General features: G+C 63.5%; 52 protein-coding genes and 3 tRNA genes (2 of these 55 cut by a window edge). 19 read left to right on the plus strand and 36 right to left on the minus strand.

Annotated features, from left to right (window positions below; genetic code table 11):
* From RCH11_RS09190 to RCH11_RS09225, 8 genes are all read right to left on the minus strand, one after another.
* A protein-coding gene (locus tag RCH11_RS09190) for an ROK family transcriptional regulator (protein ID WP_327056693.1) crosses the window boundary here: on the minus strand, nt 1-40 show its 5' end (the start). 1145 nt of this gene lie to the left of the window's left edge; the window shows 40 of its 1185 coding nt (coding positions 1-40); the start codon lies at nt 38-40; the stop codon falls past the left edge of the window.
* A 113-nt stretch (nt 41-153) separates the two neighbouring features.
* Entirely contained in the window at nt 154-1167 is a 1014-nt protein-coding gene (locus RCH11_RS09195; protein ID WP_327056694.1) for a LacI family DNA-binding transcriptional regulator, read from the minus strand.
* Between the two features lie 278 nt (nt 1168-1445).
* Nucleotides 1446-2600, minus strand: a complete 1155-nt coding sequence (locus tag RCH11_RS09200) for a cystathionine gamma-synthase (RefSeq protein WP_327056803.1) — start codon at nt 2598-2600, stop codon at nt 1446-1448.
* Between the two features lie 33 nt (nt 2601-2633).
* Nucleotides 2634-3998: a cystathionine beta-synthase gene (locus RCH11_RS09205; protein WP_327056695.1), complete on the minus strand. Its 1365-nt coding sequence runs from the start codon at nt 3996-3998 to the stop codon at nt 2634-2636.
* A gap of 36 nt (nt 3999-4034) precedes the next feature.
* Nucleotides 4035-5903 carry an ABC transporter ATP-binding protein gene (locus RCH11_RS09210; protein ID WP_327056804.1) on the minus strand — a complete coding sequence of 623 codons (1869 nt, stop codon included), beginning with the start codon at nt 5901-5903 and terminating at the stop codon, nt 4035-4037.
* A 127-nt stretch (nt 5904-6030) separates the two neighbouring features.
* Complete coding sequence (locus RCH11_RS09215; protein ID WP_327056696.1) at nt 6031-7008, minus strand: carbohydrate ABC transporter permease; 978 nt, start codon at nt 7006-7008, stop codon at nt 6031-6033.
* Nucleotides 7005-8138, minus strand: a complete 1134-nt coding sequence (locus RCH11_RS09220) for a carbohydrate ABC transporter permease (protein ID WP_327056697.1) — start codon at nt 8136-8138, stop codon at nt 7005-7007. The genes RCH11_RS09215 and RCH11_RS09220 overlap by 4 nt, the downstream gene beginning before the upstream one ends.
* Nucleotides 8139-8285: 147 nt before the next feature.
* Nucleotides 8286-9662, minus strand: a complete 1377-nt coding sequence (locus RCH11_RS09225) for an ABC transporter substrate-binding protein (protein ID WP_327056698.1) — start codon at nt 9660-9662, stop codon at nt 8286-8288.
* Between the two features lie 308 nt (nt 9663-9970).
* Here RCH11_RS09225 and RCH11_RS09230 point away from each other — a divergent pair, with 308 nt between their 5' ends.
* Nucleotides 9971-10990, plus strand: a complete 1020-nt coding sequence (locus RCH11_RS09230; RefSeq protein ID WP_327056699.1) for a LacI family DNA-binding transcriptional regulator — start codon at nt 9971-9973, stop codon at nt 10988-10990.
* A gap of 165 nt (nt 10991-11155) precedes the next feature.
* On the opposite strand, the gene rplL is transcribed toward RCH11_RS09230, so the two are convergent.
* The 6 genes from rplL to RCH11_RS09260 form a co-directional block, all read right to left on the minus strand.
* The gene (gene rplL / locus RCH11_RS09235) at nt 11156-11539 is read right to left on the minus strand and encodes a 50S ribosomal protein L7/L12 (protein WP_327056700.1); all 384 of its coding nucleotides are present in this window, start codon (nt 11537-11539) and stop codon (nt 11156-11158) included.
* Nucleotides 11540-11612: 73 nt separating this feature from the next.
* Nucleotides 11613-12128, minus strand: a complete 516-nt coding sequence (gene rplJ / locus RCH11_RS09240; RefSeq protein ID WP_327056701.1) for a 50S ribosomal protein L10 — start codon at nt 12126-12128, stop codon at nt 11613-11615.
* Nucleotides 12129-12499: 371 nt separating this feature from the next.
* Entirely contained in the window at nt 12500-13324 is an 825-nt protein-coding gene (locus RCH11_RS09245; RefSeq protein ID WP_327056702.1) for a hypothetical protein, read from the minus strand.
* Nucleotides 13317-14162 (minus strand): NAD-dependent epimerase/dehydratase family protein, encoded by an 846-nt coding sequence (locus tag RCH11_RS09250; RefSeq protein WP_327056703.1) that lies wholly within the window; start codon nt 14160-14162, stop codon nt 13317-13319. The genes RCH11_RS09245 and RCH11_RS09250 overlap by 8 nt, the downstream gene beginning before the upstream one ends.
* A gap of 34 nt (nt 14163-14196) precedes the next feature.
* Nucleotides 14197-15690 (minus strand): sensor histidine kinase, encoded by a 1494-nt coding sequence (locus RCH11_RS09255; RefSeq protein WP_327056704.1) that lies wholly within the window; start codon nt 15688-15690, stop codon nt 14197-14199.
* The gene (locus RCH11_RS09260) at nt 15687-16442 is read right to left on the minus strand and encodes a response regulator transcription factor (RefSeq protein ID WP_327056705.1); all 756 of its coding nucleotides are present in this window, start codon (nt 16440-16442) and stop codon (nt 15687-15689) included. The genes RCH11_RS09255 and RCH11_RS09260 overlap by 4 nt, the downstream gene beginning before the upstream one ends.
* Nucleotides 16443-16622: 180 nt before the next feature.
* Between RCH11_RS09260 and RCH11_RS09265 the strand changes: the two genes are divergently transcribed.
* The gene (locus RCH11_RS09265; protein ID WP_327056706.1) at nt 16623-17255 is read left to right on the plus strand and encodes a DUF5666 domain-containing protein; all 633 of its coding nucleotides are present in this window, start codon (nt 16623-16625) and stop codon (nt 17253-17255) included.
* Nucleotides 17256-17388: 133 nt separating this feature from the next.
* Here RCH11_RS09265 and RCH11_RS09270 read toward each other — a convergent pair whose 3' ends face one another.
* From RCH11_RS09270 to RCH11_RS09285, 4 genes are read right to left on the minus strand one after another with little or no spacing between them, the layout of a single operon-like run.
* Entirely contained in the window at nt 17389-18405 is a 1017-nt protein-coding gene (locus RCH11_RS09270) for a sugar phosphate isomerase/epimerase family protein (RefSeq protein WP_327056707.1), read from the minus strand.
* Nucleotides 18402-19568: a Gfo/Idh/MocA family protein gene (locus RCH11_RS09275; RefSeq protein WP_327056708.1), complete on the minus strand. Its 1167-nt coding sequence runs from the start codon at nt 19566-19568 to the stop codon at nt 18402-18404. Before RCH11_RS09275 ends, RCH11_RS09270 begins: the two co-directional genes overlap by 4 nt.
* Nucleotides 19569-19578: 10 nt before the next feature.
* Nucleotides 19579-20679 carry a Gfo/Idh/MocA family protein gene (locus tag RCH11_RS09280; RefSeq protein WP_327056709.1) on the minus strand — a complete coding sequence of 367 codons (1101 nt, stop codon included), beginning with the start codon at nt 20677-20679 and terminating at the stop codon, nt 19579-19581.
* Nucleotides 20676-21443, minus strand: coding sequence for a sugar phosphate isomerase/epimerase family protein (locus RCH11_RS09285; protein ID WP_327056710.1), 768 nt, complete (start codon nt 21441-21443; stop codon nt 20676-20678). Before RCH11_RS09285 ends, RCH11_RS09280 begins: the two co-directional genes overlap by 4 nt.
* A gap of 189 nt (nt 21444-21632) precedes the next feature.
* Between RCH11_RS09285 and RCH11_RS09290 the strand changes: the two genes are divergently transcribed.
* Complete coding sequence (locus RCH11_RS09290; protein WP_327056711.1) at nt 21633-22838, plus strand: ROK family transcriptional regulator; 1206 nt, start codon at nt 21633-21635, stop codon at nt 22836-22838.
* Between the two features lie 123 nt (nt 22839-22961).
* On the plus strand, nt 22962-23567 hold the full coding sequence (locus RCH11_RS09295; protein WP_327056805.1) for a YqaJ viral recombinase family protein: 606 nt from the start codon (nt 22962-22964) through the stop codon (nt 23565-23567).
* Here the strand turns inward: RCH11_RS09295 and RCH11_RS09300 are convergent.
* The 4 genes from RCH11_RS09300 to rplK form a co-directional block, all read right to left on the minus strand.
* Complete coding sequence (locus RCH11_RS09300) at nt 23564-24262, minus strand: DUF998 domain-containing protein (protein WP_327056712.1); 699 nt, start codon at nt 24260-24262, stop codon at nt 23564-23566. The genes RCH11_RS09295 and RCH11_RS09300 overlap by 4 nt on opposite strands.
* 30 nt (nt 24263-24292) lie before the next feature.
* A complete protein-coding gene (locus tag RCH11_RS09305) occupies nt 24293-24910 on the minus strand; it encodes a GNAT family N-acetyltransferase (protein ID WP_327056713.1) in 618 nt (205 codons plus the stop codon).
* A 106-nt stretch (nt 24911-25016) separates the two neighbouring features.
* Entirely contained in the window at nt 25017-25706 is a 690-nt protein-coding gene (gene rplA / locus RCH11_RS09310) for a 50S ribosomal protein L1 (protein WP_327056714.1), read from the minus strand.
* The gene (gene rplK, locus RCH11_RS09315) at nt 25706-26137 is read right to left on the minus strand and encodes a 50S ribosomal protein L11 (RefSeq protein ID WP_327056715.1); all 432 of its coding nucleotides are present in this window, start codon (nt 26135-26137) and stop codon (nt 25706-25708) included. The genes rplA and rplK overlap by 1 nt, the downstream gene beginning before the upstream one ends.
* Nucleotides 26138-26317: 180 nt before the next feature.
* Between rplK and RCH11_RS09320 the strand changes: the two genes are divergently transcribed.
* Nucleotides 26318-27502 (plus strand): HNH endonuclease signature motif containing protein, encoded by a 1185-nt coding sequence (locus tag RCH11_RS09320; RefSeq protein ID WP_327056716.1) that lies wholly within the window; start codon nt 26318-26320, stop codon nt 27500-27502.
* Nucleotides 27503-27530: 28 nt separating this feature from the next.
* Here the strand turns inward: RCH11_RS09320 and RCH11_RS09325 are convergent, their stop codons facing one another.
* The 3 genes from RCH11_RS09325 to RCH11_RS09335 form a co-directional block, all read right to left on the minus strand.
* The gene (locus RCH11_RS09325) at nt 27531-30308 is read right to left on the minus strand and encodes an ATP-dependent helicase (RefSeq protein WP_327056717.1); all 2778 of its coding nucleotides are present in this window, start codon (nt 30306-30308) and stop codon (nt 27531-27533) included.
* A gap of 810 nt (nt 30309-31118) precedes the next feature.
* Nucleotides 31119-33782, minus strand: a complete 2664-nt coding sequence (locus RCH11_RS09330) for a site-specific DNA-methyltransferase (protein ID WP_327056718.1) — start codon at nt 33780-33782, stop codon at nt 31119-31121.
* Complete coding sequence (locus tag RCH11_RS09335) at nt 33782-36886, minus strand: BPTD_3080 family restriction endonuclease (protein ID WP_442789025.1); 3105 nt, start codon at nt 36884-36886, stop codon at nt 33782-33784. Before RCH11_RS09335 ends, RCH11_RS09330 begins: the two co-directional genes overlap by 1 nt.
* Nucleotides 36887-37061: 175 nt before the next feature.
* Between RCH11_RS09335 and RCH11_RS09340 the strand changes: the two genes are divergently transcribed.
* Nucleotides 37062-37337 carry a helix-turn-helix domain-containing protein gene (locus RCH11_RS09340; protein ID WP_327056720.1) on the plus strand — a complete coding sequence of 92 codons (276 nt, stop codon included), beginning with the start codon at nt 37062-37064 and terminating at the stop codon, nt 37335-37337.
* A 248-nt stretch (nt 37338-37585) separates the two neighbouring features.
* Here RCH11_RS09340 and RCH11_RS09345 read toward each other — a convergent pair whose 3' ends face one another.
* The 4 genes from RCH11_RS09345 to RCH11_RS09360 form a co-directional block, all read right to left on the minus strand.
* Nucleotides 37586-39262 carry an FAD-binding dehydrogenase gene (locus RCH11_RS09345; protein WP_327056721.1) on the minus strand — a complete coding sequence of 559 codons (1677 nt, stop codon included), beginning with the start codon at nt 39260-39262 and terminating at the stop codon, nt 37586-37588.
* Between the two features lie 202 nt (nt 39263-39464).
* Complete coding sequence (nusG, locus tag RCH11_RS09350; RefSeq protein WP_327056722.1) at nt 39465-40529, minus strand: transcription termination/antitermination protein NusG; 1065 nt, start codon at nt 40527-40529, stop codon at nt 39465-39467.
* 101 nt (nt 40530-40630) lie between these two features.
* Nucleotides 40631-40897: a preprotein translocase subunit SecE gene (gene secE, locus RCH11_RS09355; RefSeq protein ID WP_327056723.1), complete on the minus strand. Its 267-nt coding sequence runs from the start codon at nt 40895-40897 to the stop codon at nt 40631-40633.
* Between the two features lie 54 nt (nt 40898-40951).
* Nucleotides 40952-41024 (minus strand) — tRNA-Trp (locus RCH11_RS09360).
* A gap of 183 nt (nt 41025-41207) precedes the next feature.
* Between RCH11_RS09360 and RCH11_RS09365 the strand changes: the two genes are divergently transcribed.
* The 5 genes from RCH11_RS09365 (at nt 41208) to RCH11_RS09385 (ending at nt 46291) form a co-directional block, all read left to right on the plus strand.
* Nucleotides 41208-42095 (plus strand): ABC transporter ATP-binding protein, encoded by an 888-nt coding sequence (locus tag RCH11_RS09365; protein WP_327056724.1) that lies wholly within the window; start codon nt 41208-41210, stop codon nt 42093-42095.
* Complete coding sequence (locus RCH11_RS09370; protein WP_327056725.1) at nt 42092-42934, plus strand: ABC transporter permease; 843 nt, start codon at nt 42092-42094, stop codon at nt 42932-42934. Before RCH11_RS09365 ends, RCH11_RS09370 begins: the two co-directional genes overlap by 4 nt.
* Before the next feature lie 68 nt (nt 42935-43002).
* Nucleotides 43003-43842 (plus strand): UbiA family prenyltransferase, encoded by an 840-nt coding sequence (locus RCH11_RS09375; RefSeq protein WP_327056726.1) that lies wholly within the window; start codon nt 43003-43005, stop codon nt 43840-43842.
* Nucleotides 43842-45296: a phytoene desaturase family protein gene (locus RCH11_RS09380; RefSeq protein ID WP_327056727.1), complete on the plus strand. Its 1455-nt coding sequence runs from the start codon at nt 43842-43844 to the stop codon at nt 45294-45296. Before RCH11_RS09375 ends, RCH11_RS09380 begins: the two co-directional genes overlap by 1 nt.
* Before the next feature lie 266 nt (nt 45297-45562).
* On the plus strand, nt 45563-46291 hold the full coding sequence (locus tag RCH11_RS09385) for a M23 family metallopeptidase (RefSeq protein WP_327056728.1): 729 nt from the start codon (nt 45563-45565) through the stop codon (nt 46289-46291).
* Between the two features lie 15 nt (nt 46292-46306).
* Here RCH11_RS09385 and RCH11_RS09390 read toward each other — a convergent pair whose 3' ends face one another.
* The 3 genes from RCH11_RS09390 to RCH11_RS09400 are packed head-to-tail and all read right to left on the minus strand — an operon-like array spanning nt 46307 to nt 48282.
* Nucleotides 46307-47416, minus strand: a complete 1110-nt coding sequence (locus RCH11_RS09390) for a UDP-N-acetylmuramate dehydrogenase (RefSeq protein WP_327056729.1) — start codon at nt 47414-47416, stop codon at nt 46307-46309.
* Nucleotides 47417-47419: 3 nt separating this feature from the next.
* The gene (locus RCH11_RS09395) at nt 47420-47839 is read right to left on the minus strand and encodes a MaoC/PaaZ C-terminal domain-containing protein (protein ID WP_327056730.1); all 420 of its coding nucleotides are present in this window, start codon (nt 47837-47839) and stop codon (nt 47420-47422) included.
* Nucleotides 47836-48282, minus strand: coding sequence for a MaoC family dehydratase N-terminal domain-containing protein (locus tag RCH11_RS09400; RefSeq protein ID WP_327056731.1), 447 nt, complete (start codon nt 48280-48282; stop codon nt 47836-47838). The genes RCH11_RS09395 and RCH11_RS09400 overlap by 4 nt, the downstream gene beginning before the upstream one ends.
* Before the next feature lie 628 nt (nt 48283-48910).
* Between RCH11_RS09400 and RCH11_RS09405 the strand changes: the two genes are divergently transcribed.
* Complete coding sequence (locus tag RCH11_RS09405) at nt 48911-49540, plus strand: C40 family peptidase (RefSeq protein ID WP_327056732.1); 630 nt, start codon at nt 48911-48913, stop codon at nt 49538-49540.
* A gap of 6 nt (nt 49541-49546) precedes the next feature.
* On the opposite strand, the gene RCH11_RS09410 is transcribed toward RCH11_RS09405, so the two are convergent.
* Nucleotides 49547-50545: an MBL fold metallo-hydrolase gene (locus RCH11_RS09410; RefSeq protein WP_327056733.1), complete on the minus strand. Its 999-nt coding sequence runs from the start codon at nt 50543-50545 to the stop codon at nt 49547-49549.
* Nucleotides 50546-50663: 118 nt separating this feature from the next.
* On the opposite strand from RCH11_RS09410, the gene fgd reads away from it, so the two are divergent.
* Nucleotides 50664-51695, plus strand: coding sequence for a glucose-6-phosphate dehydrogenase (coenzyme-F420) (fgd, locus tag RCH11_RS09415; RefSeq protein ID WP_327056734.1), 1032 nt, complete (start codon nt 50664-50666; stop codon nt 51693-51695).
* 230 nt (nt 51696-51925) lie between these two features.
* On the opposite strand, the gene RCH11_RS09420 is transcribed toward fgd, so the two are convergent.
* Entirely contained in the window at nt 51926-52351 is a 426-nt protein-coding gene (locus RCH11_RS09420) for a hypothetical protein (RefSeq protein WP_327056735.1), read from the minus strand.
* An 86-nt stretch (nt 52352-52437) separates the two neighbouring features.
* On the opposite strand from RCH11_RS09420, the gene RCH11_RS09425 reads away from it, so the two are divergent.
* The 6 genes from RCH11_RS09425 to RCH11_RS09450 all read left to right on the plus strand — a co-directional run bounded on the left by RCH11_RS09425 (nt 52438) and on the right by RCH11_RS09450 (nt 57356).
* Nucleotides 52438-53034, plus strand: coding sequence for a DUF6230 family protein (locus tag RCH11_RS09425; protein WP_327056736.1), 597 nt, complete (start codon nt 52438-52440; stop codon nt 53032-53034).
* Complete coding sequence (locus tag RCH11_RS09430) at nt 53034-53477, plus strand: DUF6114 domain-containing protein (protein WP_327056737.1); 444 nt, start codon at nt 53034-53036, stop codon at nt 53475-53477. Before RCH11_RS09425 ends, RCH11_RS09430 begins: the two co-directional genes overlap by 1 nt.
* A gap of 68 nt (nt 53478-53545) precedes the next feature.
* Nucleotides 53546-54193, plus strand: a complete 648-nt coding sequence (locus tag RCH11_RS09435) for a hypothetical protein (RefSeq protein WP_327056738.1) — start codon at nt 53546-53548, stop codon at nt 54191-54193.
* A 315-nt stretch (nt 54194-54508) separates the two neighbouring features.
* Nucleotides 54509-55816 (plus strand): SufS family cysteine desulfurase, encoded by a 1308-nt coding sequence (locus tag RCH11_RS09440; RefSeq protein ID WP_327056739.1) that lies wholly within the window; start codon nt 54509-54511, stop codon nt 55814-55816.
* Nucleotides 55813-56262: a Fe-S cluster assembly sulfur transfer protein SufU gene (gene sufU, locus RCH11_RS09445; protein ID WP_442789026.1), complete on the plus strand. Its 450-nt coding sequence runs from the start codon at nt 55813-55815 to the stop codon at nt 56260-56262. The genes RCH11_RS09440 and sufU overlap by 4 nt, the downstream gene beginning before the upstream one ends.
* A gap of 314 nt (nt 56263-56576) precedes the next feature.
* The gene (locus RCH11_RS09450) at nt 56577-57356 is read left to right on the plus strand and encodes a TylF/MycF/NovP-related O-methyltransferase (protein WP_327056740.1); all 780 of its coding nucleotides are present in this window, start codon (nt 56577-56579) and stop codon (nt 57354-57356) included.
* 147 nt (nt 57357-57503) lie between these two features.
* Here the strand turns inward: RCH11_RS09450 and RCH11_RS09455 are convergent.
* A tRNA-Met gene (locus RCH11_RS09455) sits at nt 57504-57577 on the minus strand.
* A gap of 28 nt (nt 57578-57605) precedes the next feature.
* Nucleotides 57606-57671 (minus strand) — tRNA-Thr (locus RCH11_RS09460) (it continues 6 nt past the right edge of the window).

The following is a 57671-nucleotide window of genomic DNA, read 5'->3' on the forward strand; positions in this document are numbered from 1 at the left end:
TTCGGGCACCACGTGGGAGCAGTTGCGATGGTGCAGACATGAATACGAGGGTGCATCATGCCAGGCCTTGTCGTCAAGAAGTTAACGCAACCGTTATGCAAAAATGAGAGCGGTCACATTCCTGCACCATCTGCCACATGAAGGCCCGCCGGACTACCGTCGAGGCGGAGCTGTTGAGGCTCGAACCACCAGTTCAGGGAAGATCGGTTCGTGCCCGAGGCGTGACTTGCCGTTCAATTCCGCGAGAAGCATGGCCACGGAACGACGGCCTATCTCGGCGAAATCCTGGCGCACCGTGGTGAGCGGCGGCCAATAGTGGGCGGCATCCGGTACGTCATCGAACCCGACGACACTGATGTCACCCGGAACATCCAATCCCGCGTCGCGGAAAGCGTGGATCAGGCCGAGCGCCATCTGGTCATTGGCCGCAAACACCGCGGTGAAATCGCGATACCTCGAGAGCTCGCTCCCGGCCCGGTAGCCGAAGTCCGAGGTCCAGTCCCCCAGGATCGGCGCGCGCACGTCGAGATCCGCCTCGATCAACTCATCGAGGAAACCCGTCATGCGCGCCTCCGCTTCGATCCAATCCTGGGGTCCACCGAGATGCAGGATCTTGCGATGGCCGAGTTCGATGAGGTGCCTGGTGGCCAGCCGCGCGCCGGAAGTCTGGTCGACGGAAAGGCTGTGCTGACCGTCGGCACCGGTTGAATCGAGCGTGACGAGCGGCAGCCGGATGTCCAGATCGCGGATGGCGTTGAAGACCCGCATCTGCGGAGCAATGACGACCAGTCCCTCGATCGCCTGGCTCAACAGGTACTCGAGCCGATCGTGGATCGCCTCGGAGTCGGTGGCCGCCAGACTCGTGGTCGTGATCAGGTAACCGGCATCTCGAGCGGCCTCTTCAATCGCGGCGAGGCTGGTCGCCGGACCATAGTTCGCGACCTGTGAGGTGAGTACGCCGATCGTGCGAGATCGACTGGTGACCAGCGCACGAGCGGCCTGGTTGGGCCGATAGCCGAGCTGTTCGATTACCTCGAACACGCGATCTTTCGTTGTTGTGCGGATGTTTTCGGAGTTGTTGAGCGCGCGCGAGACCGTTTGGTAAGACACGCCAGCGATCCGCGCGACATCGCGAATACTGGGGGCGCGAACCTTCACTGGTTCCATGGACGGGGGTATCCAGCTTCCTCGACTGCGTGATGAACTGTGGCGCACGAACATAAAACGCCGCGCGGCGACACCATTATGACCCACAGTTCACCGGTCGGCGCGACTCAGGACATTCCGTTCCTCCGGGCAAGCGCGTCGGCCGAGTTGCTCCTTGGTGATACATGCCGCAAATGGAATATTTCCATTATCTGCCCGATAGCCTGTCGATGTCGGTGCCTGTTTGCCCATCATCGCGAGGACATTCTTGGCCTGCTGCGTGCGGCCATCCTCAGCGATCAGGCAGTGGCGCGATCCAGGCCAGCGAGAACATCAGCGACGAGGTCGTCGACGCCCTCGATGCCAACCGACAGGCGTACGAGGTTCTCCGGCACGGCGAGCGCAGTGCCGCGCACCGACGCGTGGGTCATCTCCGACGGGTACCCGATAAGCGACTCGACGCCGCCGAGGGATTCGGCCAGCTGGAAGACCTCCGTCGACTCGGCGAATGCGCGGGCCACAGTTGGCCCTCCGGTGAGCGCGACGGAGAGCATCCCACCGAACCCCCGCATCTGGCGAGCGGCGAGGTCGTGACCGGGATGGCCGGCAAGGCCAGGGTAGTACACGCGATTGACGGCGGGATGCCCGACCAGCGCATCGGCGATCGCCTGCGCGTTTGCAGAGTGCCGATCCATCCGAACGGCGAGCGTCTTGATTCCGCGCACGGTCAGCCAGGCATCCATCGGACCGGAGACCGGTCCGATCGCGAACTGCAGGAAGCCGAGCTTCTCCGCGAGCTCGTCGTCGTTCAGCACGACGGCGCCGCCAAGAACGTCGGAATGGCCACCGAGATATTTTGTGGTCGAGTGTGTGACGACATCCGCCCCGAACGCGAGCGGGTTCTGCAAATAGGGAGACGCGAAGGTGTTGTCGACCACCACGATGACCCCGGCGGCGTGCCCAATCTCCACGAGCGCGGTGATGTCACTGATCTTCATCAGCGGATTGCTCGGAGTCTCCACCCAGAGCACCCGGGTGTTCGGACGGATCGACGCACGCACCGCATCGAGGTCGGTCATCTCCACGGTGTCGAGTTCGATCCCCCAGGGCACAAAGACGCGGTTGACCAGTCGATGCGTTCCACCGTAGACATCGTTGCCCATGATCACGTGGTCACCCGGCGCGAGGATGGACCGAAGGAGGGTGTCTTCCCCGGCGAGACCCGAGGCGAAACTGAAGCCGTGCTTTGCTCCCTCGAGGTCGGCGACAAGCTGCTGCAGCGAGTCCCGAGTGGGGTTGGCACTGCGGGCGTACTCATAGCCGCCGCGCAATTCACCGATGCTTTTCTGCACAAAGGTAGAGGTCTGATAGATCGGGGGGATCACCGAACCGGTGAGCGGGTCGAAGGCCTGGCCCGAGTGGATGGCGCGAGTGGAGAAGTCGGTCACGGGGATCTTTTCTTTTGCGGAGGCGTTTTTGCCGACGGGTCAGTCGGAGAGGAAGGTGAGCAGGTCGTGACGCGTGACGACAGCGATGGGCTTGCCGTCCTCGGTAACGAGCAGGGCATCCGTTTTACCGAATGCGGCACGCGCGGCGCTCACCGCTTCGTGCACACCAATCAAGCCCAGCGGGGCCCCGATAAATTTCCCGACCGGGTCGGTCATGCTCGCGTCACCGCTGAATACCTGCTCAAGCAGGCTCTTCTCCTCGATCGCCCCGACCACCTCGCCAATGACGACCGGCGGCTCGGCCGAGAGCACCGGCAGCTGCGACACACCGTATTGGGTCATGATCTGGATGGCGTCGCGAACCGTATCAGAGGGATGCACATGCACGAGGGCGGGCAGCATGCCGGTCTTATGGCCGACGACATCGGCGACCGTCTTCTCGTCGGAGACCTGCGTGAAGCCGTAGGACTGCATCCACTTCTCGCTGAAGATCTTGTTGAGGTAGCCACGCCCGCCGTCCGGGAGCAGGATGACCATGACCGCGTCCGCGGGCAGCGTGCGTGCGGCCTTGAGGGCGGATGCCACGGCCATGCCGCTTGACCCTCCGACAAGCAGTCCCTCCTCCCGGGCAAGGCGCCGTGTCATGTCGAAGGACTCGGCATCGGAGGAGGCGATGATCTCGTCGACGACGGAACCGTCGTAGGCCTCTGGCCAGAAGTCCTCTCCCACTCCCTCGACGAGATAGGGGCGACCGGTGCCGCCCGAGTAGACCGAACCCTCCGGGTCGGCGCCGATGATGGTGACCGCACCGTGCGAGACCTCTTTGAGGTACTTGCCCACTCCGCTGATCGTGCCGCCGGTGCCGACGCCGGCAACGAAGTGGGTGATCTCCCCTTCGGTATCCCGCCAGATCTCGGGCCCGGTGGTCTCGTAGTGGCTCAACGGCCCGTTGGGGTTCGCATACTGATTGGGCTTGAAAGCGCCCGGAATCTCACGGGCCAGCCGATCCGACACCGAATAATAGGACTCGGGGCTATCCGGCGCCACCGCGGTCGGAGTCACCACGATCTCGGCACCGTAGGCCAGCAGCACGTTGCGCTTCTCCTCGCCCACCTTGTCGGGCAGCACGAAGACACACCGGTAGCCACGCTGCTGGGCCACGAGGGCCAGCCCGATGCCGGTATTGCCGGAGGTGGGCTCGACGATCGTGCCACCGGGTTTCAGCAGGCCGTCCCGCTCCGCAGCATCGATGATGCGCGTCGCGATGCGGTCTTTAGACGACCCGCCGGGGTTCAGGTACTCCACCTTCACGAGAACGGTAGCGGCGATGCCATCCGTCACCCGGTTGAGCTTCACGAGAGGAGTATTGCCGACAAGGTCGATCACGCTATTGGCGAACTTCATAGTGCCCCCAACTTACCAGCGAGCCCTGCGGGTAGATCAGCGCTGCGCCACCTGCTGCTGGTATAGGCGGGCGTACACACCATCGGCGGCGGTGAGCTCTGCGTGAGTTCCCTGCTCCACGATCCGCCCGCCATCGACCACGAAGATCACATCGGCCGAGACGATCGTGGACAGTCGGTGTGCGATGGCGATCGTGGTTCGACCGGCCGAGGCCGTATCAAGAGCCTCCTGCACTGTTCGCTCAGAAATCGAGTCGAGAGCGCTGGTGGCCTCGTCGAGAATCAGCACTCGTGGATCTTTGAGCAGCACACGGGCGATAGCGATGCGCTGCTTCTCGCCGCCGCTCAGCCGGTAACCCCGCTCGCCCACCACGGTGTCGTAGGCCAGCGGGAACGAGGCGATGGTCTGGTGGATGTTAGCCGCCCGCGCCGCCCGCTCGAGCTCGGCGTCCGTGGCCGTCGGTTTTGCGTAACGCAGATTCTCCGCGATCGTGGCGTGAAAGAGGTAGGTCTCCTGGCTCACGATGCCGATGTTCGCCACTAGAGAGTCCTGCTCGAGCTCACGCACGTCAGTGCCGGCAAACAGAATTCGGCCGCCGGTGACGTCGTGGAAACGCGGGATGAGGTAGGACACCGTGGTCTTTCCGGCTCCCGATGGCCCGACGAAGGCCGCAAACTGGCCGGGCTCGATCGAGAACGAGACGCCCTTGAGGGTGGGCGGGGTGTCATCCCCCGAGTCCGGATAGGAGAAGACGACGTTCTCAAACTGCACACGCCCCAGCTCGGCGGTATCGACCGGATGCGCGTTCGGCGCATCCGAGATCGCGGGATGCAGGTCGAGATACTCGAAAATACGGGAGAACAACGCCTGCGAAGTCTGCAGGTCGAGGGCCACGCGCATGAGTCCGAGCAGCGGCCACATGAGCCGTGCCTGCACGGTGGTGAAGGCGACAATCGTGCCGGCCGTGACCGCGACATTGTGAAAAAGCAGCCAGGCAGTGCAGAGGTAGATCACAGCAGGAATGATGGCGAGGAAGATCTGCACCATCGCGAAGAACCACTGGCCACTCATCTGCTCGCGCACCTGCAGCCGGATCTGGTTATCGTTTTCGTCGCTGTAGCGGGCGACCTCCGTGGCCTGCTGGTTGAAGCTCTTGGCCAACAGGATGCCGGATACCGACAGGGTCTCCTGCGTAATCGCGGTCATGTCGCTGAGCGACTCCTGCGTTTTCGTGGCGATCTTCGCGCGCACCCGCCCTACCCGGCGTTGGGCGATCACGAGGATCGGCATGAGGATCACCGCCACGATCGTGAGCTGCCACGACAACACCAGCATGCTCACGAAGGCAGCCGCGACCGTCACCGTGTTTCCGAGCACGCTCGCCACCGTATTGGTGAGCACGCTCGCGACACCGCCAACGTCATTCTGCAGCCGGGACTGGATGATGCCGGTCTTGGTCCGCGTGAAGAACGCGAGTTCCATCTTCTGGAGGTGCCCGAACAGCCGCACCCGCAGCGCGCCCATCACCCGGTTGCCGACCGTGGCGGTGAGGAAGGTCTGCCAGACTCCGAGGCCCGCGGATGCGACGTAGATCACGATCATCAGACCGACAATCTCAAGGAGCACCGGGAAGTTCGGCCGGCCGGAGGGCGGGAACAGGCCGACGTCGAAGGCCTGCCGGGTGAGCAGCGGGGGCACCACGGTGAGTCCGGCGCTGATGATCACCAGCACCGCCGTGACTCCGAGCGCCCGACGGTGAGGCTGAAACAGTTGGGCGATGCGGGCGAGCAGGTCGGGGATGCGCGGGGCATCCGCATTCTCGGCCTTCTGGGCATCAGCATCGGAGCCGCTGATGCGGGTGCGCTGTTTACCCATTCGCCCCACCGGGGTGCTTCCGCCGTGCATTCCGCTCACTCGATCACTTTACGCACGCACGCTGATACTCCCGTGCGGATTCGCCCTCGGCGAAACTCGCTCGCGGTGGGAGCCCCGACCCTCACGCCGATGCCACAGCGGCGCGCGAGCGGATGTGTCAACCCTTGGTGCTGCCCGCGAGCAGGCCGCGCACGAAGAACCGCTGGAGCGCGAAAAACACGATCAATGGAACGAGGATCGAGATGAATGCTCCCGAGGTCAGGAGTTGCCAGTCCTGGCCGCGCCCACCGGTGATCTCCGCGAGCAACTTCGTCATCGGTGCAACCTGACCGTCAGCGAAGACCAGTGCCACCAGCAGGTCGTTCCAGACCCAGAGGAACTGGAAGATCGCAATCGACGCAATCGCCGGCATGGTGAGCGGGAGCACAATCCGGAAGAAGATCTGCCCGTGCCCCGCCCCATCCACGCGCGCTGCCTCGATCAGCTCTGCGGGTAACTCCGCAATGAAGTTATGGAGCAGGAAAATGACGAGAGGGAGCCCGAAGATCGTGTGAGCGATCCAGACCTGGGTATAGGAGCCACTCGCGTTCAACCCGGAGAACAACTGCACATCGCCGATGCTCAAGCCGCGGGAGAAGAGGCTCAAGAGGGGCACGAGAGCCATCTGCAGTGGCACGATCTGAAGCGCGAACACCCCGATGAACATCCAGTTCTTGCCACGGAAGTTCATCCAGGCGAACCCGTAGGCCGCAAGGCTCGCGATGGTGAGCGGGATCAACGTCGCCGGGAGCGTGATTGCGATCGAGTTGATGAACGCCTGTCCGAGGTTCAGCTGGCTGTTGCCGGCCTTCAGAACCTGCGAATAGTTGTCGAAGGTGAGCCCGGGGTTCTGGAATATGGTCCACCACCCGGTGGTGTTGATCAGGGCAGCCGGACGAATCGAGGAGATGAAGAGCCCGAAGGTGGGGACCGTCCAGAGGAGGGCGATGATGAGAGACGCGATCGTCGCCCCGCGACTGGTCAGGCGTTTCTTGGTGCGCTTGGTGATGCTGCGCTCTGCCGCGAGTTCACCCCGCCCGAGAGCGCGTCGGGTTGCTGCGTCGATCGGTACGTCGATAGGCGTAACGGCGCTCATCGGATCTCCCTCTGCTTCTGGATCTGCCGTGCGTTGTAGATGACGATGGGTAGGACCAGTACGAAGAGCACCAGCGCAAACGCAGCCGAGCGTCCGTTTTCAAACCCCTTCCACTGCGTGTACATCTCATTGGCGATGACGCTCGTGCTGTTGGCACCGGCCGTCATGGTCCGCACTATGTCGAATACTTTCAAAGACGCGATCGAGATCGTGGTGAGCACGACTATGAGGGATGACCGGATGCCAGGCACGGTCACATTGATGAACCGCTCCCAGGCGTTCGTGCCGTCAAGCTCCGCGGCCTCCAGCTGCTCGGTCGGCACGCCCTTGATGGCCGCCGAGAGCACGACCATCGCGAATCCGGTCTGGATCCAGACGAGCACAACGATCAGAAAGAACGTATTCCAGGGCGAGATGGACACGAAGTCGGTCGGCTGCCCACCGAAGAGCACGGCCAGCTGGTTGAGAAGACCGATCTGGTTTTCTCCCGCCGGCCTCGCGGTGTAGACGAACTTCCAGATAATCGAGGCACCGACGAACGAGATCGCCATGGGCATGAAGACCAGGATCTTCAAGAATTTCTCGCCGCGCGACTTGTCGATAAAGACGGCGTACGCGAGCCCGATCGCGGTCGAGAACGCCGGAACGATGAGCACCCAGATGACAGTGTTAAACACGACCCGGATACCGGTCGGCTGAGTGAAGATCCAGACAAAGTTCTCGATGCCGACAAATCGGTTACCGCGGTTGTTCTGGAATGCGGCGATCGTCGTCAAGATCGTCGGGTAGACAAGGCCGACAAGGAGCAGGATCAGCGCCGGGGCGAGGAAACCCACCAGCTGCATGAGGTAGCCCGCCCCCTTCTTCGCGCGATAGTCGAGGATGAAGAAGAGACCACCGAGGACAGCGGCGGCCGCCGCGGCCCACGCCACCGATCCGAGGAATAGGAAGATGACAAGCGGTGCGATGACGCACACCGCGAGGCGGATGATCGTGTAACGGCGCCCGGAACGCGGGGCGATCTCGACGAAGAAGAGGATGACCGCGACCACAGCGACGAACGCACCGACCACGAGGGGGACTTGGACCAACGCGGGGAGCGTCGCTATCCAGTTGAAGAAATCTGACATGGTGCCCTTTCGAGTACGGCGGTGGACTCAGGAGCTTGCAGTTGCACCTACATAGCTGTACACCGTAGCAATGGGTGCGGAAAGGCCGACAGAAAAAGTTCTCTGCCGGCCTCTCGCGCTGGGGTGTTACCTAGCGGGCTTCAGGTACTACTTGGACGGCCATGACGCATCGATGGTCTTCAGGACCTCGTCCGTCGACTTGCCATTGATCCAGTCGACCATGCCGGTCCAGAACGAGCCAGATCCGACCACACCGGGCATCAGGTCCGATCCGTCAAAGCGGAAAGTCGTCTTCGGGTCCTGCAGCGTCTTGATCGCGGACTGCAGGATGGGGCTGGACGCACTGGCCGGGTCGAGACCGCTGTTGGCGCTGATCACACCGCCGAGCTTGACGCGGCTGTTTGCCCACTCGGGGCTGGACAGGTATGCCTGTACCTTCTTGGTGTCGGCATCGTTGGAGAATGCGGCAACCATCTCGCCACCACCGGTGACGGCCGGGCCAGCACTGGCATCGGTCGGCGGGGTGATGAAGGCCCAGACCTGCTTGTCCGGTCCGACAGTCGCGTTGCCGTTCTTCGGGTCCTGGATGAATCCGTCGAAGAAGGATGCCTGATGGGTCATCGCGCACTGGCCATTGCCCACTACGCGGGCGACATCACCGAACGGAGTCGAGTTGATCGACTTGACATCTCCGAGGCCTGCGTTCACGTATTTCGGGTCGAGCAAAATCTTGCCGACCGAGTCGAACGCCTTTTTGACGGCCGGGTCGGTGAACGGGATCTTGTGCGTGACCCACTTGTCATATGTGGCTGCGCCCGACTGGCGAAGCAGGAGGTCTTCCACCCAGTCGGTTCCGGGCCAGCCGGTCGCGGCATCGGAGCCGAATCCCGCGCACCACGGAGCCTTGCCGGTCTTCTCCTGGATGGTTTTGGTCAGGGTGAGCAGCTCATCGTAGGTCTTTGGCACCTCGACGCCCCACTCCTTGAACTTGGCCGGGGAATACCAGATGAAGCCCTTGACGCTCGCCATGAGCGGCGAGGCATACAGCGTGCCATCGGTCGTGGCGTAACCCGCCCAGTCCTTCGACCAGTATTTCTTGACGTTGGCAGCCGCCGCAGCGGGCTCGGGCTGAATGAAGTTGCGCGAGGCCAGGTCGTGCAAGAGGCCGGGCTGCGGGAAGATCGCGATGTCGGGTGCGTTGCCGCCCTGGGCCCGAACGCTGATCTGGGTCTCGAACTCCTTCGAGCCCTCATATTTGATCTTGATCTTGTTCTTCGTCTCCCAGTCGGCCCACGACTTCTGAAGAAGTTCTGATTCGGTGTCGACGATGGTGCCATAGACGGTCACCACTCCATCGGCCTTACCGGCATTGCCCGGGCCCTTGGTCGAAGCGGGAGCGCCTCCTCCCGACGACGAGCATCCGGCGAGAGCGAGTCCCGCGATGGTGAAAAAGACGATCGGTGCTGTGATTCGACGGTGCAACTTTTTGCGGGCTACTGTGCTGCGAAGCGGGGTGGAACTCATGTGACTCCTCCTCGTTGAGGGTTGGGGATGGGTCGTGCGATTGAAACCGATCCGCTCCGAACTCTGCGAGAGGACACTCGCAATGAGGAACCGGTTCCACTGCATCAAACTACGGGCGATGCGAGCGTTATGCAAGCGCTTATTGTCCCGCGTTACCTAACGTTTCTGTCACGTCGCCGTAAATGGCCTACTCGAACCCCCGGTCACCGTGGGAGCGCACCCATACATTTGTGACGCGTTTCCCACACACCCCCTCTCATGCGTAGGATGAGCCATCGCTCGTCAACGCTGTCGAATCCGAGGTCCTCTTGAGCGCAATAGCCGATGTCGCTCGCCTTGCCGGGGTGTCGAAGTCAACTGCGTCACGCGCGCTCAGCGGCAACGGCTATGTTTCCGGCGCGACCCGTTCTCGCGTCCAGAGTGCGGCGGCCGATATCGGTTACATACCTTCGTCCATCGCGTCCAGCCTCGCGACCGGGCTTACTCGCAATGTCGGCGTCGTGATTCCGTTCGTAAATCGCTGGTTTTTTGCCGAGGTGCTCGAGGGAATCGAGAGTGCCCTGATTTCTGCAGGCTACGACTTGACCCTCTACCGGCTGCATGACGATGCCGCGCGTCGCCAACACATTTTCGACTACTTGCTCAGGCGTAAGCGAGTTGATGCGGTGGTGGTGGTTGGCATCTCCCTCAACCCCCTCGAGGTGGGATCACTCACCGCTCTCGGCAAACCGATTGTCGGAATCGGCGGCGAAATCCCAGCCATCTCGACGGTGAGCATCGACGATGCCTCGGCCTCAAGGTTTCTCACCGACCATTTGGTGAGCCTCGGTCACACGCGAATTATGCATCTCGGCGGAGATCAACATGAACAGATGGACTTCGCCGTGCACACGCAGCGTCTCGCCGGTTTTCGCCAGGCTCTCGCAACCGCAGGCCTGTCCCACCGCGGAGACTTTCGCGCGGTGGCATACTCGATTCCCGGGGGGTACGCCGGAGCACTTGCCGTGCTCTCCGATCCGTCGTCCCGCCCAACAGCCATCGTCGCCGGCTGCGACGAGATTGCAATCGGGGTGATCCTGGCGGCACGCCAGCTTGGCATCGCGGTGCCCGCACAATTGTCTGTTGTCGGAATCGACGGTCACGCTCTCGCAGAGATGTTCGGCCTCACGACGCTGGAACAGCATCCGACCGAGCAGGGACAACGCGCAGTGCAACTCATTCTGGATCGACTCGGGCCGCACACCGGCGCCATTCCCAATGAGCGAATCACCATGCCCGTGGACTTTGTCGTACGACGCAGCAGCACGGCCCCTCCCCGCAGGGAGTAGCGCGGAGTAGCAGGTTAGCGAGACGCACGCCCTGGATTGTCGACCGGTGTCGACGGATACACGCGACGGCCCCCGAGTCCGCCTGTGCGGCAGTCTCGAGGGCCGTTCTCCCGCGCTTCGCGTGACCTCGGTCACACGTCGAACGATCGCCCCGCAGGGCGTTTGCTACTTGAGGGAAACGGTTGCGCCGGCCTCTTCGAGCTGAGCCTTCGCCTTCTCGGCGGTCTCCTTGTTGACACCCTCGAGCACGACGCCGGGAGCGTTGTCCACGACGGCCTTGGCCTCGCCGAGACCGAGGCTCGTGAGGGCACGGACCTCCTTGATGACCTGGATCTTCTTGTCACCGATGGACTCGAGAACGACATCGAAGGAGTCCTTCTCTTCGACCTCTTCGACGGGGGCGGCGGTTCCACCGGCAGCAGCAGCTGCGACGGGGGCGGCCGCGGTGACCTCGAAGACCTCTTCGAACTTCTTGACAAACTCGCTGAGCTCAATGAGCGTGAGCTCCTTGAATGCCTCGATGAGTTCGTCGCCTGAAAGCTTTGCCATGATTTTTCTCCTTGTTATTTCGTGTTTAAGCCGCGCTGCCTATCCCGGTGAGGGGATCATCCCGGTGAGGGAATTAGGAGGCGGAATCCTGCTTCTCGCGCAGCGCGTCGACCGTGCGAACGGCCTTGGCGAGCGGTGCGTTGAACATGTAGGCAGCACCGAACAGCGAAGCCTTGAAGGCGCCGGCAAGTTTACCGAGCAGCACCTCTCTGGTTTCGAGATCGGCGAGCTTGATGACTTCTGCAGCCGTGAGGGGGTTACCGTCGAAGTAACCACCCTTGATCACGAGCAGCGGGTTTGCCTTGGCGAAGTCGCGAAGACCCTTCGCAACGGTGACCGGGTCACCGTGTACGAATGCGATTGCGGACGGACCGACGAGATCCTCGTCGAATGACGAGATCCCCGCGTTGTTGGCCGCAATTTTGGTCAGCGTGTTCTTCACCACGGCGTACGTGGCGTTCTCACTGAGGGTGGTGCGCAGCGTTTTCAGCTGTGCAACAGTGAGCCCGCGGTACTCGGTGAGCAAAACGGCGGTCGAGTCACGGAACTTGTTCGTGAGCTCGGCAACCGAAGCTTCCTTGTTCGCCATGTGGCTCCTAGGTGGATTGGTGATTCGTAGTGTCGTGCGCTTCGGGCCACCGAGTTCGCCCGGCCTCATCACGGGAGAAAACAAAAAAAGCTCCGGCGCAAGCGCACGGAGCAAAACCACGGAGAGGATTCTCTGGGGGAGTTCTCAATACACCTGCGCAGGCTTTCGTCGCATCCCATAGGGGCAATGGCGAACCTTGGATCGGAGCTGTTCTTCATTACTGAATTACGGCGAACCGATGACCGGCGGTCTTTGGCTTCGTTCAGAATACGGGACGCAGCGGGCGCGGTGCAAATCCGCGGTGCCAATCCGCGGTGCCGGCTCCGTCGGTGCGAGGCCGTCTCAGAGACCGAATCGACTCCGCAGTGCGCCTAGGGAGACTTCTTCACAGCAGCCTTCTTCACCGCAGCAGTCACAGGCACCTCAACGGTGACGGCGGCAGCGACCTCGGTGACGAGCGGTGGACCAGAGGCGGCAACGCGCTCTGAAATCAAGGCGACCTTCGCTCCGACTCGTCGCCGACCGACGGGGAGCAGCACGAACACGGCAAGCAACACAACCACGATGCCGAGCACTAAAACCGCGATCAGTAGTCCGCGGTTCGGCGCCGGCTCCGCTGTCGCCGGCGCGACGAGCGAGAACTGTCGCTGATAGTCGGCCGGTGTGGTCGCGGCGGAGACACCGGACGAGCCACTCACGAGCGGCGTAAGAGTGCTGCCGTCGGTGGCGAACCAGGCCGAGCGGGAGTCGTCGCGGATGATGAGCGTGCCCGCCGGGGCTGTGGCGAGAGCGGTTGCGAGCGCGGGTCCGGAAGAGAAGTCGGCGAGTTCCGGCTGATCGCTGGCGGGATTGATCCATACCGTCGCGACACCAGCGATCGTTCCATCCGCTGCCGTCACCGGCGCAACCCAATTATTGGTCAGCCGGGTCGGTTCGTCGGTCTTCGCCCCGGAGAGAAAGCGGGTGGTCCAGGACAGAACACGGTGGATACCTCCCACCTTCGCTGCACTGTCAAACACCACTTCCGCTCCGGCTTTAGCCCCAAAAAGTTCGACGAGACGCGGCACAAGTCCGGCGGCGAAATACTGGCCGACGTTCTCGGGCACGCGTGGTTCATCGAGGGCATTGGCTGCGGTTCCCGACGCGAAAACGGCCGCCGTAGCCAACACGACCACGGCGATGGCCTTTCTAAGCATGGTTGCGCCAGGAATGTTCTGGCACGAATCCGAGCACCCGCCGAGCCTTGTCGATGGACAGGAGGCTTTCGTGCTCGCCGAGTTCCCGCGTGATGCGCGTGGACGGGAACACCTCCGCGGCGAGGCTCGCGCTCGACCGCGACATCACGGTATCCGCCGCTGCGATGATGTAGGCCTCGAAACCGGGCTTCGCGAGAGCGAGCGCACGCTCGACGGCCTGGGCGCCATCCCTCGCGTCGATGTAGCCCCAGAGATTCCACTTGCGGATGCCGGCGTCCGCATCGAACGAGCGGAACGGTACGTAGTCCGCGACGTCCATCACATTGGAGAACCGCAGGGCTGCGATGCTCAGCTCGGGATCCCAGCGCACCAGCTTTTGGGCAAGCTGCTCCTCGAGGTGCTTCGTGACGGAGTAGATGCTCTCTGGTCGGGTGTCGTAGTCCTCGTCCACCGGGATATAGGGCGGCGGCGTCTCGAATGGGATGCCGAGCACGGTCTCGCTCGAGGCGTAGACGATCGTCTTAATGCCGGCCCGCCTTGCACCCTGGAACACGTTGAAGGTGGCTGACATGTTGTTGTGGAAGGTCTCGGAGTCCGGCAGAATTCCGCCGGCCGGTGCTGCGGCGAGGTGCACGACCGCGTCGAGCCCATCGTGACGATCGTTGATGCCGAACAGGGCATCCACGGTCTGGCCGTAGTCGGTGAAATCGACCCGGGTGAATCCGGGTCCGCGTTCGCCGACCACATCGAGGGCATGGACGTCGTTCCCGGAGTCGAGGAGACGCTGGACGACGGCGCGCCCCAATTTTCCACTTGCACCTGTAACAGCAATTCGCACGGTATTTCCTAACATCTGGGGTGCGACCAGTCTGTCATCCCGGCGCGGCATCCACTGTGCGTGCACGAGGCAGGATGACACGGAAGCTGGTGTTGCCGGGCTCGCTCTGCACGTCCACCGTGCCACCGTGCCCCTCGACGACGGCGGCTACGATCGCGAGTCCGAGTCCCGTGCTACCGGCGGCGCGGGAGCGGGAGCTATCGCCGCGTGCGAATCGCTCGAACAGCACAGGCTGCAGGTCCGCGGGTATACCGGGGCCGTCATCGGTCACGGTCACGACAGCGTTCGAGCCGTCGATCGCGACAGTGGTCACGACCTCGGTTCCGGCGGGCGTGTGAACCCTGGCGTTGGTGAGAATATTGGCGACAACCTGGTGCAGGCGCGCGTCGTCGCCATCGATCATCACCGGTTCATCGGGCATGTCGAGCGACCATTCGTGCTCGGGACCGGCGGCGTGGGCATCGCTCACCGCGTCGATAAGCAGCCGGGAGAGGTCGACCGGATCGCTCTCGAGATCGCGCCCCTCGTCGAGGCGAGCGAGCAGAAGCAGGTCTTCCACCAGCGAAGTCATGCGCGTGGCTTCGGACTCGACCCGGCCGAGCGAATGAACGACATCCTCGGGCAGGTCGTGATTGCCTCGACGGGTGAGCTCGGCATACCCGCGGATCGCCGCGAGCGGCGTGCGCAATTCGTGACTCGCGTCTGCAACGAACTGGCGCACCTTGTTCTCGCTGGCCTGCCGCGAGGTGAGGGCGGATGCCACGTGCCCGAGCATACGGTTGATCGCGGCCCCGACCTGGCCGACCTCCGTTCTCGAATCGGCGTCCTCGTCGGGTACCCGCACCCCGAGGGCAACCTCACCGCGGTCGAGCGGAAGCTCGGCAACGCGAGTAGCCGTTGAGACGACCCGTTCAAGCGGTCGGAGTGCAACCCGCACGATCCAGCGAGCCAGGAATGCCGCGAGCACGAGCCCGGCTGCGGTGACAATGGCGATGATGAGACCCAGTTGCAGCAGTGTGCCCTTCAGCTCGCCAAGAGGAAGCGCCGTGACGACGCGAACGCCATTTGCATACTCCACGGCGACGGCGCGGAAGCTGCCGAGACCATTCCCGAGATCCACTGTCGTCGCGACGCCGGTGGCCGGCACTTTCTTCAGTGGCCCGCTCTGGGCGGCCGACAGGTCCTGGAGCGATCCGCTCTGGTCCTTTTGGACGCCGGCGACAGTGGTGCCGAAAATAATCCCGATTACCGTATCCGGGGCCTGGCGGTCGATGGTCTGGCGCAACTGCTGCCGCGTGAAGGTGTCGGACTGCGCATCCCCTGGCCGACTTCCGGGAGGACCGAAGCCGGTCTGGGAGCGTCCGTTGGCCGCCTTGAGCTGGTCGTCCAGCCGGTTCATGAGAAAGCCCTGCAGCGCAAGAACGCTGATCGAGCCGATCACGATGGCGACTACCGCGAGCAGTCCGACGACGGACAGCATCAATCGCCGCCGAAGCGACCACGGCGCATGGGTGGTGACAGAGGTCATCCAGCGGCCTTGATCATGTAGCCGACTCCGCGCACGGTGTGGATCATCGAAGTCTCCCCCGCGTCGATTTTCTTGCGCAGGTAGGAAATGTAGATCTCGACGATGCTTGACCGGCCTCCGAAGTCATAGCTCCAGACCCGGTCGAGGATCTGCGCCTTGCTCATCACCCGGCGCGGGTTGCGCATGAGGAAGCGCAACAGCTCGAACTCGGTCGCGGTCAACTCGATGAGACGACCGCCGCGGCGTACCTCGTAACTCTCCTCGTCGAGCACCAGGTCGCCGACGCGAAGTAGCGGGTCAGCGGAGTCCGCGACGACCACGGACGACCGGCGAATGAGTCCGCGCAGCCGGGCGACGAGTTCTTCGAGGCTGAACGGCTTGGTGACGTAATCGTCACCGCCAGCGGTGAGCCCGGCGATGCGATCGTCGAGGGCATCCTTCGCCGTGAGGAAGAGGATGGGCACATCCTGCCCGTCGTCCCGCAGCCGCTTGAGCACCTGGAGGCCATCGATGTCCGGCAGCATCACGTCGAGCACGACGACATCCGGCTGGAACTCGCGGATGAGCTGGATGGCGGTACGCCCCTCGGCTGCGGTCTTCACGTCCCAGCCTTCGTAGCGCAACGCCATCCGGAGCAGGTCGCTGAGGGTCGCCTCATCATCGACAACGACGACACGTACCGGGGAACCGTCCGCGCGCCGGAGCCTCGGGCCGGCGCTAGGAGCAGATGAGCTGTGGTTGTGTGAGATCACACTTCCTACTATTACGAGTTTGCTATGAATCACCTATGGTTCACCCCAACTTCGCCTGAGTCCCGACCACCGATCAGCCCGCGGTTTCCCAGGCGCTCTGCACCACGGCACCGCGAAACTCTGGGGAGGCAGATAGCTGGTCCATACGATTTCCGTAGGTTCGAGAATCACTCTGATGAAATGACCGAACAGACAGAACCACAGGACCGCGAAAATTCCAACGCAGCCGAGACGGTGCCTACCGAGCTCACAGCCGAGAGCCCGCCAGCGCCAGAGTCGCCAGCTCCACCACCGGCGATTGTCGCCCCCGCGGTGGCTCCCGCACGCACCGGAGTCATGCGCTGGCTCATCCCCACCCTCGCCCTGGTCGCAGTGGCGTTGATCGCACTTTTCGGTGGCATCCTCATCGGACAGCACACCGGTGGGCCGGGACAGTTCGCCGATTTCACCCGATCAGGCGGCCAGTCGCAGAACGGACAGGGCTTGCGGCACGAGCAGGGCCAACAGGATCGGCCGGGGCAGCACGGCAATGCCACCCGACCCGGCACCTTCGGAGGGCTCACCACTGGCACGATCCAGTCGGTCGATGGCGACACGATCACCGTGAAGCTTCTCGACGGTTCGACCGTTACCGTGAAGTCCACCGACTCGACCAAGGTCACGAAGAGCCAGAAGATCAGCGTCGCCGAACTCACATCGGGCGAGACCGTGACCGTGCGCGGCGCGAAGGACGGCAGCGGGAGCGTCTCCGCGACCTCCATTTCCGAGGGCACGAACCCGCCCTTCGGAGCTCGGCCCGGCGCGAACGGCTAGCCAGACTCACCTCTCACTCTCAAAACGCAGGAGATTCGCCACCGGACGAGGTATTTGGCGGCGAAATGCCCCCTCCGGTGGCGAATCTCCTGCGTTTCGGAGTGGTGGGGTGGGGTGGAGCGGCGACCGGCGGTCAGCCCTGGTTGCTGAAGGCGGCGTCGAAGGATGCCGTCGGCAGCTCCCAGAGCAGCGACCGAACGAAGCCGACGGCTTCGGCTGCGCCGTGCAGCCGATCCATTCCGGCATCCTCCCACTCCACCGAAATGGGGCCGCCGTAGCCGATGGAGCGCAGCGCGCGGAACGAGTCTTCCCACGGCACATCCCCGTGCCCGGTGGAGACGAAGTCCCACCCGCGGTGAAGGTCACCCCAGGGCAGGTGCGATCCGAGGATGCCGTATCGGCCGCTGGGCGTGCGCAACCGGGTGTCCTTGCAGTCGACGTGATAGATGCGATCGGCAAACTCCGTGATGAACGACACCGGATCGATGCCCTGCCACATCATGTGGCTCGGGTCCCAGTTGAAGCCGAAAGCTGCGCGATGCTCGATGGCCTCGAGTGAACGCACGCTCGACCAGTAGTCGTAAGCGATCTCCGAGGGGTGTACTTCGTGGGCGAACCGCACCCCCTCCGAGTCGAACACGTCGAGGATCGGGTTCCACCGGTCGGCGAAGTCCTGGTAGCCGGCATCGATCACCGAGGTCGGCACCGGGGGGAACATCGCCACGTACTGCCAGATCTTCGAACCGGTGAAGCCAACGACGGTGTCGATGCCCATCTTGCGGGCGACCACCGCGGTGAGCTTTAGTTCCTCCGCCGCGCGCTGACGCACGCCCTCGGGATCGCCATCTCCCCAGACCGTGGGGCGGATGATTGCCTGGTGACGAAAATCGATCGGATCGTCGCACACCGACTGGCCGGTGAGGTGGTTCGAGATCGCCCACGCTTTCAGTCCGTAGCGATCGAGGATGTCGAGCCGCCCCTGCAGGTAGGCGTCGTCCGTAGCGGCCCGCGCGATATCGAGATGCTCTCCGGATGCCGCGATCTCGAGCCCGTCATATCCCCACTCCGACGCGAGTTTCGCCACCTCCTCAAGAGTGAGATCAGCCCACTGGCCGGTGAAGAGCGTCACGGGATGAGTCGAGGTGGTCATATGGTCTCCTTCGATGCCTGAACGTTGCCAACGATCACATTAGCTCCGGTCGCTTCGGAGCTTAATTTGATCGCGGAGAGCACGCGCTGCACGGCGAGACCGTCGGCGAATGAGGGGGTCGCCGGCGTGCCGGAGTCGATGGCGATGAGGAAGTCGCGTATCTCATGCACGAAGGAGTGTTCCCAGCCGAGCACATGGCCCTGTGGCCACCAGGCAGCGAGATACGGATGCTCCGGTTCGGTCACGAGGATGCGGCGGAACCCCTGGGTCTCGATCGACTCCGTGGCATCGAGGAACCACAGTTCGTTCAGCTCTTCGAGGTCGAACCGCAGCGCTCCGGTCGAGCCGAAGACCTCGATCGTGAGGGCGTTCTTGCGCCCCGTTGCGACCCGTGATGCCTCGAGACTGCCACGGACGCCGGAGTCGAATGCCAGTGTCGCCCAAACCGCGTCGTCGACCGTGACCGCCTCGGGGCCATCGGCACCCGGCCGCTCGGTCACAAAGGTGTGGGTACGGGCCGAGACCTCGGTCACCAGCTCTCCGAGCAGAAACTGCAACTGGTCAACGGCGTGAGAGGCGAGGTCACCGAGTGCACCGGAACCGGCGGTCTCGCGACGCAGCCGCCAGGTCATCGGTGCCGCGGCATCCGCGAGCCAGTCCTGAAGATACGACGCACGCACCTGGCGGATCTCGCCAAGGCGACCGTCGGCGATGATGCGCCGCGCGAGCGCGAGCGCGGGCATCCGTCGATAGTTGAAGCCCACCAGTGAGATCACGCCACGAGCGGATGCGTCGGCCGCTGCATCCGCCATCGCCTCGGCGTCGGCCAGCGTGTTGGCGAGCGGCTTCTCGACCAGGACGTGCTTGCCCGCGGCGAGCGCGGCGAGCGCAATCTCGGCGTGCAGGTGTCCGGGCACGCAGATGTCCACGATGTCGATGTCATCCCTGGCGATGACCTCGCGCCAGTTGGTCGCCGACTCTGACCAGCCCAATGCTGTCGCCGCGGCCGCGACGCCGGCTGCATCCCGCCCCACCAGAACGCGCTGCTCGAACGCGGGCACCTCGAAGAACGAGCCGACGGTCGCCCAGGCATTGGAGTGTGCCCGACCCATGAACGCGTAGCCGATCATGGCTACGCGCAAGGGCCTAATTGAAGAAGTCATGTGCCCGGTCCTACAGCGTCGCCGCCGTCGGATCCCAGTCTTCCGGCAGGGCCGGAGCCGTTGTGATCGAGCTCGCCACCTCCACGAAGCTGTGGCTCTCGATCGACTCGCTGATCGACACCATCGTGTCGAGCACGTGATAGGCAAGCTCACCCGTGGCGCGATGCGATCGACCGGCTCGGATGGCGCGACCCATCTCGAGCACGCCGGACCCGCGAGAACTCGTTGAGCCGAGCGCCGGGTACGAGGTCCACTCGGCCTCGCCAGCGTGCTTCACCCGGATCTCTCCGTCGAAGTTATTGGGGTCGGGGAACGACATCGTGCCCTCTGTTCCGGTCACCTCCACGAAGCCGTGGCGGTCCATCGGGGAGTCGAAGCTGAAGATGCTCTGCGACGACTGGCCGCCCTCGAACTCGGCGAGCGCACTCACGTGGGATGGCACTGTCACGTCGAACCGCTCGCCGACCTTCGGTCCGGATCCGATGACTCGGGTGTCGCGCGACTTCGAGCCGAGCGCGGCGACGCGACGCACCGATCCGAAGGTCTGCATCAGTGTGGTGAGGTAATACGGACCGATGTCGAAGAGTGGGCCGGCCCCCTCCTGGAAGAGAAATGCGGGGTTCGGATGCCACGACTCCGGCCCCGGCGACTGCATGAGGGTGAGCGCGGTGAGCGGCACCCCGATGTCGCCACGCTCGATCATGCGACGAGCGGTCTGGAGCCCTGCGCCGAGGAACGTGTCCGGAGCGGATCCGAGGCGCACTCCGGCCTTCTCCGCCGCGGCAAGCAGTGTGAGTCCGCTGGCGCGGTCGAGGGAAAACGGCTTCTCACTCCACACGTGCTTGCCAGCGGCGACGGCCGCGAGGGCCACCTCGACGTGCGCGGCCGGGATGGTCAGGTTGATCACGATCTCGACATCCGGATGCTCGAGCGTTGCCGCCACTCCACCCCAGGTCTCGATACCGAACTGACTCGCACGCTCCTCGGCGACGGGTTCGTAGACGTCGCCGATCGAGTGCACGACAATGTCGGGGAAGGTGGTGAGGTTCTCGAGGTACTGCTTGCTGATGGTCCCGGCACCGATGAGACCGACGCCGATCGGGCCGCTCATGAGGAGGCTCCGGCGTTCAGATAGGTGTAGCTGTCGGTCACCGCGTCGAACATGTCTCCAGCGAAGGCATCGAGTTCGACGACCGCCACTTCGAGACTCGTCGCCGCAGCGATGATGTCCCAGATCGGCATCTTGCCGTTGCCGACCGCGAGCTGGGAAGCCGGATCCGGCTCGATCGGACCGTCCTTGATATGAAGAAGGCGTACGCGGTCGCCGAGACGACCGAGCAGCGACACAACATCCTGCCCGCCGGCAGCGGCCCAGTAGGTATCGAGCTCGAGGATGATCGCCGGGTTGAGTCCCGCGCTGAGGATCTCCAGGCCGGTGTCGCCGTCGATCACCGACTCCAGCTCGAACCAGTGGTTGTGGTATCCGATCCGGATGCCGTGCTTCACCGCTACCTCCGCGGCCGCGTTGAGCGCATCCGCTGTCTTGTGGATGTTAGCCGCCGCGAGCCAGTTCGCCGGGTCGACGAAGGGATCGATCACCGTCGGGATGCCGAGACGCGCGGCAGTGGCGAACACGTCATCGAGGCTGGCACCGGCGAGGCTTTCGGCATCGAGGAAGCGGAAGTGCGCGCTCGGCGCGGTGAGGCCGGTTGCCGCGAATCCGGCCGCGAGGGCATCGGCACGAGCCAGGAAGTCATAGGGCTCGACGCGCGTGAACCCGATGTCTGCCACCCTCTGCATCGTGCCGGCAAAGTCCGCATCGAGAGCCTCTCGAACGGTGTAGAGCTGGAGCGAAAGCGGGGGGGTCATTGGCATTGGCACTGGTTCTCCTCGGATCGAGCAGCGTTGCTGGTCACGGTGAAGCGTTCTACCCTGGGATGGGGGAATACGTACACACGATTTACAAACTAGGGCCCCTTCTGGCGATAGTCAAGCAAAAGATAATTGTTGATCGACACCTATGGCTGGCGTGACACCACGAAGCGCAACTGGTATCAATAGACCATGGTCATCACCGAATCGAGCGCGTTCACCGGCTCGGCGGTGACCGGCGCCCGCGCGGGTGACCTGTTCCAACTTCTCCTCGACGGCACTCCGCGCACCAGGGCCGAGCTCGCTGTGCTCACCGGTCTCGCACGTTCGACGATTGCCATGCGAGTCGATTCCCTCCTGGCATCCGGTTTCGTCAGCGCGGTCGGTGAGGCCGCGTCATCCGGCGGCCGTCCGCCGTCACGATTCGCCTTCAACCCGACCGCGCGCGTGGTGCTTGCCGTAGACCTGGGGGCGTCGCACTGTGTAATCGCGATCACTACTCTCGTTGGCACAGTGCTTGCGAGCCTTCGCACGGAGATCGCTATCGAGACCGGTCCTGGCCCGGTGCTCGATCTCGTGATCGACCGCGCACACCAACTGCTCGACTCCCTCGGTGATGGCCGGGCCGAGCTGTGCGGCATCGGCATCGGCCTGCCCGGTCCGGTCGAACACACGACGGGGCGGCCCGCAAACCCACCAATTATGCCCGGCTGGCACGACTTCGACGTGCCAGGTTACGTGCGGCGCGCGTTCGACGTGCCTGTGCTCGTCGACAACGACGTCAACATCATGGCGCTCGGCGAGCAGCGCACCCACTGGCCGACCCAGGACAACCTGCTCTTTATCAAGGCGGCGACGGGCATCGGCGCTGGCATCATCGGTAACGGCCAACTACAGCGCGGTGCGATGGGTACCGCCGGTGACCTCGGGCATGTGCGCGTCGCGCGCGGCTCGTACGTAACCTGCCGCTGCGGCAACATCGGCTGTCTCGAAGCTCTCGCCGGCGCCCCAGCCATCGCCGCGACACTCACAGCCGGCGGCGCAGGCGAGGTTCGTACCGGAGACATTGTCGCTCTCGTCGAACGCGGCGACCCGCACGCCGTTGCCGCTCTCCGTCAGGCCGGTCGCGATCTCGGCGAGGTGCTCGCCACCTGCGTCAGCCTGCTCAACCCCTCGGTCATCGTGCTCGGTGGCTCGCTCGCCGCCGCCGGCAATCACCTCCTCGCTGGCGTGCGCGAAGTGGTCTATCACCGCTCGCTTCCCCTCGCCACCGCGCACCTCACGATCGCCCGCTCCCGCTCGGCCGACGATGCGGGCATCCTCGGCGCGTCGATGCTCGTCGTCCAGCAGGTACTCTCTGCCGATGCAATCGAGAGCGCAATCACCCTGCACGCGTGAACGCTACCGCCCTCCTTCGCCTGGCTTCGGTTTCTCCTCGGCGTGCAGCAGGACCACTGCGGAGGGGCGTCGACGGCCCGCGGTGCCCCGGGAGACAATGGTGAGGTGACCATCATCCAGCCCATGCTCTCCCTCTGGGATGAGCCGGCTCCGGATCACCGCGACCGCATCGTCGCTCGGGCCGCAGACCGGGTGGCCTGGCTTCGAGCCCGCAGCCGCGGCATCACCGCCACCGACGTCGCACGACTGTCGGGAGCCGCCTCCGTGCAGGCCGTTGCCTTCGAGAAGATCAACGGCAGCGGGTTCAGCGGCAACGCGTATACCGATCACGGGCGCGCCCGCGAGCCCGAGATCGCCCGCTGGGTAGAACGTCGCTACGGCATCGTCTCGAGCGACGCGCTCTTCCATGCCGCCGGCCAGACCGCCCACCTCGCCACTCCCGACGGGCTTGCGATCTCGGCATCCGGCCGTCTCGAGCTCGCCGAGATCAAGACCACGAAGTCGCCCTGGCGATCCATCCCACGCTCCTATCTGCGGCAGGTTTGGTGGCAGCAGTACGTGCTCGGGGCGGAGCGCACCCTGCTGGTCTGGGAGCAGCACGACGACTTCATTCCGACAAATGCCGAGCCGGAGTGCCGCTGGATCGACCGTGATGAGAACCAGATCCACCTGCTCGTGCAGCTCGCCGACCGGGTGCTTGGCGTCGTGGCCGCCGGCCGCAACCGCTAGGCGACCGGGAGTCCGACCTCGAGCTCTGCCAGCGGCAAAACGTCGGCGAACTCCACGGGCCGCATCGCCATCATCACGCCGAGAGTGAGCAGCCAGCCGAGTGCGATCGTGGTGGCCGCGAGCTCGAGTCGACTGCCGAAGTCCGTTTGGAATCGCGCGAGGGAGAGGATACCGCCCGCCCCCGCGATCAACGCGACTGCCACCCCGGCCCCGAGCGACAGCCGGGCAAGCGATCGATATCCCACCGCGAACGACACCTGCAACATGCCGAAGCACGCGGCGGCGAAGGCGAGCACGGCGACCACGGTGTGGATGAGGTCCTGCCAGGTGAAATTCACCCCCACCGGCAACGGACATCCGCTCGTGCAGGTGACCTGAGAGGCGATGAGAAAGAAGCCACAGCCGACCCATAGCGACACCGCCGGAGCCCAGACAGAGAGCAGCGGCACGCGCGATCGGATGCCGCGAGCGGCATAGGCAATGAGGCTTCCGCCCGCGACGATGAGAAGGAGTGCCCCTTCGAACCAGTGGGCGGTCGGCTGGCCGGCTGCGCCGAGCTCACTGACATACAGGTCACGGTCTTGCTCGAGTCGAGCGACCCAGATGATCACGAGGGCGGCCAACACGAACACCGAGCCGAGGAAAGTGCCTGCGAGTTCGACAACCCGACGTCGCGATGGCAGAAGGGCGGTCATTGTTAAATGCTAGGTGTTCTTTTCACAGTTTTATTCCGGTTGACACCGCTGTGCCGTCGGCGAATTGATGTTCGGCTTGACGGTAGGCACGATCGCGCTGAGCATGTCGGGGCTCGGCTCAAGCGACAACTCCCGCACAAAGTCGTCTTCGAGACGGCCCCCCAGGGCGAATTGCTTGGTTCCCACGAGTGAGAACCCGCTCTTCTCGTAGAAGCGGTTCGCACGCCCGTTCTGCTGGTTGACGCCGAGCCAGGTCGAAACGGCGCCGCGAAATCGGGCGGCTTCGACGGTCGCGGCCATGAGCTCAGAGGATAACCCGGTGCCATGAGACTCGGCAAGGACATAAAACTTGCTGAGCTCGACCGTTGGCCGAGCCGTGACGACGGCCGCGACATCCGCATCCGTCGGCTCCCCGAAGATGAGCATCGAGTAACCGGCGGCACTACCATCGACCTCGGCCAGCAGTATCGCGCGATTCGCATCGGCGAGGTACGCCTCGAACCGCTGCACCGAGAGCTCCGACGACACAAATGCCCTGGCGTCTTCCGGCGGCGTGCCGGGAGGGCAGGCCAATCCGAAGGTGGCGGCGGCGAGATCGTGCAGGAGCACGCCGTCAGCGACAGCCGCCGCCCGTACCGTGGTGGTCATCCGCTGTCCCCTCCTGCGTTTTCGGTGAAGTCGAAGCGAGCCCCGAAGAGTGAGTACAAAAAAAGGGGACCACCGAGGTGATCCCCTTTTCTCGAGATGTTTCTGTTTAGAGCACGTTCACGTCGAGCGGGATGCCCGGACCGAAGGTGGTCGTCACAGTGCCCTTTTGGATGTAACGGCCCTTTGCGGAGCTGGGCTTGGAGCGCACGATCTCATCGAGCGCCGCCTTGATGTTCTCCTCGAGCTGCTCGGCCGGGAAGGCCGCCTTGCCCACGATGAAGTGCACGTTGGAGTGCTTGTCGACGCGGAATTCGATCTTTCCGCCCTTGATCTCGGTAACTGCCTTGGCAACATCCGTGGTGACGGTTCCGGTCTTCGGGTTGGGCATGAGGCCACGCGGGCCGAGCACCTTTCCGAGGCGACCGACCTTGCCCATCAGTTCCGGAGTGGAGACCGCTGAGTCGAACGAGGTGTAGCCAGCGGCTACCTTCTCGATGAGCTCGTCGCCACCGACCTCGTCGGCTCCGGCAGCGATCGCGGCATCGGCGGCCGGTCCGGTCGCGAAGACGATGACGCGGGCGGTCTTTCCTGTGCCGTGGGGCAGGATGACGGTTCCACGAACCATCTGGTCTGCCTTGCGGGGGTCGACGCCGAGTTTGAGGGCGACTTCGATTGTGGAGTTGAAGTTCTTCGAACCGCTCTCACGGGCGATTCCAACGGCTTCGTTGGGCGTGTAGAACTTGCCCTCTTCCATCTTTTCGGCAGCGGCGCGGTAGGCCTTGGATTTCGTAGCCATTATGCGTCCACCGTAATTCCCATCGAGCGAGCGGTGCCCGCAATGATCTTTTCTGCCGCTGCAACGTCGTTCGCGTTGAGGTCGACCATCTTCTGCTCGGCGATCGAGCGGAGCTGGTCCTTCGTCAGCCGTCCCACCTTGGTGGTGTGCGGGGTGCCGGATCCCTTGTTGACGCCGGCCGCCTTCTTGATGAGCTCGGCAGCCGGGGGCGTCTTGAGGATGAACGTGAACGAACGGTCCTCGTAAACGGTGATCTCGACCGGAATGACGTTGCCACGCTGCGACTCAGTCGCGGCGTTGTACGCCTTGCAGAACTCCATGATGTTAACGCCGTGCTGTCCGAGCGCCGGCCCGATGGGCGGTGCGGGGTTGGCGGCGCCGGCCTGGATCTGAAGCTTGATCAGACCCGTGACCTTCTTTTTCGGTGCCATTGTGGTTCCTTTTCTGTATCGAACGGGCCCGTGTTGGCCAGCTCTCCCGACATCCGGATGGATGCGGTGCGGTCGCCCCCGAAGGCGCAACCTCTTCACCTTACGCGAAATGTCGGTGGTTGCCTATTGACTGCAGGTATGGAAGCGCTGGGCTACTACTCGGATCAGGCAAGATCCGACGTGCGTATCGACACCGCGATTGCGGCCGCCGAGTATGAACAGCGCGCGGTGAACTTCCATCATGCGGCCACTCTGGTCGCCATCCATTCAGTGCTCGATGAGGCCCGGTACAGCCCAGAGGTATTCGTCGGCGACCATGCGTCACACTTCAATCGCGAGGATATCGAATTCGCTGAGCGGGCAGCGATCGCCGACCTCGCCGTGAGGCTCTCGCTCTCTGAAAACACCGTCCGGGCGCACGAGCACCAGGCCGTCACGATGATCGGTCGCACCCCGATCACCTGGCAGAAGTTTCGCTGGGGCGAGGTCTCCCCTGCCAACGCCCGCTCAGTTTCAGAGCTCGCCGCGTCGCTCCCCGATGGCGACGATCGGGCATTCGCTGCGTTCGACGCCGCTGTCGCGGACCCCGCGGCGCGGCTCGCACCAGCTCGACTCCGCGTGTTCGCGCGCACACTTCGGGAGAAAATCGTCGCCGACACTGCCGCCGAAAGGCACGAGAGCGAGCGATCTCACCGCCGGGTCGTCTTCGAGCCCGCCATCGACGGGATGGCGTGGATCTCGGCCTACCTGCCCGCCGAAGTTGCGACTGCCGCTATGACCCTCCTCGATGCCGAAGCACTTCGACTGTCGGCAGCGCCCGGCGAGACCCGCACGATGCCGCAGCTCCGTGCCGACGTGCTCGGCGACATGCTGACCGGCAGCAGCGTTGGCTCCGTCGCAGTGCGGGTCGGCGTGCTCGTCCCCATGCTCACGCTTCTCGGTCGGTCCGAAATGCCCGCATCCCTCGAGGGCTACGGCCCGATCGACGCCGAAACTGCCCGCCGCCTGGCCGGCGACGCGACCTCGATCTACCGGATTCTGACGGATCCGGTAACGGGCGCGATTCTCGACATCGATCAACCGACAAAGCACATCCCCGCAGGGTTGAGACGGATGAAACAGCTGATCGATCAGACCTGCACGTTCCCCGGCTGCGGCAAACGGGCAGTGAACTGCGACCTCGACCACACAATCGATCGACAATTCGGGGGGCGGACCACCCTGATGAATCTCTCGCACCTATGCCGCAAACATCATCGCGACAAACACATGACCAAGTGGGCAATCACGCAGGATGACACCGGGCGCATCGAGTGGACCAGCCCGACCGGGTATGTCGCTGTGCCTGATCCGCCGCCGTTTTAGAGGACGCTTTTTCGCATCCCTGCGCAACTCAGGTAACTTGCGTCAGCCATACAAGGTCGTTGTATGCGCCTTCTTTTGAATGATCGTGCCCACAGTCGAAGTGGCCGACGCGGATGTCGACGGCCACGGCCTGAACTTTTGACTTGATGCCGGCGAGGAGCGCATCATCCACGCGAGCGGTGTAGTCGTCACTCTTGGCATCGAGGTTGAGAATCTGAATGGTATCCGCGGACTCACCGGTGAGCTCTTGGTAGCCGAGTGCGTAGATGCTGAGCTGGTCTTTCGTCACCGAGGTCTGCTGCGAATCCTCGGTGGACTTGAAGTCGACGATGGAAACTTCGTTCGTCTCGAGTCGTTTCACCAAGTCGATCCGGCCATTCACCGTGACGCCAGGCGCGACGACGACCTCGATCTGCTTCTCCGAGTGAATGGTTCGGGTCAGGTCGTCACCGTGCTCGTCGAAGTAGCGCTCGATCGCGTTGACCGCTGACACGTGAAGTTGATCGCGCAGTGCCGGGTATGCGTACGGGGTGTGGAGGTGGCGGTCCACAAGGTCGGCAGATTCGGCGCGCGCAGGAACCTCACCGGCGAGAGATCGTTTGTGCATCTCGGCGAGGGCATCGTGCAGTCCCTTTCCGTAGCCGAGCGCTTCGTGGATCGGCGGATTGAATCCGTACATGAATCGGAGCTTGAACTGGTACGGACAGTCGATCAGATACTTCAGTTCCGAGAAGGAGATAGAGATCGCCGGCTCTTCGAACTTGGGCGTCGGTTCGAGTCGTGCGACAGCTGGGAGCTTCTCATCGACCGTGGAGACCCAGTCGGAGCGGGTCGCATGGAGGAAGAAGTCGGATCGACGCTTCGCTTGCTGGTTCCCGGGCACCGGCGCGAAGGTCATGGCGAGGTACTTCTGCGAACGCGTTGCAGCGACATAGAAGAGGCGCGTTTCGTCTGAGAGACCGCCACGATAGCGATCTGCATTGGACACAGCGGCAGTCGGTATTACGTGGAAAATGTTGATCCCGCCTTGCCTGCGCATCGGAAACCGATTCGCGCGCAGGCACGGGATGAACACGGCCGGCCACTGCATACCCTTCGAGCGGTGGACGGTCGTGATCGTTACCGCGTTTGGAGTGGCGAACCCGCTGTCCTCGTCGGCCTCCTCGTAGTACGAAGGCGCCTGGCGTTCGTCTGTGAGGAAGCGAACGAAGCTTGCGTACTTTCGTTCGGGCTCCGACTGAAAGTGGATCGTCTCGAAGTCCGAGATAACCTGCGAGAACTTGCCGAGCTGATACATCACCAGCTCGGCTCGCGCCGGAGCCCCCGGAATGGTGGACTCGCGGATGTCGAGCGCTTCGAGCACGCTCAGAAAGAGGCGCTGAATGTTGTACGTTCCCCAGCGCTCTCCGCCGCTGAAATCTGCCCCAGCGTCGAGCAGTGTGAGCGCGCGCGGGAAGACACCGAAGTCGGGCAGCAGATCGGCATCGACGAACAGCTGGCGCAGTTCCGCGACTGTGATCTCCCCGACCATGTACTTGAACATTCCGACAAGGGCTGCGATCTCCGGCGCATCGAAGAGCCGAGCAAGACCCTTGATGATGTAGGGGATGCCGCGCGCACGGAGCGCATCAACGAGTGGGACCGCATCCTTCACCGTGCGATGCAGGACCGCGCAATCGGACCAGGAAAGCCCCCTCGGTTCACGGCCGGGAGCATCCACGAAGGGCATCCCCTGGAGTGCAACGATGCGGTCGGTGATCCAGTGCGCCTCGGCTTCGGGTTCTGGGAACTCGAGTGCGAGTATGTCGCCCCTCTCCCAACGCTGATGCGATGCGTATTCCATCTTCTTCGGCAGCCGTTCTGCCACGGGCAGGGTCTCCGCGATGCTTCGGCCAAGCCGTACGATCCCCTCCGTGGAACGGAAGTTATCTGCCAGCTCGATCTGCCGCACGCCTTCGTGGCGCGATGAGAAAGTGAGGATGTTCGAGACCTCGGATCCCCGCCACTGGTAGATGGTCTGATCGTCATCCCCAACAACACAGAGGTTCGCGCCGAATCGGGTGAGGGCTGCGATTAGCTGTTCTTGAAGCGGGTTTACATCCTGATATTCATCGACCACGACGTACTTGATGTCGTCCTGCACGTGGCGCAGCAGCTCGCGTTCCACAGTCTCCAACTCTGGATCAGCGGGGTCCGACTCCAAGTACGCAACGGCCAGGGCGATCATCGAGGTGTAGTCGAAGTACTTCCGCTGTGCAAGGAGCGCCGAGTACGACTTCAGGCTCGCATCGACCGCGTCAGGAATCAGAGACCAGTCGATCTGATCCTCTTGCAAAACCGAAAGCACCTGCATGTAGAGCTTCGAGTCCATGTAACGCCAGAGGGTCGGACGGCTCGGTGCCGTGGTTGTGCAGGTAGTGAGTCCGGACTTCGTGCTCTCGCGGTCGATGAGAAGCCGCTGTGTGATCTCGGTGAGCACACCGTACTTGAAAGCCTCTGGGATGTAGGTCTGAAGCAGGTTCAGGCAGTAACCGTGCATAGTCCCGACGTACATCTCGGCGAGGCCGACGATCCCGGGATGCTCCTGCTCGACGATCGAGTAAATGCGCTCCTTGAGCTCAGCGGCTGCCTTCTCAGTGAAGGTGAAGGCAAAGATGTTCCCCGGTGTTACGCCGGGTTGGCCCAAAATATGCGAGATCCGTTGGGAGATCACCTGGGTCTTGCCGGAGCCTGCGCAAGCGATCAGTTGGAGGGGCGCATTGATCTCACCAATCGCGGCCTGCTGGGCGGGAGTGTATGTGGGCATTGCTCAGTACAGCAGCCCGACGGAGCCTGGCCGAACCTGGCGCGATTCATCCCCCGTGCCCTTTTTCCAGAACGCCACGATCTGTTCACCGCGGAGCTCACTATTAGAGAAGGCTAAGCCGGGCAGGGGACCCCCAGGTTGTTCGTCGCCACCATCGAGGCCTCGGGGCTCCCCCTTCCCGCCAGCATCAGAGGCAGGAGCTGTGCCACCCCCGCTGGGCAGCCCGGTGACAGCCGACGCTGTCGACCGAGGGAGCATGTGGCACAGACGCTGGGCGCCGGGAATGGCAGCCAGCGATGCGTCTTCGGCGGGTATGCGCATGTCACGCGTCGGGCGACCAAGATGCAACTGCAGTTGCGCGGCCGGTACACACCAAGCCCAGTGATTGAACCAGGGTTGCAGGCGTCGCTCCGGCGGCGCGCCACTTACAGGAGGCTGCGAGCCTGCCCACCGCCGATTGTCTGATCCGCGAGAAGCCGCGCACGCCTGACAGCGTCCGTGCACGTCAGGATCGCTGGCACACGAGCGGAGCCACGGAATCAGCGGATCGACCGGTTTGGAAGGCAGCAGATAGAGCAGTTGTCCCAGGCCGCCTGTGACGTAGTCGTCGAGTTGCTGCGCCCGGATCGGGATACGCCAACGATCTTCGATACCTTTGCATTCGAACAGGATTGCCCTGGGCCCACCCGCATCCAGTTCGTGGTCCAAACTCCCCGCCGTATTCGTTGGGGACCAGAGGATCGCCCTCGGGAACGCACGAAGCAACTCGTAGGCGAGCAACGAGTCGACAGTACGTTCGGGGACGAGCACTTACCCGACCTCAAGGACTTTCATGACCTCGTCGCCGTAGTCGTTGATAACCTTCACTGCGATTCGGCCAGTGGACGGCGTACTGAACGGAACCGAGGTCGAGCGATTTAGCGTCGACCATGCTTCCTCGTCAATGTCGGCCTTTAGAGCGGTCTTCAGCGACTTGAACGGGTCGTTGTCTCCGAGGAAGTAAGCGCGGCGCACGAAGAAAGACTCGCCATCGTAGTCGGTGTCGACCATCCAGAGCGCGATCTCCTTCGTTGAGTTCGAGCGGACTTCGCCGGACGTCGGGTCGTAAACGTCGACGCCCCTGATCTCGACCTCCCACTGGTCGCCGACCGCCCGCAACGCTAGGTCGGGCTCACCGAAAACCGTGAACAAGTTCCCTGCTCCGGTCTTCTTCAATTCCTCTCCCATGAGGAGGTCGACGTTCATTCGGACGACGAGCACTTTGACACGACCAAGGTCGCGCACTCCCGCGACGACCGCGAAGCCCTCCTCGTCGGTTTCGACACCGAGCTGCGGGTCGAAAGCGAAGCCGAGAACCGCGACGAGCGGCGCGCCGGCCTCGACCGCCTCGCGAGCGGCCTGCTTGATGAAGGCGGCCGACACCGTCCCATATTGAGGTCCGATCGCGATCGCGACTTGCTCGACCACTTCATCCGGCTGCGCTCGCTCATCGTCTGGTTTCTGAGTGCCGATCGCCTGGACATAGACACCGGGGTGGGCATCGATCGTCTCGAACACGACGCGCTCGCTCTTGCGGCCGTTCTGGATGCCGGCGGTGCGAAGGTTCGCGAGAATCGACTGCTCGAAGGACGGTGTGTCCGTGTCCATTGCGCCCGGCCGCAGGTCGTCCGCCTCGTCGAACGACACGCTTCGATGCGGCGAAAGCGACTCGACTGTGAACGCGCCAGCGACGCGCACCTTCGACTTGTCCTCGGCGGCCTGGTCGTAGAGCAGCTCGAATTCGGCGTGCCGCTTGATTGCAGCGTCGATCTCCTCACCTGTCATCCCGTCCTTGATGTCGGGGTTGTTCGCTATCGACTTCAGCGTGATGTGCTGGACCTTCTTGTAGACGAATCCATGGCTTAGGTCCCCGGTCGTCGTCGCGGGCGGAAGCTTTTCTGCCTTTCGCCCTTCGTCGCTGTCGGCGAGCATGTAGTACGGATACTTCGCCCCCATGATCCGCTGCCGCGCGAGTGCCAGCGCAACCCGCGAGGTGTCGATCGTGATCCAGCGGCGCCCCCATTGCTCAGCAACGAACGCCGTGGTGCCGGACCCGCAGGTCGGGTCGAGGATAAGGTCTCCGGGGTCAGTCGTCATGAGCATGCACCGCTGGATCACATCAGGTTGGGTCTGAACGACGTAAATGGACTCACCCGACTTACCAGCCGTGTCCTCGAAAAGATTGGTGAGGGGTACTTGGGGGTTATCGTCGTGAAAACGCACAAACCAAGGCGGTCCGCCTCGCGCCTCAAGGCGATTCGCCCACTCAAGTTTTGCGAGACCGGCAAGTGACGTCTTCCAGTGGTTGTTTGTCCCCGGGTGGTAGCTCTTGTCCCTCCAGGCGAAACTTTGCGGAGAGTTACTCGACCCGGCCGAGTTGAGCTTTGAGAGGGCGTAAATGCGCGCTCCGGAGGGGAGTCGCTTCGGGTCGGACTTTTCAGCCGGTATCGTCTGGCGGCGCTCGCCATCAAGTTCGATTCCCCAAGAACCGCCAGGCGTGTCATGGAACCAGTCATTTTGATCGCGCTCCCGCCAAAGCTGACGGTATTTCATCTGACTGACATCCTTGGCATACCAAATGAGGTAGAAAAACGCGTCATCGAGTGTTGCGCTTGGTGTCGCGGTCTTGCGAACTGAAATCTGGCTGACAAAATTCTCACTGTTCATGACTTCGTCCAGGAGCGCGCGCACTCGATGGACGTTCCCTGCGCCGATCTGGACGAAGACGCTGCCGGAATCGGTAAGCAGATCTCGAGCGACGACGAGACGGTCACGAAGGTAGCTCAGATACGAGTGGATGCCGAGTTCCCAGGTGTCCCGAAAGGCCTTGATCTGCTCAGCTTCGCGGGCGGCGTCCTCTAGTCTTCCGTCCTTGACGTTCTTGGAACCTGTCCGAGCCTGCCAGTTCGAGCCGAACTTGATGCCGTAAGGCGGGTCGATGTAGATCATCTGCACCTTGGCCCGGAGAGCCTCCCGCTCGGCAAGAGAGCCCATCACCTGGAGAGAGTCGCCGAGGATCATCCGGTTCTTCCAAGATTCGTCGTGCTGGTAAAACTCGACTTGGCTGAGGTCATCAAGTTCGTCAAAGTCTTCGAAGAGATCGAAGAGGTCCGGTTGGCTTGTTTCGTCTCGCTTCGCTCTTTCAGCTGACGACTTCCGGAGGTTCTCGATAAGGGCCTGAGGGACGATCTTCTCCTGGATATAGATCGGCGGTGCATCGACGACGAGGTCCTCGTCATCCTGCGCATCTTTGCCCTTCCAGACGAGCTGCGGGTCGAGGTCAGCGTTCCGCTGGTATCGCAGCGGCGGCATGGCATCCTTCGCCTCGTCGTAGAAAGCTGCCGCTGCGTCTGCGGTGGGAATGTTCCGACGTGTCTCTTCGTGGTCGTATGCCGTGACTTCCGTCCGACCCTTCGGCTTTGCAGTGCGGGCCATTAGATTCCCTCGGTAATGAAGTGGGACAGGAGGTCGGGGTCACCGATGATCGGCGCCCCCGCTCGGTGCTGCATGATTGCTTCGCGGAGCTCGTAGTCGGCATTCTGCACACCGGCCTGGCCTAGCTCGAGGTATCCCCAGATGCCGAACGCGCCGTGATTGTTCACGCTTGCGCACCACGAGTCGCGGGCTGTGCGTGCCTTCTCCCTCGTAGGCCCTGGCGACTTCTGCGAGCCGGAGACCTCGACGATGAGGTAACGATCGGCGTCGAACTTCAACACAAAGTCGGGCCAGTACTCGTGGCGCTTGCCCTTGTGGACGTAGGGAATCGTAAGGCCGAGATGATCGTTCTTGACGTAGCTCGTGATCACGTGTTCGGCGGCGAGTTGTTCGCTGACCTTCGCGACTCGTTTCTCCCACTCATTCCCGTCCTTGCCGTCGAGGGTCACGTGTGACACATGCGAATGGGTCGTTTCGAAGACCTTCTTCCGAGTGTCGAAAAAGACGTCGTCCGTGCGACCGACCGGGTAGCCGAGGTTCAGGATCGGGCGAACGAGAGGCTTGCCGGACTCGTCACCGCGGATCTGGTGGATCGCGTTCCAGACCATTTCGGCGGCAGTCTGCTGCAGTTCGGCAATTAGCAAATGTCCGAGGGTGAATCCGGGCTCGATGTGGACCCGGTGCTTGATCCAGGTCTCGATCGCGGTGACGAGTTGCGGGAAGATCCAGGGTCGCCAGTTTCCGTCAACGTTTACCTCATGATCCATAATCCGTTTCGCGATCTCGAAGGAGATCGAGCGCGGACGCGCATTCCGGATTGCCGCGACGGTCTCGGCCTGCCCGACAATGCCCTCGATATCAACACGACTCGGCACAGCCTCGCCGTTGATCGTGAAAGCCTTCGCATGCTCGAGCTGGAAGTCGATCGGCGATTCCGGCCACTCCATCCGGTAGCCGGTCACAATCGGGAATTCGATTCGCAAATGGGAGCGGTCGTCCAACGCCTTCACTCGGACTGCCGGCTCGGGCGTCTTTGGCGGGTCAATCGGCTTGTCGCTTGGAATGAACGAGAAGGGGATTCCGTAGACATTCGCGTACTCGGCAGGAAAGTGGCCCGTCTCCGGATCGATTGCGTAACTGCGCCGGCGAAGGCCACGACCAACAACTTGCTCGCAAAGCAACTGCGAGCCAAAGGCTCGAACGCCGAGGATGTGGGTCACAGTGTTCGCATCCCAGCCCTCGGTGAGCATCGCAACCGAAACGACACAGCGAACCTCGGCACCGAGGCGTCCCTTTTTGCCAACGGTGTTCATCACCTCGCGGAGGAGGTCGGCGTCATCGAGTTTCTCGACATCGGCCCCAGGATTCGACTTGCGGTAGGCCTGTTTGAAAGCTTCGATCTCATCCGCGGCCGCCCGTTTGAAGTCATCTTTCATGCTCTCGCCCGACTCAAGTTGCCTCGAGTCGACGATGATCGTGCGCGGTACTGCGATCGCAACATCGCGCTCGACGTTGCTGAAAAGCGGCAAGTGCCCATCCACGAGTCGCTTCTCACCATCACGCTCGATTTCGTAGCCGGCGATCCAGTCGTAGATGAGCTTGCTCACGAATGTATTCGGCGTGACCACGATCATCACCGGAGGCGGCTCATCTAGCGGCTTGAGTCGCTCCTCCCAGTCTCGATACGCGTGCTCATAGCTCGCGTAGAGACTCTCTAGAGCGCCTTGCAGTACTCCAGGAATGTTCTTCCAGCCAGGCTCGACCGTGCTTGCGATGCGGGCAGAACGCGGCCGGTTCGGGTCATCCGTCAACGCGTCGTAGAGGTGAAGGTAGGTGACCTCCTTGCCTTGCGCGTTGTCATCGACCGGCAGTCGAGGCACCTTGACGATTCCCGACTCTATGGCGTCCATGAGTCCGAAGTCACTGACCACCCAGGGAAAGATCGTGCCCTCGCCCCAGCCTGAGCCAGAGAGATAGAACGGCGTCGCGGATAGGTCGTAGATCGTCTTGATGCCCGCCTTACCTTTGTTGGCGAACTTGCGGATGTCGACGAGGCCTTTGAACCAGACCCGCGCGTCCTCATTCGCCTCCTTCTCGTCGGCGTCGATCTTGCCGTCGAGATCCTTCGACTGGTAGCAGTGATGCGATTCGTCGTTGAAGACCACGATCTCGCCTTTGTCGCGGCCAAGCTTGTCGAGCACTCTGGTCACGACCATCTGGGGCGTCTCCGAAAAGGCGCCTTGGTCCGACCGACCCTGGAGCAAGAGCTTGCGAGTATTGGAGGAGATGCCCTTTCCCGCCGCCGTGTTGCGCGGCAAGAACTGGTGGTAGTTCACGATGTGCACCTCGGCCTGGTTGAGTTGCGCACGAAGGTCCTGCGGGATGACACCCCGGACGTCGTAATAGTTGATGTCACGTGGCTCGGTCGGCTGGAGCACGCGGAGGCGGTCTTTGATCGTGATTCCTGGAGTGACGATAAGGAAGCGCTTTACGAAGCGGCTGTCCTGCGGGCTCGCCACCTTGTTGAGCGTCTGCCAAGCGATGAGCATCGACATGACAATGGTCTTGCCCGCACCGGTCGCCATCTTCAGCGCTATGCGAGGCAGGCCTGCGTTGTGCTCGGCGTTCGCCGCAGCGAGCGTCTCACGCCAATCGATTCCAGCGAGTCCGCTCCGGTCGTACTTATCGCGGCCGACGACTTCGGCAATGTAGATGGCAGTCTCAGCGGCCTCGCGCTGAGCAAAGAGAATGCGATCCTCGCGCGCCTCATCGGACCAGTGGAGGAGGAGCTTGCGAGTGATGGCTGTGACGCCGGGGTAATTCTGGCGACGCCAGTCCCGGAGCGCATCGCGGAGCTGATCGATCTTGTCATTGCGCTCCACGCGCTCATCGGTGAGCGAGGTGAAGTCGAGGGTTGGCGCGGTCGCAACTGCTTTGCTGCGACCCTTCTTCGGCTTCGGGATTGGCACGAAGAATTCGCTGACGCGTCGGGACTCGATGACCACGCCGGTTGGACCGCTCGGGCTGAGCTCGAAGTGGCGGGACGGCTCGTCGTAGGGCCCATTGAGAACCGGGTTAGACAACCCTTCGCTTAGATCGGTCAAAGCGAGAACTCACGGGCGCGTGGCTCGGTTGCTCCAAAGAGCGCCAGCCTGAGCTTGAGGCTTGAAGGCAGAAGCCGCTGAATTCCCCAACAGAATGTCCCCATAGGTATGAGAGTACAAGTACCCGGTGACTTACACACTGGCACACGCGCCCGGGCCCCTTGAGGCTTAGTGGATGCCCCGAGTCACCTCCGATGCCGCTGCCCACATCGGGCGGCGAATCGCTGAGCGTCGACGGCAGATCGCAATCACGCAGGATGAGCTCGCCGCCGGAAGCGGAATCGACTCGTCCAACGTCCGTGCATACGAGAACGGTCGCGCGATGCCGAGTGTTCACTCTCTGGTACGAATCGCGTTTGCCCTCGGGCTTGATCCCGGCGCCCTCCTGGAAGGCTTGACGCTCGACCTCTTCGCCGCGAAAGCGCACGACGGTCGCCGCCAGCGCGCGTGACGCTTCGACAGTGAGGACCGCCGTCAGATGGCGCGGGTAACGGTGATGGTTCTCGTCAACGTTGGGAGTGCTGAGGGCTCAACATCGTTGACGAAACCCATCGGGGATGACGCCGGGGCGGGAAGGGCGGGACGGGACACCCTCTGCTAGAGCTTGGCCGAGGGCGTGAAGAGTAAGGAAGGTAGCCCACACTCCGGGAAAAGCATCAGCAATTGGTGCACGGCCTTCCGTGTTTGCGGTGGCGACGGTCAGAGCTGGCGGGCGATGGAGCGGCCCACCGTGCGACCGGTGAAGATGCAGCCGCCGAGGAACGTGCCCTCGAGCGCGTTGTACCCGTGGACACCTCCGCCGCCGAACCCGGCTGCTTCGCCGGCAGCGTACAACCCATGAATCGGCGACCCGTCCTTCGCGAACGCCCGCCCGTTCAGATCAGTTTGAATGCCGCCGAGGGTTTTCCGCGTGATGATGTGGAGCTTCACGGCGATCAGTGGGCCATGAGCGGGGTCGAGGATCTTGTGCGGCTTAGCGACACGGAACAGCTTGTCGCCCGGATACCGACGCGCATTGTGGATGCCCATCACCTGGGTGTCCTTCGAGTACGGGTTGGTCATTTCTGCGTCGCGCTGCACGATCTGGCGTTCGATGTCTTCGTAGTCGAGCGTTGCGACATCGGTGATCTTGTTCATACCGGCGACGAGGTCACGGAGGTTGTCGGCGACGACGAAGTCTGCGCCGTGCTTCTTGAATGCCTCCACGGGAGGCGGCGCGCTGCGACCGAGCCGGCTTTGCAGCATCAGTTTCAGGTCATGGTTTGTAATATCGGGGTTCTGCTCGGACCCGGAGAGAGCGAACTCCTTCTTGATGATGTCCTGGGTCAGGATGAACCAGGAGTGGTCATACTCCTGAATGTCCGGCGTCGCGCGGAGCATCGTGAGGGTTCCGACGGTGTCGTATCCGGGAAGTCCCGGCGAGGGCAGGCGCCGGCCGAGCGCGTCGAACCACATCGAGGACGGGCCGGGGAGGATGCGGATGCCGTGGCTCGGCCAGATCGGGTTCCAGTTCTGAACCCCCTCGGTGTAGTGCCACATGCGATCGCGGTTGACGAGCCGCACGCCGGCGTCATCGGCGATATCGAGCATCCTTCCGTCGACATGCTTGGGCACCCCGGTGATCATCGTCTTCGGGGGTGTTCCGAGGCGCTCCGGCCACCACTTCCGCACCTGTTCGTGATTGCCGCCGATCCCGCCGGAGGCGATCACCACGGCCTGTGCGGTGAGCTGGAACTCCCCGACCTTTTCCCGGTTCGAGGTCACGCCGCGCTTCGCGGGGTCAGGCGCCAGACGTGTGCCGTGCACCCCGGTCACCGTATTGCCATCCATGATGAGACCGTCGACCTGATGCCGGAAGTAGAACGTGACGAGGTTGCTTTCCGCCGCTTCACGGGCTTTGTCGGCGAAGGGTTCGGAGATGCCCGTTCCCGTTCCCCATGGCACGTGAAAACGTGGAACCGAGTTGCCGTGTCCGCCAGCCTTGCCGTCGCCGCGCTCGGCCCACCCGACCAAGGGCGTGAACTTGACGCCTTGCTCCCGTAGCCACGACCGCTTCTCACCGGCCGCGAACTCCACATACGCCCGCCCCCATTTTCTGGCCCACTCATCCTCTGGCAGCTCACCGGTGAGCCGATCCCAGCCGGCACTGCCCTGCCAGTCCTGCCAGGCAAGATCGAAAGAGTCCTTCACTCCGTAGCGACGCTGCATGGGGGTGTTCACCAGGAATATGCCACCGAACGACCAGAAGGCCTGACCACCGAGATTCGCGGAATTCTCCTGGTCGACGATCGCCACCCGCTTACCTGCCCGGACAAGTTCGTTCGAAGCAACGAGACCAGCCAACCCGCCGCCCACGATGATGACATCGGCATCCATCCTGACTCCCACTTTCTTCACTCACCGCGAAACGGCCACCCTGCAACACTGGGGAGGAAACGTGACTCGCATCGATGTAGATACATACTGCTCTAAACACGCCCCAGGATCCTCGCAGGACGGCGCGGGACGCCCGCGCACCGGTATCACGGCACAAAAAAGCCCGCCGTGGATACGGCGGGCTTCCTGTGGACGGGATCCGTTAGAGCTTGGTGACCTGGTCGAAGCTGAGCTCCACCGGTGTCTCGCGCTCGAACAGTGAGACCAGCACGATGAGCTTGCCGCTCTCCGCCTTGATCTCGTTGATCGAGCCCGGAAGGCCCGCGAACGAGCCCTCCTTGATGGTGATCGTCTCGCCGATCTCGAAGTCGACTTCCTGGGGGATGGAACGGCCCACGGCCTTCCCGCCCTTGGCGCCGGCCTTGGCCGGAGCTTCGACGATCTGCACGAGGCTCTTCAACATGTTGAAGGCCTCTTCGAACCGCAGCGGCGTGGGGTTGTGCGAGTTACCGACGAAGCCGGTGACGCCGGGTGTGTGACGCACGACCGACCAGCTGTCTTCGTTGAGGTCCATGCGCACCAGCACGTAGCCGGGGATACGTACGCGAGTGACCAGTTTGCGCTGGCCGTTCTTAATCTCGACGACATCCTCCATTGGCACCTCGACCTGGAAGACGAAGTCCTCCATCGCCATGGAGACCTTGCGGTTCTCGATGTTCTGCTTCACGCGCTTTTCGAAACCGGCGTAGGAGTGGATGACGTACCACTTTCCATAGGCCGCCTTGAGCTCCCTGCGGAATTCGTCGTAGGGGTCGACCTCGGTCTCTTCTTCGGCCTCGTCCACGCTCGCCTGCTCGGCGAGCTCTGACACGATCTCTGCCTCGAATGCATCGTCGAACGGCACGACGTCTTCGGTCTCGCCCTCCACGGATCCGACCTCGTCATCGGTCGCCTCGACGGCGGCCTCGGCCTCGTCGGCGGAGTCGACCTCTAGCGCATCCGCGACTGCGGCATCCGCTTCGGGATCCGCGGCGAGCGCGACCGCATCAAGCGCGGCATCGAGATTTGCCTCGACATCGCTGTCGGTGTCGGTGTTGGTGTCGTCTTCGCCGTCTTCCTCATTCACAACGTGGAGCGCGCGGCTTTCGGCAGACTCGGCGGATTCTTCATCCGCGGCCAATTCGTTGCCCTCCTGCGCTTCATCCTCCTCGGAGGACTGCTCGGCAGCGGTCGCGAGGTCGATGTCGTCGCGCTTAGTTCCAGACACTGTGAATCTCATTCCATTTCTTGGGGCGAATGCGGCACTTCGCGTGCCGCCGCCGGTTCGGAAGCCTCAAGCTCCCCGCGAATCGATAATGCTGAAGAACGTTACTTGCCGAAGACGGTATTCACACCGAGCGCAAAGAGCAGATCCAGCCCGTAGACCACCGCCATCATGATGACCACAAAGACCAACACGACACCGGTATAGCTGAACAGTTCCTTGCGGGTCGGGGTGACGACCTTCTTCAGTTCATTGATTACCTGCCGGAGGAACAGGACGAGTCTGCCGAATGGGCCACGGCTTGCACCACGGTCCTGATTGGCGTTCGCGACGACGTCTTCACTCGGTTCGTCGATGACATTTCTCGCCACTTGGTCACTACCTTCCGGAAATGGCTGACCCGCACAGGTGCACGAATCGAGCTGCAGGGCGGACAGGACTTGAACCTGCAACCTGCGGTTTTGGAGACCGCTGCTCTACCAATTGAGCCACCGCCCTTCGCAGTCGAATTGTCATCATCCGCACGCTTTACGTCGAGGGCTTCGCCCGAAATGGGCATACGAAATGATGGCAGATTTCAACTACCACGCTCCAGTGTAGGCGACGGTTCCGCCGGGTGCAAAGCTGCCGGGCCGCCCAGCGACCGCACGGCGCGCACAGCGGCACACGTCACTATTGAGTATGACAACTTCTCCCCACGTGAGCGTGCGAGACCTGCGCAAGCACTACGGCGACTTCGCGGCCGTCGATGGCGTGAGCTTCGACATTCACGCGGGTGAGACATTCGCCCTGCTCGGCCCCAACGGTGCCGGAAAGTCCTCGACCATTGAGATTCTCGAGGGATATCGCGACCGCACCAGCGGTGAGGCGAGCGTGCTTGGCGTCGACCCGCAGCGCGGCGGAATCGCCTGGAAGGCGCGCCTCGGTATCGTGCTCCAGTCCAGCGGTGAGAGCGGCAACGTGACGGTGCGTGAACAACTCGCCCACTTCGCCGGTTTCTATCCGAATCCGCGAGACGTCGATGAGGTCATTGCTGCAGTCGGCCTCACCGAGAAGGCACGGGTCCGAATCAGGTCGCTCTCCGGCGGACAACAGAGGCGAGTGGATGTCGCGCTCGGCGTGATCGGTCGGCCGGAGCTGCTCTTCCTCGACGAGCCGACCACCGGGTTCGATCCGGAGGCTCGTCGCGATTTCTGGGAGCTCATCCGCGGCCTCAAAGCCGAGGGAACGACGATCCTGCTCACCACGCATTATCTCGATGAGGCCGCCCAACTGAGTGATCGTGCCGGTGTGATCGCCGGCGGGAAGCTCATCGACATCGGCACGATTGATGAGATCGGTGGAGCGGATGCCCGTATCCCGGTAGTGCGCTGGACCGACCAGAACGGTGTCCACGAGGAGCGAACCACCGAACCGGCCTCCGTCGTCGCACGTCTCCTGGCCATTACCGGCAGCGAACCCACCGCGCTCGAGGTGCGCCGCCCAAGCCTCGAAGACGTCTACCTCGAGCTCGTCGCCGCTCACACCGTGCGGCAGAAGTCCATGGAAGAGCTGGAGCGCTCACTGTGACCGCCGCCATCACGACACAGAAATTTGGCCTCGGCCGCACCCTCACGCTCGGGGCCAGCCGCATCGCCTATGAAATCAAGACCTACTTCCGTCAGGGTGACTCGGTGTTCTTCACCTTCTTGTTCCCGCTGATCCTGCTCACGATCTTCTCGGTGGCATTCAGCAAGGGCAGTTTCGGCACGACCGCGGACGGAGCGAAGGTGGCTGCGGCGGATTTCTACCTCCCCGCCATGCTCGCCGTAGGGTTGCTCCTCAGCGGCCTGCAGAACATGTCGATTGACATCGCGACGGAAAAGAGCGACGGCACCCTGAAGCGACTCGGTGGATCGCCGCTTCCGGTGCTGAGCTACTTCATCGGCAAAATCGGGCAGGTGATCGTGACCGGCATCCTGCAGTCGGCTCTTCTGATTATTGTTGCGGCCCTCGCGTTCGGGGTATTGCTGCCGACCGAACCCGTCAAGTGGCTCACCTTCGCCTGGGTGTTCCTCCTCGGTGTCTCAACCTGCGCTGTGCTGGGGATAGCGCTGAGCGCCCTTCCACGCTCGGGCAAGACCGCGACGGCCGTGATCATTCCGATCACGCTGATCCTGCAGTTCATCTCGGGCGTATATATCAACTTCTCTCAACTGCCCGAGTGGCTCCAGAACTTCGCGAGCATCTTCCCCCTCAAGTGGCTAGCCCAGGGAATGCGCTCCGTGTTCCTCCCCGACTCGTTCAAGACCCTCGAGATGGGCGGCGCCTGGAACCTCGGCGGCGTGGCCATCGTGACAGCGATCTGGCTGGTCGTGGGACTCGTAGCCTGCTGCCTGACCTTCCGTTGGATCCGGAAGGACTCCTGAGCGCCAGATACCGCGCAGCCCTTGGCAACACTGGCAGGGCGGTCATCCGGGACCACTATTCTGGCGAGGTGCTCCTGAGACTGGTTCTGATTTCGCGACCAGTGCTGTGGGTCAATACCACCGGCACGACGGCAATCGCCCTGTGGCTCGCTGGCGCCCTATGGGAGTGGGAAGCCGTTGCCCTGCTGTTGTGGGCGACGCTGCCGTTCAACCTTCTGATCTACGGCATCAATGACATCTTCGACCAGGAAACCGACGCTTTGAACTCGCGCAAGGGCGGGCTCGAGGGAGCCCGGATCGTCTCAACCGAGTCCCGGCGCATTCTTGCCGCTGTCGTGCTGACCAATCTGCCATTCGTCGCCTACTTCCTCTTCACGCTGCCGCTGGATGCGCTTGCCTGGATCCTCGCCTACATCGTCATCTTCGTGCAGTACTCGGCGCCGCCACTGCGCTTCAAGGCGAGGTCCTATCTAGACGCTCTGAGCAACGCGGCCTACGCGTTTCCCCTTGTGTTCGTGCCTCTCGCCTTCGGGGTGGCCCCGGTCTGGGCTGCGGCGATCGGACTGATGGCCTGGAGCGTGGCCAAGCACACCTTCGACGCGGTGCAGGACATCGACGTGGACCGGGAAGCCGGAATCATCACTACAGCAGTGCGTCTCGGTCCACGTTTGGCCCTGCTGTGGTGCACCGTCTGGTGGTCGGCGTCAACGATCTGCTTTGCCTTCGTCAACATCCCGGTCGCCGTGGCGAACGCCCTGATCGCCGGCTGGCTGCTGCTTCGCCTGCGCCGGGATCCGACCCCCGATGGGGCCCGCCGTCTTTACCGATATTCGATCGCGTTCCCGTACGCCGCCGGTTCGGTTGCCGGCGTGCAGATTGTGGCTGCGCTGCTGCTCGGAGGCTCCTAATGAACACACCATCACCGCGTCGGATCGTCGTACTCGGGGCCGGCATCGGCGGGCTCGCGGCTGCCGCGCTGCTGGCCAGGGCGGGGCACGACGTTACGGTGCTCGAAGGTAACGACTGGGTCGGCGGCAAGAGCCGGCGGCTCGAGGTCGGCGGCCAGCGCATCGACACCGGCCCCTCCCTCGTAACGTTCCCTGCGGTGTGGGATGAACTGATGCGCCGCTACGACGCGCTTGGCGCCGGCGATGCTTCGAGCAAAGCGGTTGATGCCAGGGGAGACTCGTCGGCAGGCCAGCTGCATCTGCGGCGTCTACCCGAGGTGGGGTGTTACTTCTACCGCGGGCAGACCGTCACACTGCCGGTCGAGGAGGGGCACCCTTGGCGGGCGGCGTGGGATCGCTTCGATCGGGAGCACGGCGGCCTCGGACCACAGATTACCTCGCTGCTCACCTCCGATCCGATCGATCCGAAGGCGCTTCCCGCGGTGGGCGCCCTCGCACGCCTGTACGGCACCCGACTCACGACCAAGCGCTTCCTCGATGCCCTGACCTGGATGCCCGAGGGATTGCGCGAGGTGATCGCCATCCACACACTGAACGCGGGGGTGCCACCCACCCGGAGCCTCTCGCTCTACGCGAGCATTCCCGCGGTGATGGCCAGGGACGGTGTCTGGGTTCCCGAGGGTGGGGTTTACGAGCTGCCGCTCGCCCTCCACCGGCTCGCCCTTCAAGCCGGTGCGCGGGTGAACACCGGCGAGAGCGTCGTGTCGGTGGAGCGGTCGCGGGTGCGCACGGTCGCGGCCGAGTACCGGGCCGACCTCGTGGTGAGCGCCCTCGACCCGGGGGTGCTCGCCGGCCTCCTGGGCGGCGGGCCGTCCCGGGCGCGAGGGCTCACCTGCTCGGGCGTCGCCATCTACGGCGTGCTCGAGAAACTTCTGCCCGAAGCCACGGCGACGCACTCCGTAGTGATGCCGGATGACCCGACCGCCCTGCACCGCAGCCTCGCGGCGGGGCTCGCGCCCGAGCAGACGATGGCCTTCGTGAACTACTACCGTCCGGGTGAGATCTACCCCAACGAAAAAGGCACCGTCGCACTGCTTCTCACCTCGCCCGCCGACGGACACCGGTACGGCCTCGACGACAGCTTCGTGCAACGGGAGATTGGGCGCATCAGTGAAGTAATCGGACTCGATCGGCCCATCACCCAGATGATCGGCGAGTACAAGATTCTCGATCCTGAGTACTTCGCGGGATGGGGCGCCACAGGCGGAGCGCTCTACGGCGCGACCCGCCCACTCTGGCAGAGCGGTCCGTTGCACGCACCCGCCTACCGGGACCCTCGACGCCGGTGGCTCTGGCGCGTCGGGGCATCAGTGCACCCCGGAGGCGGAATCCCGGCGGTGCTCGGCGGCGCAATGACCTCCAGCGCCAAGCTGCTTCGGAGCCTGCACGGCTGACGCCGCCTCCTGCGGTGTATCACTCTCGCTCTGCGGACCGCGGACCGCGGGATCGTGTTGCGCCCCGCCACCTCAGCTGGCCGAATGGGCCGACTCTTGCTAGCCTTTACCGATCCGTTATAAAACACTTCGTCGCTGCAGGCTGGCGATACCCGAAAAATCCCGAGTTTCTCGACTGCGGAAGCATCGATGATTCACGGCAAAGGACTGACCAGGTGAAACGGCAAGAGCAAAGGGAAGCCCGCCGGACACGGGCAACCTCGAAGGTGACCGCCATCGGTGCCCTCTTCGGTGTGGCTGCGCTGATCGTTTCGACCTCGCTGCCCGCCGCGGCTCTTTACCGTGCCGACTCGGCATCCGCTCTCGCGCGGTACAGCTCTGCGTTGCCCGAATCAGCCCCCGCCCAATCCTTTGCTGCCGGCACCGAGGCGACACTTGCGGTTTCCACGATCGCAGGCCGGGATGGATACACCGTCACTCTTCCTCCTCCCCCCCCACCGGTGCGGCAGGCGAAGTTGGCGAGTTTTACGCCGCGAGGAAGCTTTCTCTACACGCCCAATCCCAACGGCACCGTCCAATGGCCGTTCACACGCTACGTTCCCATCGCCAGCGGTTTCGGGGCGCGCGACGCCCCCTGCGGAGGCTGTTCGTCGTTCCATGACGGACTCGACTTTCTGCCGGGCGCCGGAGCCCCGATTGGGGCAATTGCACCGGGAGTCGTGACCATCGTCGGGCAGGACAGTGGCGGATACGCCGCCTACGGAACTCGCGTGGTCATCGAACACGTGATCAACGGACAAAAGGTGGAAAGCCTCTACGCACACATGATCGCCGGATCCCCCACCGTGGCCGTCGGCGATACCGTCACCGTCGGGCAGACCCTTGGCCTGGTGGGGAGCACGGGCGCCTCGACAGGTGCGCACCTGCACCTCGGAATCTCTCTGGGCGGCGTGTTTGTCGACCCTTACGCCTGGCTCATTGCCAACGCCAACTGAGGGCCGGCTGCCAAATCAGATGTGCACGCCGACAAGAACCGGCTCGGGCTGCAACACGACGCCGTAGGCACCGAGCACGCGGGTCTGCAGATAGCGGGCCAACTCGGCGACCTGCGCCGCGGTGGCATCCCCCGTATTGACGATCGCGAGGCTGTGCTTGCTCGAGACTGCGGCGCGCGACCCCGGAAGTCGAAATCCTCTCGCCACCCCGGAGTGCTCGATGAGCCAGGCAGCGCTTAACTTGACCCGGCGCGACTCCGCAACGGGGGCGGGATCGAGGTGACTGGGATCGTAGGCCTCAAGAGGCGTGATCGTGGAAGCCACTTCGCCCACTGCACCAGTCTCAACCGGCCAGCGTGGCACCTCCACAGGAAGTGAGCGCGCGAAATCGGCGCTCACGATCGGATTGGTGAAGAAGGATCCTGCGCTCACCGAGTCCGGATCGGTAGGGTCGAGGAGCATGCCTTTCGACCCACGAAGGGAGAGCACTGCCGCGCGCACCCGCGCGAGCGGCAGCCGAGCGCCAGCCGAGACGCCAAGCGCGGTCGCGAGTTGCGCATAACCGATTGGATCGCTCAAGGCATCGGAATTTTCCGAGAGGGAAAGGTCGATGGACACGACGATACCCGCGCGGCCGCCCTTGAGAGCTGAGCGCCGATAGCCGAACTCGAGCTCGGCAGCCGACAGCACAACGAGGTCGCCGGTGAGGTAGTCGAGAAACTCGATCGAACGCAGACTGGATGAGAGTTCCTGCCCGTAGGCGCCGATGTTCTGAATCGGCGCCGCACCGCAGGTGCCGGGAATGCCCGAGAGCGCCTCGATGCCAGCCCAGCCCTGCTCGACCGCGGCTGCGACGAGAGCATCCCAGGACTCACCCGCTTGCACACGCAACACGACACCGTCACCGGGCAGCCGTTCAATTCCCTGCGTGACCACATGGATGACCGTGCCGGGCACCCCGGCGTCCGCCACGACCAGGTTTGAGCCGCCGCCGAGCGCTAACCAATCGTCGCCAGTTGCCCAGACGACCCGCGCCGTGTCGATGAGTTGCTGGCGCGTCTCGGGAGCCACAAACTCCGCTGCGGCGCCGCCGATTCTTAGGGTGGTGAGTTCTCGCAGGTCCATCGGTCAGGCCACACTCACGCGTACCTGCGCCTTTCCGAGAACGGTCGCACCGTCGACTGTCACGGTGAGGTCGATCCTCGCGGTATCGACGTCGAGGGCGCCGACCTTCGCCACGATGATGACGCGGGCGCCGTCTGCGGTATCCACCGGTACCGGACGGGTGAAACGCACCTGGTAGTCCAGTACCCTGCCCGGGTCGCCGACCCAATCGAGGACCGGCTGAACGGCGAGTCCCATGGTGAGCATGCCGTGGGCGAGCACGCCCGGAAGCCCGACCGACTGGGCGGCGTCGTCGCGGTAGTGGATGGCATTGAAGTCTCCGGATGCCCCGGCGTAGCGCACGAGCGAGTCACGGCTCAGTGTGAATTCCGCTTCGGCGACGACCTGCCCGATCTCGAGGGATGCCGCCGAGATGTCGGTCATTCGTCACCCCGCACCACGAGGGTGGAGGTGGCAGTAACGACGTGGCCCCCGTCGGCTCCGACGATCGAAGACTCCGCGGTGACCATTGAATGCCCGCCGAGTGACTTAATACTCGCGACTGTCAGCGTGGCGGTGAGCTCGTCGCCCGCGACGATCGGGCGGGTGAAGGTGAACCGCTGGTCACCGTGAACGACACGAGAGAAGTCGATGCCGGAATCCGGTTCGGAGAGCAGCTGGCGCAGTGTGATCTCCTGCACGACCACCGCGAAGGTGGGCGATGCCACCAGGTCGCTGTAGCCGGCGGCCCGCGCAGCGGCGACATCCAGTGAAAGAGGACTCGTGGCGAACACGGCGCGAGCGAATTCGCGGATCTTCTCTCGTCCGACGAGGTAGGGCTCGGTCGGCGGAAAGACGCGCCCAACGAGCTGGGGGTTCACGGTCATGTAGTTTCCTCTGGCACAGCGAAAGCCTAATCACGAGAGAGTGGGGATGAAGAAAGCCCCGATCACCATCACTGGTGACCGGGGCTCCCGGTAGAGCTATTGGCTTACTGGCAGCTGTCGCACTGCAGGTCGTCCATCGGGTCGACCGGCACTGCATATCCACCAATGAAACTGTTGTCGTTGTCCATGGGATCCTCCTGGGGGCTCGTGGCGAAAAATATAAAAGTTTGATACTCCGTCACCGCTTGTTCGTACTTGGTGCCGTCGTGGGTTCCCACTATATAACCGGAATGACACTCCTGTCATTCCACTACATCTAGTGTTTTCGGCGTGTCGTGATAATTTTCATCGTCGACCGCGCCAGCGACGTTCGTACGCACGCGATGTCCGCAACGGCGAGCGCAGGTCGTCAGTCCCGCTGTGGTCACGGTCACCGATCGTGTTCACTGCGCAATCGGTTTCCCCCTTGGCACTCTGGCCGTACAACCGTCGATCCTTGGCGTGACTGTGAGGCCAACCGGCGCGACAACCGGTCTGATCACCCCCGAATCGCAACTTGAACGCCCCACTTCGCGGGGCCTCGTTACCCAATTGAGACTTTTTGTAGGGTCTGGGCTAGCCTGATCGGATGAATTCTTACGCCGCGAAGCTCGGCGCCCTCGTGGCAGCGGGTGCTCTCATTGCGACCGTGGCCATTCCCGCCTATGCCGCAGTCGGACCCGCTGCGGCGGTTACGAGCCACAGCCCATCGGTCCAGACGATCTCGCTCGTCTCCCGTGTGGCGCTCACCGCACCCCCCCGCGACGGCTACTCGGTAACCAACCCGCAACCGGTGGCGATCGTCGCGGCAGTGGGCCAGGCCCCGGTCGGTAATAAATTCAGCGGCCTCACTGTCAACCCCCCGGCACCGTCCTACAGCGGTGCGGCGGTGCTTCAATACGCGTCACAGTTCGTGGGCGTGGTGCCCTACGGCACCGGAAACAGCCCAGACACCAGCTTCTCGTGCGATGGCTTCACCCAGTACGTGTTCTCCGGGTTCGGCATCAGCCTCCCCCGCGGAGCCGACCATCAGGCCCGCCTTGGCGTGCGTATCAGCCAAGCGGATGCCGTGGCCGGCGACCTGGTCTACTGGCCAGGCCAGCACATCGGCATCTACGACGGTGCGGGCGGCATGTACAACTCCCCGCGACCGGGTCGCTATGTTGAGCACGTGGGCAGCCTCTGGGGCTCGCCGCTCTTCATCCGCCTGACCGTTTAGATTCCCTCAAAGCCGCTCGGCGGTCCGCTCGAGGTAATTCCGGTGCATCGCCGTCTGGGCGAGGGCGGAGTACAGAAAGAAATCCGTGAGGTTCTGCCACCCCGCGGTCCAGGTGAGTCTGGCCGCGATCTCCCAGTTACTCGAATCCGGCGCATCGGCCAGCACTGCAACCACCTCGCGCGATCTCCGGAGGTGATGTTCGGCCGATGCCGCGGCCCGAACGGTGACACCGCGGAAACGGTAGCCATGACCCGGCAGCACCTCATGGTCGGGAAACGCGCTCACTCGCTGGAGTCCCCAAAGGTAGTCGGCAAGTGGGTTAGACGCGGTGGGGGCTCCGAGGCCGAGCCCGGCATGCATCATCGGCAGGAGGTGATCCCCGGTAAAAAGCAGCCTGCGCGCGCCCTCACGCAGGCAGAGGTGGCCGGAGGTATGACCCGGCGTGAGCAGGGCGCGCAGGTCGAAGCCGGGGATGTCGAGACGCTCGCCGTCGACGAGCGTGCGGTCTGCCCGTGGAGCGACGAAACGCGAGGCTTGATCAGCGACCCTCACAATCTCGCGGCGACGTTCGATCGGAACGCCCCAGGTCTCGACCAGCCGTTCGACCGCCTCTGCCGCCTGCGGCGTTACGAACGGCGAACCAATCGCGGCGGCCTCCGTCTCGTGAAGCTGGAGAGGAGCTCCGGATGCTCGACGCAGCCGATCGGCGAGTCCGATGTGGTCGGGATGCAGGTGGGTGGCCGTGATCGAGCGGACATCGGCCGGTGACGCATCGAGGCTCGTGAGCACCGCGGTGAGGGCATCCCAGTTCGCGTCGGAATCCCATCCCGGATCGATCACATGAAAGGCGCGGTCGGAGTCACGCAGCAGGTAGAGCAGTGAATACGGGAGGTGCGCGCCCGGCATTCGCTGGGCAACGGCCCAGACGTCGTCGCGCACCTGCTCAGGCGCCGGAACCGTGCCAGACCGGGATGCCTCGAACTGGGCGGAACTGGTGGGATGCATCGGCCCCCTCTCGAACTTCGGAGGCAATCGCCCCTTCAAAACCATACGTCCGGTACCGACGGCGGGCTGTCGCGCGCAGAATGGATGGATACCTCCCAGCCACCAGGAATCGAGAGCCATGTCTGCACCAAAATTGCCGCTGAAGCTTGGTTACAAGGCATCCGCAGAGCAGTTCGCGCCCCGGGAACTGGTAGAGATCGCCGTCGCGGCAGAGTCTCACGGATTTGAGAGCGTCGCCGTCAGCGATCACTTCCAGCCGTGGCGACACACCGGCGGGCATGCACCGTTCTCCCTCGCCTGGATGGCCGCCGTTGGCGAGCGCACCTCCACGATCCAGATCGGCACCTCGGTGATGACCCCGACGTTTCGATACAACCCGGCCGTGCTTGCCCAGGCATTTGCGACCCTCGGATGCCTCTACCCCGGCCGCATCATGGTCGGGGTCGGTACGGGTGAGGCGCTCAACGAGATCGCGACCGGCTTCCGGGGTGCCGGTGAGCAGGACTGGCCCGAGTTCAAGGAGCGTTACGCCCGACTGCGTGAGGCGGTCTCGCTCATGAGGGAACTCTGGACCGGTGACCGGGTCAATTTCACGGGTGAGTATTACTCGACGCATGACGCGAGCATCTACGACCGGCCGGAGGGCGGCATCCCGGTATACATCGCGGCGGGCGGACCGGTCGTGGCCGGCTATGCGGGTCGGGCCGGCGACGGTTTCATCTGCACCTCGGGTAAAGGAATGGACCTCTACACCGAGAAGCTCATCCCTGCTGTCGCGGCGGGCGCCGAAAAGGCGGGACGGGATGTCGAGGCCATCGATCACATGATCGAGATCAAGATCTCCTACGACACCGACCCCGATCTCGCGCTCGAGAACACCCGCTTCTGGGCTCCGCTGTCGCTCTCTGCCGAGCAAAAGCACGACCTCACCGATCCGATCGAGATGGAGAAGGCGGCGGATGCCCTGTCGATCGAGCAGATTGCCACCCGCTGGATCGTGGGCTCCGATCCCGAGGAAGCTGCCGCCCGCATCGGAGAGTACATCGACGCGGGCTTCAACCACCTCGTCTTCCACGCGCCCGGGCACGACCAGCGCCGCTTCCTGGAGTCCTTCGAACGCGATCTCGCACCCCGCCTGCGCGCACGTTAGGATCCCCGCCGGCGGCGGCGAGCGCCTCGGTCCCGTCGGTCCCGTCGGCCCCGTCGGTCGCGTCGGTCGCGTGACAGCCGGGGCTCGTGGCGGGGGATACGCCGGCTCCCGGCGGCAAGATCACCTCGCGGAGGGTGTCATGACTCCCTCCGCGAGGTGATATCGCCGCCGCGAGCGTTTCGTGACGTGGCGGGGGCGCAAGGAGGGTGAGGTGCGCCCGCCGGGGTACCTCATGCGATCGACCCGAACGTGCGGGTGTTGATAGTTCTCGTGTTCATCGTGCTCGAGCGGCGCAGCCCGCGGACCCCAGCGTTGTGACGGGTGGTCTCACCGCACCCACCGAAAGAATAATTCCCCGGAAGATCGGTCAGACGATCCTGTTGCACGGCGCGAATGGAGACGTTGGCGGCATCCTCATCCAGCTCGCCCACCTCACCGGGGCGCACCAGATCGACACCACATTGCCGGAACATCAGGCCTCTCTCCTCGCTCTGCGGGCTGTGAGCCGGTGGACTACAACGATCCACAGCAGGATGGGCAGTGACGCACGCGTCGTTTCGCATGCTCGCTTCGACGGGCACTCTGGGCTGCCGAGCCATCGTGAGGTGCGGATCGGATGCCTCGAAGGTGAAGAAGTTTTTCCAGATCCGCGTCATAGTTCCCTTCCGAGCGCGTCGCTCCTATTAGGACGTATCAGCAAGAGTGATCAAATGAGCCATTTGGTCTGGATCAAGGAGGATCTATGAAGTTCCGAACTCTGACAGGAACACACGCCGGACGCATCGTGCTCACCGCGGTTCCCGTGGCCGTTGTCGCCACCGCGCTCATGGGCGGAGTGGCGAACGGCGCCGTACCCGTCTCGTTTGCGGTATCGGGCAGCCAATTCCAGATCAGCGCCTCTCAGCTCGACGGCACCGGGTTCTCGCAGTACGCGGGTGTAACCAACGACACGGCCGGTAAGCCGCACCAGGTCGCGATCGCCAACATCGCATCGGCCAACCTCGCCGACCTCTGCCAGTCGGTCGTCACGGACACTCCGCTGGGCAGAGTGGGGCTGCTCATCACGGCGGGCGGCGGCGGCAAGCCCGCAAAGGCGACCGACCTGCAGATCGGCATGACCGACCTTAGGGGTGACTCGACCTTCAACAACATCCGCATCGGTGTCGATGCGTCAACGGTGAACACGAGCCACAAGGGCACGGCCGGTGACTTCGCCCAGGATGCCGACTCGCTCAAGATCGTCGGACTCCAGCAGACCGCATGGTCGACCCAGGCCTCGGTGTTCACACTCACCGGCATGCACCTCCAGCTCACGGACGGCAGCAAGGGATGCTTCTGATGGCCTCCTCCCGTCTCGCTATGTTCCCTGCCTGGCGATGCCAGCGGCCCTTTGTCGGCGGTATTCTCGCCGCCCTTGCCGGGATGGAGATGTTCTTCTCGGGGCAGCTCGACGTCGGCAATATCCACGTTCAGGTCGGAATCGAGGGACTGCAGGCCACGATCATCCCCGTTCTGATGGTCCTGCTCGGCATCCTCGCGATGCTCATGCCGGTGCACCGCATCTTTTACGGCGTGATCGTTCTCGTGCTGTCGGTCTACTCCCTTATCGGCGTAAATCTCGGCGGCTTCTTCATCGGAATGTTGCTCGGCGCGATCGGCGGCATCCTGATCGTCGCGTGGATGCCGAAGAAGGCCGCCCACGCCACGAGCCAAGAGCCGGCCGAAGCCCCTGCCGATCCCGCCCCGGTGGAGCCGGCTCCTTTAGTACCGGGCCGGTCCTGACCGGCCCGGTACGGCGTGCGTCGCGCCGTCGCACCGCCGGAGCCCCTGGCACGCTCGCCCTGGCCGCAGTGCTCATCGCGGCCCTGTCGGGTATCAGCGCCGCGCGGGTTCCCGGCGCTGGGATGTGCATCCCACTGCTGATGCAGTGCGGCTCGGCACAGCCGTCCCCGGCACCGACTCCGACTTCGACCCTGGCGCCGGCGCCCGGGCCGATTCCGACGTTCCCGGCCATTCCCATCCCCGGCGGAATTGGCTCCGCGCCGGCAGCGCCCGGCTCGTCGGTTGTGGGAGTGCCGGATACCGAAGCCCCGACATTCACGCTGCCGGCCGCCCAGCTCGGCGGCTCCTCGATCTCGATCTCGGGCCTTCATTCCGTGAGCGTGGTCACGGTGCCATTGGCAGACGGTACGCGCACCACCGCTCTCAAGATCGTCGCCGACGGGGTGACCGTGGAAGACTTCCTGCTCGATGTGCGCAAGGCCACCGGGCCATCACTTGTGACCAATGCGACGCGGATGCAGCTTCGCGGCGCCGTGACGGTCTACCTCGACTCGCTCACGGCTACCCTGCTCGATGGCACGGCCCTCGCGCTCGGGGCGGCGACGCCTCCGCCGGGAAACGAACTGCCCCCGACGATGCTCAGGGTTAACCTCGGACTGGTCGGAGTCACCGCGAACTCGATCGCCTTCACCGCGCCGCACCAGTCACTGAAGTAGCGACGGCCGCAGTGCGAACCCGGCCTCTCGGTGGCCTGCGCCGCCTGCACGAGGACCACTGGACGGCGTTGCACTGCTCGGCGAGGTGCGGGTGGCGGAGGGCGACGGTCAACGTCGGTTGCCGGCGAGCCTGTCGGCAGGGCATGGTTCTGCGACGAGCACCCAATCGACGCCGTCCACGGGGCGATGTCAGCACCGTGCTTTTTACCCCCGGTCATCCCAAGAAATACTTCGACGGGGCAAAAAGCTCACACTTTCATTCGCCCGACAGCACGCGGTTAGCATGGAATGGTACAGAAATTTGAGGCCGTCATCATGCCAACCTTCCCCGCGCTAACATCACCACGCACACTAACCTCTTCGGAGATCGCTGCCCTCCGGGCCGATTTCCCTATCCTTCATCGGGAGGTGAATGGGCGCCCCCTCGTCTACCTCGACTCTGGCGCGACATCCCAGAAACCTCGCTCCGTCATCGAGGTCGAACGCGAATATTACGAGCGCGAGAATGCGGCGGTCCATCGCGGAGCCCACACACTGGCTGCGCTCGCGACCGAGCGTTTCGAGGATGCGCGAGCCACGGTCGCTCGTTTTGTCGGTGCGCGTGAAGACGAGATCGTCTGGACCTCCAATGCCACCGAGGCACTGAATCTGGTCGCCTATGCGATCGGTAACGCAACCGCTGGCCGCGGTGGACCGGCAGCGGAGCGATTTCGCCTCGCATCCGGCGACGAGATCGTCGTCACCGAAATGGAGCACCACGCCAATCTGGTGCCGTGGCAGGAACTCGCGGCAAGAACCGGAGCGGTGTTGCGCTTCATTCCCATTTCCGCAGACGGCACGCTGCGCATGGACGAGGCGGCCCGCCTCATCACCTCGCGCACGCGAATCCTTGCCTTCACACATGTCTCCAACGTGCTCGGCGTCATCAACCCGGTGCAGGAACTGGTCGCTCTGGCGCGCTCGGTTGGCGCTCTTACCGTTCTCGACGCATGCCAGTCTGCGCCGCATCTTCCGCTCGATCTTGCCGCCCTGGATGTTGACTTCGCAGCATTCTCCGGGCATAAGATGCTCGGTCCAACCGGCATCGGCGTGCTATTCGGCCGCAGCGAATTACTCAATGCATTACCGCCATTCCTCACCGGAGGATCGATGATCACCACCGTCACTATGGACAGCGCAGAATATCTGCCATCCCCGCATCGGTTCGAGGCCGGTACCCAACGCGTTTCGCAGGCAATAGCGCTGGCGAGCGCCGTCGACTACCTCGACCACATCGGAATCGACCGCATCGCCCAGCACGAAGCGACTCTCGGGCAGCATCTTGTTGTCGGGCTGAACGAGATACCGAGGGTGACCGTCCTCGGCCCGGGTATCGGGCAGGCTCGAGTCGGCTTGGCCAGCTTTGACGTCGAGGGTGTTCACTCGCACGACATCGGCCAGTTCCTCGACGACCGGTCGATTGCAGTACGTGTCGGTCATCACTGCACCCAACCCCTCCACCGAAGGTTGGGTATCACCTCGTCAACGAGGGCGAGCGCCTACCTCTACACCACTGAAGACGAGGTCAACGACTTTCTCAATGCGCTCTCCGATGCGACAAAGTTCTTTGGTGTGAACGCGTGAGTTCTGCGATGGAATCCCTCTACCAGGAAGTGATTCTCGACCTGTCGCGCCGCCCGCACGGTCGCGGCCTTGAAGATCACGCGGCCGCTGAATCGCACCAGATCAATCCCACCTGCGGCGACGAGATCACTCTGCAACTGCACTTGGAGCCCGGAACGGATCGCATCCGCGCCATTCGGTGGGAGGGTCATGGCTGCGCTATCTCCCAGGCCTCCGCTTCGCTCTTCTCCGATCTCGCGCCGGGTCTGACAACGGCCGATCTCGCGGCCCGCATCGAGCTCTTCCGCGTCGCGATGCGGTCACGTGGCACGATCGAGCCCGATGAAGAACTGCTCGGCGATGCTGTCGCCCTCGGTGGGGTGTCCCGATATGCGTCGCGAGTCAAATGCGCGATGCTCGCCTGGGTTGCTGGCGAACAGGCGATCATCCTGGCTGCAGCGGCATAAGGGGAGCCGGAGCGAAGGCAGTGTGCCCCGAAGGCAGTGTCGGGGCCAAGCTGGTGATCGGCGCCATCGGCCGGGTCGAAACGGGAACGGCCCGGCATAGTGCTGGCGGGCGTGCCGCAGCCACCGTCATTCCAGGGTGAAGTTGTCCGTTCTCACCTAAAGTACGGTGGCCGGAGTGTCGAGGTCGGCGTCCAGCAGCACCTCCACGCCCCCGATAAATCGTTCCGACCACATCCTGGACACCCTCCCCCACGAAGGCGCACCAACACCCCCGGAATCACTCATCTCGCCCCCGGTAAGGTACTTTGTGGATTATGTCGGTGCACAAACGTCTCAATGCTGCCCTTTCCCAACTGACCGGATACGAAGTACGGCGTGCCCGCCCGCGCACAGGCGGCGGGACCTCTGCGGCGAAGATTCCGCAGGATATCGATGAGGAAGCCGCGGCGATCATCGGCCTGGTGCGGCCGTACACGATGACGAGCTTCGAGAAGCTGTACGCGGTGATCATGGCAGCCCGCTACGTCACCCGGCACAACATCCCAGGGGCGGTCGTGGAATGCGGCGTGTGGCGCGGCGGGAGCATGCACGCGATTGCCCGGGCGCTCGACGCTGCGGGCGCACACGACCGCGACCTTTACCTGTTCGACACGTACGAGGGCATGCCCGCGCCCGGTCCGCGGGACCGGCGGACCGACGGTCGACCCGCGGCCGAGCTGTTGGCCTCTTCCGACAAGACATCCCGCGTATGGGCGTATGCCTCCCTCGAGGATGTGCAGGAAGGCTTCCGTCAGGTCCCCTACCCGCAAGAGAAGCTGCATTTCGTCAAGGGACCGGTCGAGCAGACCATCCCCGGCATGGCACCCGAACGCATTGCCATACTTCGGCTTGACACGGATTGGTACGAATCAACCGCACACGAGCTGGCGCACCTGTATGACCGGCTTATTCCGGGCGGTGTTCTCCTGCTCGACGACTACGGCTGGTGGCAAGGCTCCCGCGAGGCCGTCGACGAGTTCATCGCCCGCACCGGTGTCCGGCTCTTCCTTGCCCGCACAGGCAGCGGACGCGTCGCCATCAAACCCTCCGAATAGGCCCGCGTCTGCGTCAGCGCCCAAGTGCAATCAGCGTCGGCTGCTCCGGCGACGGCGCCCAACTTGACCGGTCAGTACAAGCGAGCGCGAGGATGACGCCGACAGGTTGCCTGCCCGCGGCAAGGCTGATTCCTCACGGAAATGTTGTAGCGGGAGCGGGACTTGAACCCGCGACACCACGATTATGAGCCGTGTGCTCTAACCACCTGAGCTACCCCGCCGGGACGCGGCCCGACGAAGGGCTGCGCGAGCCCCCTGTGGGAATCGGACCCACTACCTCTTCCTTACCAAGGAAGTGCTCTACCAATGAGCTAA

The sequence above is a fragment of the Glaciihabitans sp. GrIS 2.15 genome (genome assembly GCF_035984695.1).
GTDB lineage: Bacteria > Actinomycetota > Actinomycetes > Actinomycetales > Microbacteriaceae > Lacisediminihabitans.

What these genes read in the sequence shown, in the direction of transcription:
- RCH11_RS09195 (WP_327056694.1), bottom strand. Translation starts at nt 1,167, where the DNA reads ATGGAACCAGTGAAGGTTCGCGCCCCCAGTATTCGCGATGTCGCGCGG.
- RCH11_RS09205 (WP_327056695.1), bottom strand. Translation starts at nt 3,998, where the DNA reads ATGAAGTTCGCCAATAGCGTGATCGACCTTGTCGGCAATACTCCTCTC.
- RCH11_RS09210 (WP_327056804.1), bottom strand. Translation starts at nt 5,903, where the DNA reads ATGCACGGCGGAAGCACCCCGGTGGGGCGAATGGGTAAACAGCGCACC.
- RCH11_RS09215 (WP_327056696.1), bottom strand. Translation starts at nt 7,008, where the DNA reads ATGAGCGCCGTTACGCCTATCGACGTACCGATCGACGCAGCAACCCGA.
- RCH11_RS09220 (WP_327056697.1), bottom strand. Translation starts at nt 8,138, where the DNA reads ATGTCAGATTTCTTCAACTGGATAGCGACGCTCCCCGCGTTGGTCCAA.
- RCH11_RS09225 (WP_327056698.1), bottom strand. Translation starts at nt 9,662, where the DNA reads ATGAGTTCCACCCCGCTTCGCAGCACAGTAGCCCGCAAAAAGTTGCAC.
- rplL (WP_327056700.1), bottom strand. Translation starts at nt 11,539, where the DNA reads ATGGCAAAGCTTTCAGGCGACGAACTCATCGAGGCATTCAAGGAGCTC.
- rplJ (WP_327056701.1), bottom strand. Translation starts at nt 12,128, where the DNA reads ATGGCGAACAAGGAAGCTTCGGTTGCCGAGCTCACGAACAAGTTCCGT.
- RCH11_RS09245 (WP_327056702.1), bottom strand. Translation starts at nt 13,324, where the DNA reads ATGCTTAGAAAGGCCATCGCCGTGGTCGTGTTGGCTACGGCGGCCGTT.
- RCH11_RS09255 (WP_327056704.1), bottom strand. Translation starts at nt 15,690, where the DNA reads ATGACCTCTGTCACCACCCATGCGCCGTGGTCGCTTCGGCGGCGATTG.
- RCH11_RS09265 (WP_327056706.1), top strand. Translation starts at nt 16,623, where the DNA reads ATGACCGAACAGACAGAACCACAGGACCGCGAAAATTCCAACGCAGCC.
- RCH11_RS09270 (WP_327056707.1), bottom strand. Translation starts at nt 18,405, where the DNA reads ATGACCACCTCGACTCATCCCGTGACGCTCTTCACCGGCCAGTGGGCT.
- RCH11_RS09275 (WP_327056708.1), bottom strand. Translation starts at nt 19,568, where the DNA reads ATGACTTCTTCAATTAGGCCCTTGCGCGTAGCCATGATCGGCTACGCG.
- RCH11_RS09280 (WP_327056709.1), bottom strand. Translation starts at nt 20,679, where the DNA reads ATGAGCGGCCCGATCGGCGTCGGTCTCATCGGTGCCGGGACCATCAGC.
- RCH11_RS09285 (WP_327056710.1), bottom strand. Translation starts at nt 21,443, where the DNA reads ATGCCAATGACCCCCCCGCTTTCGCTCCAGCTCTACACCGTTCGAGAG.
- RCH11_RS09290 (WP_327056711.1), top strand. Translation starts at nt 21,633, where the DNA reads ATGGTCATCACCGAATCGAGCGCGTTCACCGGCTCGGCGGTGACCGGC.
- RCH11_RS09295 (WP_327056805.1), top strand. Translation starts at nt 22,962, where the DNA reads ATGCTCTCCCTCTGGGATGAGCCGGCTCCGGATCACCGCGACCGCATC.
- RCH11_RS09300 (WP_327056712.1), bottom strand. Translation starts at nt 24,262, where the DNA reads ATGACCGCCCTTCTGCCATCGCGACGTCGGGTTGTCGAACTCGCAGGC.
- RCH11_RS09305 (WP_327056713.1), bottom strand. Translation starts at nt 24,910, where the DNA reads ATGACCACCACGGTACGGGCGGCGGCTGTCGCTGACGGCGTGCTCCTG.
- rplA (WP_327056714.1), bottom strand. Translation starts at nt 25,706, where the DNA reads ATGGCTACGAAATCCAAGGCCTACCGCGCCGCTGCCGAAAAGATGGAA.
- rplK (WP_327056715.1), bottom strand. Translation starts at nt 26,137, where the DNA reads ATGGCACCGAAAAAGAAGGTCACGGGTCTGATCAAGCTTCAGATCCAG.
- RCH11_RS09325 (WP_327056717.1), bottom strand. Translation starts at nt 30,308, where the DNA reads ATGCCCACATACACTCCCGCCCAGCAGGCCGCGATTGGTGAGATCAAT.
- RCH11_RS09330 (WP_327056718.1), bottom strand. Translation starts at nt 33,782, where the DNA reads ATGGCCCGCACTGCAAAGCCGAAGGGTCGGACGGAAGTCACGGCATAC.
- RCH11_RS09340 (WP_327056720.1), top strand. Translation starts at nt 37,062, where the DNA reads ATGCCCCGAGTCACCTCCGATGCCGCTGCCCACATCGGGCGGCGAATC.
- RCH11_RS09345 (WP_327056721.1), bottom strand. Translation starts at nt 39,262, where the DNA reads ATGGATGCCGATGTCATCATCGTGGGCGGCGGGTTGGCTGGTCTCGTT.
- RCH11_RS09365 (WP_327056724.1), top strand. Translation starts at nt 41,208, where the DNA reads ATGACAACTTCTCCCCACGTGAGCGTGCGAGACCTGCGCAAGCACTAC.
- RCH11_RS09380 (WP_327056727.1), top strand. Translation starts at nt 43,842, where the DNA reads ATGAACACACCATCACCGCGTCGGATCGTCGTACTCGGGGCCGGCATC.
- RCH11_RS09390 (WP_327056729.1), bottom strand. Translation starts at nt 47,416, where the DNA reads ATGGACCTGCGAGAACTCACCACCCTAAGAATCGGCGGCGCCGCAGCG.
- RCH11_RS09395 (WP_327056730.1), bottom strand. Translation starts at nt 47,839, where the DNA reads ATGACCGACATCTCGGCGGCATCCCTCGAGATCGGGCAGGTCGTCGCC.
- RCH11_RS09400 (WP_327056731.1), bottom strand. Translation starts at nt 48,282, where the DNA reads ATGACCGTGAACCCCCAGCTCGTTGGGCGCGTCTTTCCGCCGACCGAG.
- RCH11_RS09405 (WP_327056732.1), top strand. Translation starts at nt 48,911, where the DNA reads ATGAATTCTTACGCCGCGAAGCTCGGCGCCCTCGTGGCAGCGGGTGCT.
- RCH11_RS09410 (WP_327056733.1), bottom strand. Translation starts at nt 50,545, where the DNA reads ATGCATCCCACCAGTTCCGCCCAGTTCGAGGCATCCCGGTCTGGCACG.
- fgd (WP_327056734.1), top strand. Translation starts at nt 50,664, where the DNA reads ATGTCTGCACCAAAATTGCCGCTGAAGCTTGGTTACAAGGCATCCGCA.
- RCH11_RS09420 (WP_327056735.1), bottom strand. Translation starts at nt 52,351, where the DNA reads ATGACGCGGATCTGGAAAAACTTCTTCACCTTCGAGGCATCCGATCCG.
- RCH11_RS09425 (WP_327056736.1), top strand. Translation starts at nt 52,438, where the DNA reads ATGAAGTTCCGAACTCTGACAGGAACACACGCCGGACGCATCGTGCTC.
- RCH11_RS09430 (WP_327056737.1), top strand. Translation starts at nt 53,034, where the DNA reads ATGGCCTCCTCCCGTCTCGCTATGTTCCCTGCCTGGCGATGCCAGCGG.
- RCH11_RS09440 (WP_327056739.1), top strand. Translation starts at nt 54,509, where the DNA reads ATGCCAACCTTCCCCGCGCTAACATCACCACGCACACTAACCTCTTCG.
- RCH11_RS09450 (WP_327056740.1), top strand. Translation starts at nt 56,577, where the DNA reads ATGTCGGTGCACAAACGTCTCAATGCTGCCCTTTCCCAACTGACCGGA.